At 58.1% G+C, this 57,671-nt stretch carries 53 protein-coding genes and 1 pseudogene (2 of these 54 only partly in view); 44 read left to right on the top strand and 10 right to left on the bottom strand.

All coding sequences use genetic code 11. From position 1 onward, the window contains the following. The 9 genes from L1C91_RS01840 to pyk form a co-directional block, all read left to right on the top strand. Positions 1–310, top strand: the end of a protein-coding gene (locus L1C91_RS01840; RefSeq protein WP_234857727.1) for an MFS transporter. The gene continues 1,139 nt to the left of window position 1, outside the view; 310 of the gene's 1,449 nt are visible here — the last part of the coding sequence; its start codon lies off the left edge, out of view; its stop codon occupies positions 308–310. A 27-nt stretch (positions 311–337) separates the two neighbouring features. Further along, a complete protein-coding gene (hisH, locus tag L1C91_RS01835; RefSeq protein ID WP_234857726.1) occupies positions 338–973 on the top strand; it encodes an imidazole glycerol phosphate synthase subunit HisH in 636 nt (211 codons plus the stop codon). 52 nt (positions 974–1,025) lie between these two features. Then, positions 1,026–1,805 (top strand): bifunctional 1-(5-phosphoribosyl)-5-((5-phosphoribosylamino)methylideneamino)imidazole-4-carboxamide isomerase/phosphoribosylanthranilate isomerase PriA, encoded by a 780-nt coding sequence (gene priA, locus L1C91_RS01830; protein ID WP_234857725.1) that lies wholly within the window; start codon positions 1,026–1,028, stop codon positions 1,803–1,805. Positions 1,806–1,808: 3 nt separating this feature from the next. Next, on the top strand, positions 1,809–2,585 hold the full coding sequence (hisF, locus tag L1C91_RS01825; RefSeq protein WP_234857724.1) for an imidazole glycerol phosphate synthase subunit HisF: 777 nt from the start codon (positions 1,809–1,811) through the stop codon (positions 2,583–2,585). Next, on the top strand, positions 2,585–2,989 hold the full coding sequence (gene hisI, locus L1C91_RS01820; protein WP_234857723.1) for a phosphoribosyl-AMP cyclohydrolase: 405 nt from the start codon (positions 2,585–2,587) through the stop codon (positions 2,987–2,989). The genes hisF and hisI overlap by 1 nt, the downstream gene beginning before the upstream one ends. After that, the gene (locus tag L1C91_RS01815; protein WP_234857722.1) at positions 2,989–3,627 is read left to right on the top strand and encodes a TIGR02234 family membrane protein; all 639 of its coding nucleotides are present in this window, start codon (positions 2,989–2,991) and stop codon (positions 3,625–3,627) included. The genes hisI and L1C91_RS01815 overlap by 1 nt, the downstream gene beginning before the upstream one ends. A gap of 98 nt (positions 3,628–3,725) precedes the next feature. After that, a complete protein-coding gene (trpC, locus tag L1C91_RS01810; protein ID WP_234857721.1) occupies positions 3,726–4,535 on the top strand; it encodes an indole-3-glycerol phosphate synthase TrpC in 810 nt (269 codons plus the stop codon). 6 nt (positions 4,536–4,541) lie between these two features. Next, a complete protein-coding gene (lgt, locus tag L1C91_RS01805; protein ID WP_234857720.1) occupies positions 4,542–5,429 on the top strand; it encodes a prolipoprotein diacylglyceryl transferase in 888 nt (295 codons plus the stop codon). A 79-nt stretch (positions 5,430–5,508) separates the two neighbouring features. After that, positions 5,509–7,047 (top strand): pyruvate kinase, encoded by a 1,539-nt coding sequence (pyk, locus tag L1C91_RS01800; protein WP_234857719.1) that lies wholly within the window; start codon positions 5,509–5,511, stop codon positions 7,045–7,047. A gap of 72 nt (positions 7,048–7,119) precedes the next feature. Here pyk and L1C91_RS01795 read toward each other — a convergent pair whose 3' ends face one another. The 4 genes from L1C91_RS01795 to L1C91_RS01780 are packed head-to-tail and all read right to left on the bottom strand — an operon-like array spanning position 7,120 to position 13,837. Further along, a complete protein-coding gene (locus L1C91_RS01795) occupies positions 7,120–9,504 on the bottom strand; it encodes a glycogen/starch/alpha-glucan phosphorylase (protein WP_234857718.1) in 2,385 nt (794 codons plus the stop codon). A gap of 19 nt (positions 9,505–9,523) precedes the next feature. Next, complete coding sequence (gene putP / locus L1C91_RS01790; protein ID WP_234857717.1) at positions 9,524–11,038, bottom strand: sodium/proline symporter PutP; 1,515 nt, start codon at positions 11,036–11,038, stop codon at positions 9,524–9,526. Between the two features lie 30 nt (positions 11,039–11,068). Next, positions 11,069–12,367, bottom strand: coding sequence for an amidohydrolase (locus L1C91_RS01785; protein WP_234857716.1), 1,299 nt, complete (start codon positions 12,365–12,367; stop codon positions 11,069–11,071). 39 nt (positions 12,368–12,406) lie between these two features. Beyond that, complete coding sequence (locus L1C91_RS01780) at positions 12,407–13,837, bottom strand: DUF4921 family protein (RefSeq protein ID WP_419178688.1); 1,431 nt, start codon at positions 13,835–13,837, stop codon at positions 12,407–12,409. An 882-nt stretch (positions 13,838–14,719) separates the two neighbouring features. On the opposite strand from L1C91_RS01780, the gene L1C91_RS01775 reads away from it, so the two are divergent. Continuing rightward, complete coding sequence (locus tag L1C91_RS01775; protein ID WP_234857715.1) at positions 14,720–15,121, top strand: hypothetical protein; 402 nt, start codon at positions 14,720–14,722, stop codon at positions 15,119–15,121. On the opposite strand, the gene L1C91_RS01770 is transcribed toward L1C91_RS01775, so the two are convergent. Continuing rightward, positions 15,096–16,133 carry a glycerate kinase gene (locus L1C91_RS01770; protein WP_234857714.1) on the bottom strand — a complete coding sequence of 346 codons (1,038 nt, stop codon included), beginning with the start codon at positions 16,131–16,133 and terminating at the stop codon, positions 15,096–15,098. The genes L1C91_RS01775 and L1C91_RS01770 overlap by 26 nt on opposite strands. 32 nt (positions 16,134–16,165) lie before the next feature. Between L1C91_RS01770 and L1C91_RS01765 the strand changes: the two genes are divergently transcribed. The 16 genes from L1C91_RS01765 (at position 16,166) to rpsP (ending at position 37,729) form a co-directional block, all read left to right on the top strand. After that, positions 16,166–17,311 (top strand): esterase/lipase family protein, encoded by a 1,146-nt coding sequence (locus L1C91_RS01765; RefSeq protein ID WP_234857713.1) that lies wholly within the window; start codon positions 16,166–16,168, stop codon positions 17,309–17,311. 217 nt (positions 17,312–17,528) lie between these two features. Then, positions 17,529–18,872 (top strand): NADP-specific glutamate dehydrogenase, encoded by a 1,344-nt coding sequence (gdhA, locus tag L1C91_RS01760; protein ID WP_234857856.1) that lies wholly within the window; start codon positions 17,529–17,531, stop codon positions 18,870–18,872. Between the two features lie 136 nt (positions 18,873–19,008). Then, a complete protein-coding gene (locus L1C91_RS01755) occupies positions 19,009–19,512 on the top strand; it encodes a hypothetical protein (protein ID WP_234857712.1) in 504 nt (167 codons plus the stop codon). A gap of 107 nt (positions 19,513–19,619) precedes the next feature. Continuing rightward, a complete protein-coding gene (locus L1C91_RS01750) occupies positions 19,620–20,381 on the top strand; it encodes a DivIVA domain-containing protein (RefSeq protein ID WP_234857711.1) in 762 nt (253 codons plus the stop codon). A 2-nt stretch (positions 20,382–20,383) separates the two neighbouring features. After that, positions 20,384–20,947, top strand: a complete 564-nt coding sequence (locus tag L1C91_RS01745) for a YceD family protein (protein WP_234857710.1) — start codon at positions 20,384–20,386, stop codon at positions 20,945–20,947. Further along, positions 20,948–21,817: a ribonuclease III gene (gene rnc / locus L1C91_RS01740; protein ID WP_234857709.1), complete on the top strand. Its 870-nt coding sequence runs from the start codon at positions 20,948–20,950 to the stop codon at positions 21,815–21,817. It abuts the gene before it with no gap. 64 nt (positions 21,818–21,881) lie between these two features. Further along, positions 21,882–23,381 (top strand): alanine/glycine:cation symporter family protein, encoded by a 1,500-nt coding sequence (locus L1C91_RS01735; RefSeq protein WP_234857708.1) that lies wholly within the window; start codon positions 21,882–21,884, stop codon positions 23,379–23,381. Positions 23,382–23,406: 25 nt separating this feature from the next. Beyond that, positions 23,407–26,907, top strand: a complete 3,501-nt coding sequence (gene smc, locus L1C91_RS01730) for a chromosome segregation protein SMC (protein WP_234857707.1) — start codon at positions 23,407–23,409, stop codon at positions 26,905–26,907. Positions 26,908–26,935: 28 nt separating this feature from the next. Continuing rightward, positions 26,936–30,499 (top strand): hypothetical protein, encoded by a 3,564-nt coding sequence (locus L1C91_RS01725; RefSeq protein WP_234857706.1) that lies wholly within the window; start codon positions 26,936–26,938, stop codon positions 30,497–30,499. 42 nt (positions 30,500–30,541) lie between these two features. Beyond that, positions 30,542–31,879 carry a signal recognition particle-docking protein FtsY gene (gene ftsY / locus L1C91_RS01720; protein WP_234857705.1) on the top strand — a complete coding sequence of 446 codons (1,338 nt, stop codon included), beginning with the start codon at positions 30,542–30,544 and terminating at the stop codon, positions 31,877–31,879. Positions 31,880–31,886: 7 nt separating this feature from the next. Then, on the top strand, positions 31,887–32,225 hold the full coding sequence (locus tag L1C91_RS01715; RefSeq protein ID WP_234857704.1) for a P-II family nitrogen regulator: 339 nt from the start codon (positions 31,887–31,889) through the stop codon (positions 32,223–32,225). A gap of 5 nt (positions 32,226–32,230) precedes the next feature. Further along, positions 32,231–34,336: a [protein-PII] uridylyltransferase gene (locus tag L1C91_RS01710; protein ID WP_328219566.1), complete on the top strand. Its 2,106-nt coding sequence runs from the start codon at positions 32,231–32,233 to the stop codon at positions 34,334–34,336. 23 nt (positions 34,337–34,359) lie between these two features. After that, positions 34,360–36,009, top strand: coding sequence for a signal recognition particle protein (gene ffh, locus L1C91_RS01705; RefSeq protein ID WP_020976505.1), 1,650 nt, complete (start codon positions 34,360–34,362; stop codon positions 36,007–36,009). 343 nt (positions 36,010–36,352) lie between these two features. Beyond that, positions 36,353–36,604, top strand: a complete 252-nt coding sequence (locus L1C91_RS01700) for a hypothetical protein (protein WP_234857702.1) — start codon at positions 36,353–36,355, stop codon at positions 36,602–36,604. Further along, the gene (locus L1C91_RS01695) at positions 36,579–36,974 is read left to right on the top strand and encodes a hypothetical protein (protein WP_234857701.1); all 396 of its coding nucleotides are present in this window, start codon (positions 36,579–36,581) and stop codon (positions 36,972–36,974) included. The genes L1C91_RS01700 and L1C91_RS01695 overlap by 26 nt, the downstream gene beginning before the upstream one ends. A 257-nt stretch (positions 36,975–37,231) precedes the next feature. Then, a complete protein-coding gene (gene rpsP / locus L1C91_RS01690; RefSeq protein WP_046204615.1) occupies positions 37,232–37,729 on the top strand; it encodes a 30S ribosomal protein S16 in 498 nt (165 codons plus the stop codon). A 116-nt stretch (positions 37,730–37,845) separates the two neighbouring features. On the opposite strand, the gene L1C91_RS09540 is transcribed toward rpsP, so the two are convergent. Together L1C91_RS09540 and L1C91_RS01685 are read right to left on the bottom strand one after the other, a co-directional pair. Then, positions 37,846–38,079: an ATP-grasp domain-containing protein gene (locus tag L1C91_RS09540; RefSeq protein ID WP_419178693.1), complete on the bottom strand. Its 234-nt coding sequence runs from the start codon at positions 38,077–38,079 to the stop codon at positions 37,846–37,848. 14 nt (positions 38,080–38,093) lie between these two features. Continuing rightward, positions 38,094–38,303, bottom strand: coding sequence for a hypothetical protein (locus tag L1C91_RS01685; protein ID WP_234857700.1), 210 nt, complete (start codon positions 38,301–38,303; stop codon positions 38,094–38,096). Between the two features lie 167 nt (positions 38,304–38,470). Between L1C91_RS01685 and rimM the strand changes: the two genes are divergently transcribed. From rimM to L1C91_RS01630, 11 genes and pseudogenes are all read left to right on the top strand, one after another. Next, on the top strand, positions 38,471–38,977 hold the full coding sequence (rimM, locus tag L1C91_RS01680) for a ribosome maturation factor RimM (protein WP_234857699.1): 507 nt from the start codon (positions 38,471–38,473) through the stop codon (positions 38,975–38,977). After that, positions 38,977–39,828: pseudogene (trmD, locus tag L1C91_RS01675) on the top strand (tRNA (guanosine(37)-N1)-methyltransferase TrmD); the annotation flags it as partial. The gene rimM and the pseudogene trmD, both read left to right, overlap by 1 nt. Positions 39,829–40,177: 349 nt before the next feature. Beyond that, entirely contained in the window at positions 40,178–42,469 is a 2,292-nt protein-coding gene (locus L1C91_RS01670) for a Tex family protein (RefSeq protein ID WP_234857697.1), read from the top strand. Positions 42,470–42,615: 146 nt separating this feature from the next. Beyond that, positions 42,616–42,957, top strand: a complete 342-nt coding sequence (gene rplS / locus L1C91_RS01665) for a 50S ribosomal protein L19 (RefSeq protein ID WP_020976497.1) — start codon at positions 42,616–42,618, stop codon at positions 42,955–42,957. Positions 42,958–43,484: 527 nt separating this feature from the next. Further along, positions 43,485–44,255 carry a signal peptidase I gene (lepB, locus tag L1C91_RS01660; protein WP_234857696.1) on the top strand — a complete coding sequence of 257 codons (771 nt, stop codon included), beginning with the start codon at positions 43,485–43,487 and terminating at the stop codon, positions 44,253–44,255. Next, positions 44,255–44,914, top strand: a complete 660-nt coding sequence (locus L1C91_RS01655) for a ribonuclease HII (RefSeq protein WP_234857695.1) — start codon at positions 44,255–44,257, stop codon at positions 44,912–44,914. The genes lepB and L1C91_RS01655 overlap by 1 nt, the downstream gene beginning before the upstream one ends. A 20-nt stretch (positions 44,915–44,934) precedes the next feature. Next, positions 44,935–45,240 carry a DUF2469 domain-containing protein gene (locus L1C91_RS01650; protein WP_020976494.1) on the top strand — a complete coding sequence of 102 codons (306 nt, stop codon included), beginning with the start codon at positions 44,935–44,937 and terminating at the stop codon, positions 45,238–45,240. Between the two features lie 147 nt (positions 45,241–45,387). Further along, positions 45,388–45,801, top strand: coding sequence for a YraN family protein (locus L1C91_RS01645; protein ID WP_234857694.1), 414 nt, complete (start codon positions 45,388–45,390; stop codon positions 45,799–45,801). Continuing rightward, the gene (locus tag L1C91_RS01640; RefSeq protein ID WP_328219565.1) at positions 45,785–47,374 is read left to right on the top strand and encodes a YifB family Mg chelatase-like AAA ATPase; all 1,590 of its coding nucleotides are present in this window, start codon (positions 45,785–45,787) and stop codon (positions 47,372–47,374) included. Before L1C91_RS01645 ends, L1C91_RS01640 begins: the two co-directional genes overlap by 17 nt. Beyond that, positions 47,367–48,578 carry a DNA-processing protein DprA gene (gene dprA, locus L1C91_RS01635; protein WP_234857692.1) on the top strand — a complete coding sequence of 404 codons (1,212 nt, stop codon included), beginning with the start codon at positions 47,367–47,369 and terminating at the stop codon, positions 48,576–48,578. The genes L1C91_RS01640 and dprA overlap by 8 nt, the downstream gene beginning before the upstream one ends. Before the next feature lie 285 nt (positions 48,579–48,863). Beyond that, the gene (locus L1C91_RS01630) at positions 48,864–49,790 is read left to right on the top strand and encodes a tyrosine recombinase XerC (RefSeq protein ID WP_234857691.1); all 927 of its coding nucleotides are present in this window, start codon (positions 48,864–48,866) and stop codon (positions 49,788–49,790) included. Here L1C91_RS01630 and L1C91_RS01625 read toward each other — a convergent pair. Then, the gene (locus tag L1C91_RS01625; protein WP_234857690.1) at positions 49,765–50,346 is read right to left on the bottom strand and encodes a M23 family metallopeptidase; all 582 of its coding nucleotides are present in this window, start codon (positions 50,344–50,346) and stop codon (positions 49,765–49,767) included. The two genes, L1C91_RS01630 and L1C91_RS01625, sit on opposite strands and share 26 nt — an antisense overlap. Before the next feature lie 359 nt (positions 50,347–50,705). Here L1C91_RS01625 and rpsB point away from each other — a divergent pair, with 359 nt between their 5' ends. The 5 genes from rpsB (at position 50,706) to L1C91_RS01600 (ending at position 54,949) form a co-directional block, all read left to right on the top strand. After that, complete coding sequence (gene rpsB / locus L1C91_RS01620; RefSeq protein ID WP_234857689.1) at positions 50,706–51,545, top strand: 30S ribosomal protein S2; 840 nt, start codon at positions 50,706–50,708, stop codon at positions 51,543–51,545. A 226-nt stretch (positions 51,546–51,771) separates the two neighbouring features. Beyond that, positions 51,772–52,602, top strand: coding sequence for a translation elongation factor Ts (gene tsf / locus L1C91_RS01615; RefSeq protein WP_234857688.1), 831 nt, complete (start codon positions 51,772–51,774; stop codon positions 52,600–52,602). 140 nt (positions 52,603–52,742) lie between these two features. Next, positions 52,743–53,429, top strand: a complete 687-nt coding sequence (gene pyrH / locus L1C91_RS01610) for a UMP kinase (RefSeq protein WP_234857855.1) — start codon at positions 52,743–52,745, stop codon at positions 53,427–53,429. Positions 53,430–53,486: 57 nt separating this feature from the next. Next, a complete protein-coding gene (gene frr / locus L1C91_RS01605) occupies positions 53,487–54,044 on the top strand; it encodes a ribosome recycling factor (RefSeq protein WP_234857687.1) in 558 nt (185 codons plus the stop codon). A 47-nt stretch (positions 54,045–54,091) separates the two neighbouring features. Continuing rightward, positions 54,092–54,949 carry a phosphatidate cytidylyltransferase gene (locus L1C91_RS01600; RefSeq protein WP_234857686.1) on the top strand — a complete coding sequence of 286 codons (858 nt, stop codon included), beginning with the start codon at positions 54,092–54,094 and terminating at the stop codon, positions 54,947–54,949. Here the strand turns inward: L1C91_RS01600 and L1C91_RS01595 are convergent. Beyond that, positions 54,946–55,359, bottom strand: a complete 414-nt coding sequence (locus tag L1C91_RS01595) for a lipopolysaccharide assembly protein LapA domain-containing protein (protein WP_234857685.1) — start codon at positions 55,357–55,359, stop codon at positions 54,946–54,948. The two genes, L1C91_RS01600 and L1C91_RS01595, sit on opposite strands and share 4 nt — an antisense overlap. 97 nt (positions 55,360–55,456) lie before the next feature. Here L1C91_RS01595 and rlmN point away from each other — a divergent pair, with 97 nt between their 5' ends. After that, a complete protein-coding gene (gene rlmN / locus L1C91_RS01590) occupies positions 55,457–56,554 on the top strand; it encodes a 23S rRNA (adenine(2503)-C(2))-methyltransferase RlmN (protein ID WP_234857684.1) in 1,098 nt (365 codons plus the stop codon). An 85-nt stretch (positions 56,555–56,639) separates the two neighbouring features. Here the strand turns inward: rlmN and L1C91_RS01585 are convergent, their stop codons facing one another. Next, positions 56,640–57,041, bottom strand: coding sequence for a DUF2631 domain-containing protein (locus L1C91_RS01585; protein WP_234857683.1), 402 nt, complete (start codon positions 57,039–57,041; stop codon positions 56,640–56,642). Positions 57,042–57,242: 201 nt separating this feature from the next. Here L1C91_RS01585 and dxr point away from each other — a divergent pair, with 201 nt between their 5' ends. Further along, a protein-coding gene (gene dxr, locus L1C91_RS01580; RefSeq protein ID WP_234857682.1) for a 1-deoxy-D-xylulose-5-phosphate reductoisomerase crosses the window boundary here: on the top strand, positions 57,243–57,671 show its 5' end (the start). Its footprint extends 819 nt past the window's final position; 429 of the gene's 1,248 nt are visible here — the first part of the coding sequence; the start codon lies at positions 57,243–57,245; its stop codon lies off the right edge, out of view.

Here is a 57,671-nt window from a genome sequence, read left to right as displayed (position 1 = left end):
CTTGGCATACGACGGTGCCTTTTTCGTCGCGGCGTCATTGGTTGGTATCGGACTGTCGTTGGTCATTGCTGATTCGATCGCTGGTAAGCACCGTATTGCCGAGTACCACAACACTCGTGCGCACCTTCGCCGGGTCCCGATGGCTAGAGCAACCTACCATGGTGCTAAAAAAGTCGGACGCGTCAGCAAAGCTGCAGGTAAAGCTGCCGCTCGTGCGACGGTTAAGCCGATTAAGCCTATTGTGAAGCCCCTGCGCACCAACCCCAATGCTAAGCAACGCGGTGCCAGCGATAGTCCGTCTGATACTTAAAATTAACGGTGCCGTATCATGGCACCTATGGCTAAACGCGTCGCTTTATTGGACTACGGCTCGGGCAATATTCGTTCCGCTCATCGTGCCCTCGAGAGGGTGGGCGCCGAGGTTGAGGTGACGCATGACCCTCAGGTTGTGCTTGCAGCTGACGGTTTGTTGGTGCCCGGTGTGGGGGCGTATGCGGCGTGTATGCAGGGGCTAAAGTCTGTCAAAGGTGACCGCATGATTGGGGAGCGTCTGGCAGGCAGTCGTCCCGTCTTCGGTATCTGTGTGGGGCTGCAGATCATGTTTGAACGGGGGGTAGAGCACGGCACCGTTGCGCAGGGGTGCGGGCAGTGGCCGGGTGTTGTGGAAAAGCTCACCACGGAGGTTGTTCCGGTGATGGGGTGGAACACCGTGGAGGCTCCGGAGGGATCCCAAATGTTCGCGGGCTTGGAGCCGTCGGAGCGTTTTTATTTCGTGCACTCTTACGGGGTGATGGACTGGACGTTTAAGGATGATGGTTTGACCACGCCCCCGTTGGTTACGTGGACTCAGCAGGATGCTTGCCGTTATGTGGCGGCGGTGGAAAATGGCCCGTTGTGGGCGGCGCAGTTCCACCCGGAAAAGTCGGGTGATGCTGGCGCTCAGCTGCTGAAAAACTGGTTGGATACGCTGTAGCCGCTCGGGCAGTGGCACGTTGTTGAATTTAGAAGAAATTAGGTCTTGATACATGTCTGCTTTTACTTTGCTTCCTGCCGTTGATGTTGTCGATGGTCAAGCAGTCCGTTTGCACCAGGGCGAGTCCGGTAGCGAGAAGGTCTACGGTTCCCCTTTGGAGCAGGCGTTGCGTTGGCAGGAGCAGGGTGCGCAGTGGCTGCATTTTGTGGATCTTGACGCCGCGTTTGGTTACGGCTCTAACCATGAGATGATGCGGGAGGTTGTCGGCGCACTCGATATTGATGTGGAGCTCACCGGCGGTATCCGCGATGATGAGTCCTTGGAGCGCGCGTTGTCTACTGGTGCGCGCCGCGTCAATATTGGCACGGCGGCTTTGCAGAAGCCGGAGTGGATCGCGGATGTGATTGCCCGCTATGGGGATAAGGTCGCTGTGGATTTGGCTGTGCGTTTGGAGGACGGTCAGTGGCGTACGAAGGGCAATGGCTGGGTGTCTGATGGTGGGGATTTGTGGGAGGTGTTGGAGCGGCTTGATGCGCAGGGGTGTGCGCGTTTTGTGGTGACGGATGTGTCGAAGGATGGCACGCTGAGTGGCCCGAATATTGAGTTGCTGCGTGATGTTGCTGCTGCGACGGATGCGCCGGTGGTTGCTTCAGGTGGGATTAGCTGTTTGCAGGATGTGGTCGATATTGCGGCTTATGCGCATGAGGGGATCGATTCGTGCATCATCGGCAAGGCACTGTACGAGGATCGTTTTACGCTCAGCGAGGCTCTGGAGGCTGTGGCTGCACAGTCTGCAGCGGGTGTTGATGGCGACTCGAAGGAAGGTGTGTAACCCGTGGGTATTGCAGTTCGGGTGATTCCTTGTTTGGATGTGGACAATGGTCGCGTTGTCAAGGGCGTGAATTTTGATAATTTGCGTGATGCTGGTGATCCTGTCGAGTTGGCTGCGCGTTATGACGCCGAGGGGGCTGATGAGCTGACGTTTTTGGATGTGTCTGCGTCGAAGGCTGGCCGGGGCACGATGTTGGATGTGGTGCGGCGTACTGCGGAGCAGGTGTTTATTCCTTTGACTGTTGGTGGGGGTGTGCGTACTGCTGATGATGTTGATCAGTTGCTACGTGCGGGTGCGGATAAGGTCAGTGTGAATACGGCGGCTATTGCGCGGCCGGAGTTGTTGCGCGAGTTGAGTGAGCGTTTTGGTGCCCAGTGCATTGTGTTGAGTGTGGATGCTCGTCGTGTCCCGGAAGGTGGGGTGCCGCAGCCGTCGGGTTTTGAGGTGACGACTCATGGCGGTTCGCGTTCGGCTGGTATTGATGCGGTTGAGTGGGCGCGCCGTGGCGAGGAGCTTGGTGTGGGGGAGATCCTGCTTAATTCGATGGATGGTGATGGCACCAAGGATGGCTTCGATTTGGAGCTGATTTCTAAGGTGCGTGAGGTTGTTTCTGTTCCTGTGATTGCTAGCGGTGGGGCGGGGCGTGCGCAGCATTGTTCGCCTGCGGTGGCTGCGGGTGCGGATGCGGTGTTGGCTGCGTCGATTTTCCACTTTGGTGAGGTCTCAATCGGGGAGTGCAAGCGTGATATTGAGGCTTCGGGTTACGAGGTGCGTGGGTAATGTTGGTGGATCAGTCGTATTGCCCGCAGTGTCCCGAGGATGCTGATTTGGTGCGTGCCATTGGTGCGGAGGCAGCCAGTAAGCTGCGTTTCAATGATGCTGGCTTGATTCCGGTTGTGGTTCAGGATGCTGAGTCCGGTCGTGTGTTGATGTTGGCGTGGATGGATGCGCATGCCTTGGCGTATTCGTTGTGTTCGCGTCGGGGGACGTATTTTTCCCGTTCGCGTAATGAGTATTGGATTAAGGGTTTGACCAGTGGCCATGTGCAGTCTGTGGTCTCTATTGATGCGGATTGTGACGGCGACACATTGTTGATGCGGGTTGTTCAGACGGGCGCTGCGTGCCATACGGGTGCGCGCAGTTGCTTTGAGGTGTTGCCTTTGCTCGGGGAGGCTGATCACTAATGACGTCGCGTAGGGTTGCTGCCGCTATTTTTCTTGCGGTTGCTGGCGTGGTGGTGTGGGTTGCTTCCCGCATGACGTGGATTGTTGTTGAGTCTGTGGACGATAAGTCTGGGGATAAGACGAGTGTTGTGGTGGGGTCGCTGTGGTCGAGTGAGCTTGTGGCTGTGGCGTTGTTATTGTTTGTGTGCGCTGTTGCTGCGCTGGCGCTTCGGCCGGTGGGGCGGCGCGTGGCTGGTGTGATTGGTGCATTGGCCGGTGCTGGGGCTAGTTGGCAGGCGCTGGGGTTGTTGACTGGTGAGCCGGACGCTTCGCGTGTGCGTTCGTTGTTGACGGTGGCTGATGCCTCGGTTGGGGGTCCTGCGGAGTCTGCTGATCGGGTCAATCACATCAGCCAGTGGGCCGATATTGTGTCGGTCGAGCCGCAAGTGTGGGGCCCGGTTGTTGCGTTGTTGGGGTGTGCGTTGGCTGTGGTTTCGGGTGTGGTCGTTGCTCTGCGGCCTGGTGTGGTCGCCTCTGGTGATCGTTATGAGCGTGCTGCTTATAGATCCACGGATGTGGCGGAGGCTGAGGATGATGATGCTAGCCGTGCGCTGTGGGATGCACTCGACGCCGATATTGACCCCACCCGCGATAACTGAGTAGCTATCACACAAGCGGGAGTTGGGTGACTTTTGTCTCATGGCTGTGTGGTGTAGTTTCAAGGTGTAGTGAGCAACACGACAGATTTGAGCGATTAATGGCTACGGTGTTCGAGCAGATTGTGCGCGGCGTCAAACAGGACGTCGAGCAACGTCGCGCCCGCGTGCCCATGGATCGCATGAAGGAATTGTCGCAGTCGGTGCGTCCGCCCCGCGACGTCATGGGGGTGTTGCGTCAGCCTGGATGCGGTGTGATCGCTGAAATCAAGCGCGCGTCGCCGACATTGGGCCCTTTGCCGCCGATTAGTTCTGTTGCGGAGCTGGCCCACCAGTTCGAGCTTGGTGGTGCGTGGATGGTCGGTTGCCAGACAGAAAGCCGCCGTTTCCAAGGTTCTCTGGACGATTTGAAAGCAGTGGCTGACGCGGTGAGCGTTCCCGTGATGTGTAGAGATTTCATCATCGATCCCTACCAGATCCACGAGGCACGTTTTTATGGCGCTGACATGATTCCGCTGCACGTCGGCCTGTTGCAACCTGCCCAGCTGTCTGCGTTGATTGACCGGGTGCATTCCCTATCGATGGTGGCGCTGGTGGAAGTACAAAACGCAGAGGAAGCCACGCGAGCCATGCACGCTGGCGCGAGGGTTATTGGGGTTAATGCCCGCAACCTTGCATCGTTGACACTTAACCGCGAGGCCTTTATCGATATTGCGCCGGGTTTGCCCGATGACGTGGTCAAAATTGCTCTGTCCGGTGTCCGCTCGGCAGCTGATTTGCTGACCTATGCGGGGGCAGGCGCAGATGCTGTGGTTGTGGGCACGGAGCTGGTGACCGCGCAGGTCCCATCCACTTTGGTGCGTCAGTTGTCTGCGGCAGGGGCACACCCGTGTTGCCCCTCGGTAGACTAGCTCGATGTGACCCAAGAACTTTTCGCAGCCATTCCTTCACCGCCACAGGGTGTGTGGCACCTAGGCCCGATTCCTATTCGTGCGTATGCACTGTGCATCATGACTGGTGTCATCGTGGCGATCCTGTGGAGCCGCAAACGTTATGTCGCACGTGGGGGCGATCCCGAGGTCGTTATGGATGCTGCAGTGTACGTGATTATTTTCGGGCTTATTGGTGGCCGCGCATACCATGTGCTGACCCAGTGGGATTCTTATTTCTGCTCCGATTGCCAGCCGCTGAGGGTGTTTAACCTGACCGAGGGGGGCTTAGGCATTCTTGGGGCGATCTCCTTAGCCACGGTTGCGGTGTGGTTGAGGTTCCGCAGGCTGAGTCTATCTTTCGCTACGTTTGCTGATGCTGTTGCTCCGACCATCGCTGTAGCTCAGGCCATTGGTCGCCTGGGTAACTGGTTTAACCAAGAGCTGTATGGGCGGGAGACCACGGTGCCGTGGGGGCTTGAGATTTACCGCCGGGTGGATGACACCGGCCATTACGCGCCATTGTCTGGGCACTCAACGGGTGAAGTCTTGACGGTGGTTCACCCGACCTTCCTATACGAGGGGCTGTGTAGCCTCGCGGTTGCTGCGATTTTGGTGTGGGCTGATCGCCGCTTTTCGCTCACTGGAGGGCGCTTGTTCGCACTGTATGCCGTGGGTTATTCGGTGTCGCGGCTGTGGGTGGAATCGATGCGTTCTGACCCCGCGAACCACATCATGGGGCTAAGAGTCAACACCGTGATGTATTCCATTGTTCTCTTGTGTGCTGTGGCCTTCTTTCTGCTTCGGGGGAGCGCGATGCGGGCACGTGTACTTCAGGAAGCGAACCAACGTACTTCGGACGATGCAAGAGGATAAGGCTGTCACCGAGCGATAGATATGTGACGGTGATCGCCAACTGTGCGCGGTTGACTCTAACGGGGCTAAGGTGGTGGTCGTGGATAGACGAACGAAGATTGTATGTACGCTTGGCCCCGCAGTCGCCAGCGCTGAAGGCATCCTCGGCTTGGCCGAGGCCGGCATGGACGTTGCCCGCCTGAATTTCTCGCATGGTGACTACGCCGACCACCAGAAAAATTACGACTGGGTCCGTGAGGCCACTGACAAGACTGGCCGCGCCATCGGCGTGTTGGCTGATTTGCAGGGCCCGAAGATCCGCTTGGGTCGTTTCGAAGAAGGCAGCACCTATTGGGCTGACGGTGAGGTCGTGCGCATCACCGTTGACGATGTACCCGGCACCCACGACCGAGTGTCCACCACTTACAAGGGTTTGGCGAAAGACGCCAAACCTGGTGACCGCCTCTTGGTCGATGACGGCAAGGTAGGCCTCGTCTGCTTGCGCGTCGAAGGCAATGACGTCGTGTGTGAGGTCGTCGAAGGCGGCCCCGTGTCCAACAACAAGGGCGTGTCGCTGCCCGGTATGGACATTTCGGTTCCGGCACTGTCTGAAAAAGACATTGCTGACCTACGCTTCGCACTCAAGCTGGGTGTGGACTTTATTGCTTTGTCCTTCGTCCGTTCCCCTGCGGATGTGGACTTGGTCCATGCCATCATGGATGAGGAAAAGCGCCGTGTTCCGGTGATCGCGAAGCTGGAAAAGCCCGAGGCCGTTGATGCTCTAGAATCCATCATTTTGGCGTTTGATGCTGTGATGATTGCCCGTGGTGACCTTGGCGTTGAGGTCGCTTTGGAAGACGTGCCGCTGGTGCAAAAGCGCGCAATTCAAATCGCTCGCGAGAACGCTAAGCCGGTCATTGTCGCAACCCAGATGCTCGATTCGATGATCGAGAATTCTCGCCCCACTCGTGCAGAAGCCTCCGACGTGGCTAACGCTGTGTTGGATGGTGCGGACGCTGTGATGCTGTCTGGCGAGACCTCGGTGGGTAAAGACCCGCAGAACGTGGTGCGCACCATGAGCCGCATCGTTGCTCGCGCAGAGCAGGATGGCTCTGTGCCTCCGCTGACCCACATCCCTCGTACCAAGCGTGGCGTTGTGTCCTATTCCGCTCGCGACATTGCCGTGCGTTTGAACGCTCGCGCCTTGGTGGCATTCACCACCTCGGGTGACACCGCAAAGCGCTTGGCGCGCCTGCACTGCAACCTGCCGCTGCTGGTATTCACTCCGAATCAGCATGTGCGTTCGCAGTTGGCGTTGACGTGGGGCGCCCAGACCTTCCTCACTGATCCGGTCGAGGACACCGACGACATGATGCTGCAGGTTGACACTCAGCTGTTGTCGATGCCGGAATACGCCGAGGGCGACACGATGGTTGTGTGTGCTGGTTCTCCTCCCGGAGTTGAAGGCAACACCAACATGATCCAGGTGCATGCACTGGGCGAGACCACCAAGCTCATGTCCGCTAAGCGGAACTCGGCTGAAAACCTTGCTGCAGATGTCAAGGAGGGCGTCGCCGCTGCGGTTGATGCTGTGGAGGCAAAAGTCGAAAAGACTGTCAGCAAGCTAAAGAAGAAGTAGTTTCTTAGGGTTCATACGAATAAGCGCTCCCGACCATCATGGTCGGGAGCGCTTATTTAGCGTCCGGGGATTTTAACGCACGGGGGTGGGCTCGATCTTCCACACGTCATTGGCATAGTCGCTGATGGTGCGGTCTGATGAGAACCGGCCGGATTCGCAAATGTTAATCCAGCACATCCGCGCCCAGTGGAGGCGGTCTGCGTAGTAATCGTTCGCCATGGCGTCCCGGGTTTCACGGTAGGCGGCAAAGTCACCGAGGACGTAGTAGACGTCTGGTGTTTCCCAGCCATTGCCGTCGAGTAGGGAGCCGCGCAGGTCGTGGAAGGCACCGGAGTGGTCGTCGCCCAGGGTGCCGTCAACCAGTGCGTCGAGGACGCGTTTGAGGCCGGGGACCGTCTCGTAGAGCGCGTAGGGGTTGTAGTGAGCCTTGAGCTCGGGGAGTTCCTCAACCTTGGCGCCGAAGATGTAGGCGTTGTCTTCACCTACCGAGTCGGCGATTTCGACGTTTGCGCCATCGAGGGTGCCCAGCGTCAGCGCACCGTTCATCATGAACTTCATGTTGGAGGTGCCGGAGGCTTCTTTACCAGCGGTGGAAATCTGCTCGGAGACGTCAGCTGCCGGGATGATGTGCTCAGCGGGCGAGACGTTGTAGTTTTCAACGAAAACAACACGCAACTTGGTGGAGACGACGGGGTCGTTGTTGACCAGTTCGGCGATCTCGTTGATGAGCTTGATGATCGCCTTGGCGCGCACGTAGCCGGGTGCAGCCTTCGCCCCGAAGATGAAGGTACGGGCGGGAACGTCGTCGATCGCTACTTCGCCGTCAGTGATGCGGAAGTAGAGGTCGAGGATGTACAGGGCGTTCATCAGCTGGCGCTTGTATTCGTGCAAACGCTTAATCTGCACGTCGAAGATGGAATGCGGGTCGACGTCAATTCCTTGACGCTGGGCAATCCACTCGGCGAAGTCTTGCTTGTTAGCGTCTTTAATCTCCAGCAGTTCCTGCATGACGGCGTCATCGTCAGCAAAGGAGCGGAGTTTTTTCAGCTCGTCGAGGTTCTTCACCCACTGGTCGCCACCGGCAAGCCGGGTCAACAGATCGGATAGCCGAGGGTTGCACATCTTCAGCCAGCGGCGGGGCGTCACACCGTTTGTCTTGTTGTTGAATTTCTCGGGCCACAGCTCATGCCACTGCTTCAATGTTTCTGCCTTGATGATTTCGGTGTGGATGGCAGCAACACCGTTGATGGAGTAGGCGGCGTAGCAGGCCAACCAACCCATGTAGACGTGACCGTCATGAACGGGGGAGAGGTAGTGGATCGTTCCTTCATCGAGTCCGCGCTCTGCCATGTCCAGGCGGAAGCGACGGTCGATTTCAGCGACGATCTCCCACACGCGATAGAACAGTTGCTGGAAGATGGATACTTCCCACTGCTCGAGTGCTTCGGGCAGGACGGTGTGGTTGGTGTATGCGAAAGTCTCGGTGACGATCTTCCACGCTTTGTCCCAGCCTAGCCCGTGATCGTCCATGAGCAACCGCATCAGCTCAGGGATAGCGATCACGGGGTGTGTGTCGTTGAGCTGGATGCTGTTGTACTTCGCGAAATCGCTCAAGTCTTCGCCGTGATGCTCAATGTAGTTGGTGATCATCGCTTGGAGCGAAGCGGAGCTAAAGAAGTACTGCTGGCGGACGCGCAGGGCCTTGCCCGCATAGGTGGTGTCGTTCGGGTAGAGAACGCGACACAGGTCCATGACACGTTCGCGTTCGACGATGGCATCGGTGAAGCGCTGCGAGTTGAACGCGTCGTAGTCGAACTCTTCCAGGGGCTCTGCTTTCCACAGGCGCAGAGTGCCGACATTGTCGGTGCCGTAGCCGCTGATCGGCATATCGTAAGGGACAGCGCGCACAATCATGTCATCGAACGTGACGATGCGCTGCTGTTCTTCACGGCGAATAACGAAGGGGTAGCCGTCTTCCATCCAGGCGTCGGGCTCTTCGGTTTGGTAACCGCCCTCAATGTTTTGCTTGAACAGCCCGTAGCGGTAAAGGATGCCATAGCCGGTTACAGGCAGATCCTGTGTGGCACAGGAATCCAGGAAGCATGCAGCGAGGCGTCCCAGGCCACCGTTACCCAACGCGGCGTCATTTTCTGCTTCGAGAACATCAACAAGCTCGTGGCCGTGTTCGCGGGCTGCTTGTTCAGCATCCTCCACCAGACCAAGGTTGGTGAGGTTGTTCAGCAGAGCGCGGCCCATCAAGAACTCGGCGGAAAGGTAGTGCTGCTGGCGGGTGGCGTTGTAGGCATCGGTTGTGGCTTGCCACTTGTCCGCTAGCTCCTCCATCACGTTGGCGGAGAGACCGAACCAGAATTTCCGGTCGGTGGCATCCGTGGGGGCTGTCCCGGATGCGGCGCGAACAAAGCTGCCGACGGTTGCGGCATCGAAGTGTTTACTCATGTGTGTTAATCCTAGACCTTTAGGCGGTTGCTGCTGCGGTGGCCTGCTCAAATTCCTCCACTACATCCTCGGTGGGAGCCTTAGTGAGCAAAGAAACAACCACCATGACGATCGTTGCGGAAACAACACCCGGAACAATTTCGTACAGTGCAGCGTGCAGGGCGGGTGTCATGCCCCATGCGAAGCTGACGATCGCGCCGGTGATCATTCCGGCGATCGCACCCGGCGCGTTCAGACGCGACCAGTAGAGGGAGGCGATGACCACTGGGCCGAATGCGGATCCGAAACCAGCCCATGCGAAGCCAACGAGCCCAAGGATGGAGTCGTTGGGGTTGAACGCCAGTGCAGCGGCAACCACCGCAACTGCTAGCACAGCCATGCGCGAGAGATTGATCAGCATCTGGTTGCTGAGGTCTTTTTTGAAGATCTTGAACAGGTCTTCGATCAGTGCGGAGGAGGTCACCAGTAGCTGGGAGGACATCGTCGACATGATGGCCGCGAGTACAGCGGTGAGGATGAGACCGGCGATCAGCGGGTGGAACAGGATGCGTCCCATATCGAGGAAGATTGTTTCGAAGGCATCGCGGTCGGTGACAGCAATGCTGGGGTCTTGGCCGAAGAAGGCGGTGCCGATGAGAGCGACGGCGGTGGCGCCGATGATGCACAGCAGCATCCACGCGATACCGACGCGGCGACCGGTGCGTGCTTCTTTAGCAGAGCGCAGAGCCATGAAGCGGACGATGATGTGCGGCTGGCCGAAATAGCCCAGGCCCCATGCGAGGTTGCCGATGATGGCGGCCAGACCAACACCACTGACCATGGAGAAGTACGTGGGGTTTCCGACGCCGTCGGTGTAGGGGCCGTAATCATGGTGGCTGGCCCAGGTGAAGATGCTCGAGGGGTCTTTGAGCGTCAGCAGTGCCATGACGGGCACGATCAACAGTGCGAAGAACATGATCATGCCTTGCACGGCGTCAGCGGTAGAGACAGCGAGGAAGCCGCCGATGAAGGTGTAGGCGACGGTGACTGCAGCGACGATGAGCATGCCGTCGGTGTAGGAACCGCCGAAGGTCGATTCGAAGTACTTGCCGCCGGAGACCATGCCGGAGGATACGTAGAAGGTGAAGAACACCAAGATAACCAACGAGCTGACGATGCGCAGCACGCGGCTTTTGTCGTGCAGTCGGTTTTCGACGAAGCTCGGCAAGGTGATGGAGTTGTTAGCGATCTCTGTGTAGGAGCGCAGGCGGGGGGCGATCCATTTCCAGTTGGCCCAACAACCAATCAGCAGCCCGATGACGATCCACAGCTCTGAAAAACCTGCGACAAACAACGCCCCCGGAAGCCCCATGAGCAGCCAGCCAGACATGTCTGAGGCTCCGGCAGACAAAGCCGCAACAAAGGGGTTGAGCTTGCGTCCGGCGAGCATGTAATCGTCGTACTCATCGGTCTGCCGGTAGCTCCATAGGCCGATGAGTAGCATCGCCACCATGTAGATGACGATGGCAATAATGAACCAGGTTTGGGTACTCATTGTCGAAGGGATCCTCGTTAGTGTTGTGTGTTAGGCGTGCAGGTAGGCAAGTACGGCGCCGGTGGCTGCCAGAGTGCAGGTGCGCATTGTTGGCTCATAGTCGGGCAGGAAGGTACCCATGTGATTGCCGGGAACGTCTTGGGAGACACGATCGTGTGCGACTGCTTTGTTCCATAGGGTGCGTGGGGTGACACCCACGGTCCAGTACAGGTAGGGGCAGTCGAAGTGCCGGGGGATGTTGGAAAAGTCTTCTGACGCCGTCCATGGTTGCGCATCGGCGGAATCTTCGCCGAACACAGAGTCGAAGACGGGACGCACGCGGTTAAACGCCACGGGAGTGTTATCGGTGAGCTCGCCATGGCACGACCACTCAAAAGTGGGTTCTTGGGTGCATCCGCTGGCTGCGCATTCAGCACGCACGACGCGTTCAATAGCCGCATAAACTTTGTCGCGGACTTTCTCGGAATAGAAGCGGCAGTTCAGCACCAGGGTCGCGTCCGCGGGAATGGTGTTGTTGGAATTACCGGAGCTCAACGTGCCAACGCTGACGACCGCGAAATCGAACGGGGACACTTCCCTGGCGACGATGCCCTGGAGGCGCACCACGATCATTGAGGCAATAAACGTCGGGTCGATGGAATTGTGAGGCATGGAGCCGTGGGCGGAATGCCCGAAGATCTTGACGGTGATGGTGTCGCAGGCCGCCAGTGACGCGCCGGGCATGCTCATTACTTGTCCTGCGGGCCCGGGGACGATGTGTTGGCCGAGGCATACATCGGGTCGGGGGATGATGCGCCCGAGGCCGTCGTCAACCATTTTTTGGGCGCCGGTGGAGTCTTCTTCGGCGGGTTGGAATAGTGCGATGAAGGTTCCGGACCATTCGTCTCGGTGCGCGTCGAGGATGGCGCAGGCGCCTAGTAATGACGTCGTGTGCATGTCATGTCCGCACGCGTGCATTGCGGGGACTTCCACTCCGTCTTTATTAATGCGGGTTTTTGTGGAGGCGAAGGCTGCTCCGGTTGTTTCTAAGACGGGTAGTCCGTCGAAGTCTGCGCGCATAAGGGCTACGGGGCCGGGGCCGTTGCGGAAGATGGCGACTATGCCGTGCCCCCCGATGTTGCCGGTGACTTCGCAGTCGAAGGCGCTGAGTTGTTGTTTGATGCGGGCTGCGGTTTCGACTTCCATGCCGGAGAGTTCTGGGTTGGCGTGGAAGGTTTCGTATAGGGAGCGTTGCCAGTCGAGGTCGACGCCGTGAGTGCACAGTAGCGTGGCGATTGCCTGCGGCGCGTTGGTCTTTTTTGTGTCTTTCTCCGCCCTATAGTCATCCATGGTGATTCATGTTACTAGTCGGGGGTTGGAGCCCTAGAGTTATAGCCCCAAGAAGGGGTTGTAGCGGAGGCTGTTTCGGGGTAGCAGGCATTCGGTGGCGATCCGGATGTTGTGCGCGATGTGTCCTTGGTCGCGGAGTTCGTACATGGCGCTGACCATCCGGTCGCGTAGCCCTTGAGGCGACAGGGTGTTGAGGTAGATTTTGGTGCCGCCTTCAAATCCGGCGAGGGTGGATACGCGCCATTTGATCATCACGCGCCACGGCATTGTGATGTCGAGGTCGATGGGGGTGTGGTGCCATTCTTCGTTGCAGGGGATGTCGGGGCCGGCGGCGGCGTGGCAGGCGTGGATCAGGTCTGCCATGGCGTCGCGTTCTTCGTCGCTTTGCTCCCATGGGAAGCCACAGGCGGATTTTGAGAAGATTTCGAGGGTGGGGTAGCGGTGCCCGAAGCCGGCGAAGCAGACGGCGTGATCGTTTTCTGCGATGACGAGGTTGTGGTAGCCGGCGTAGTCGACTGCCCATTCGTTGTACATGTTGGGGTTGTGCCGCAGTTGTGCGATTTCTTGCGATTGCTGCACGCCGCGTTCGTCGATGGCGACGAGTTGTTTGTGCAGGTGGTCGAAGGATGCGCCGGCGGGTTTCAGCCAGTTTTGGAAGGCTGCAACGTAGGGCACGTAGCGGTTGGATCCGTAGAGGTCGGCGATTGCTTCGGTGGTGAAGCGGATGAGGGTGCGGTGTTCGTTGACGCTTAACGTCCCGGCGCTGGCGAGTTGGTTGTCGTGGGTGGCTCCAGCGACAAAGTGTCGCCGGCCGATGATGAGGTCGTGGCCGCCGGCGAAGAAGGGCCATCCAAGTTCGGCGATTTCTTCGTCTGTGAGCGCCTCAATTTCGGTGGTGCTCAGACCCGAGAAGCGCATTTTGGACGCGACGATTTTGCGCACGTGTTCCAGGCCCTGGGGATCGCCGATGTAGTTGTTGCGCCATGCGGTGATTTCGGGCGAGGGGATGAAGCCGTAGTTGGCTTTCCAATAGTCAAAGGTGACGATTTCGAAAAGGTTGGCGACCCGCCGGAAGTCGGCGACGCTGTCGAACAGGTCTGTAGCTGGTGTGTGCGTTGTGATGCGTGGCTGTGGTTGCTCGGCTTTGTTTGATAACGTCGCGGTGGCTTCGGCACTGGGGATGGCTTGGGCACTGGGAATGGTGACGCGCCCTTTTTCGGGTGGCGTCTGCAGGTAGTTGTCGGAGCAAAATGCGCATGTGGAGGTATGGGCGCTGGGAGCCAGTGGCTGCGGGTTCGGGCGGGTTATACCAAGGGGGCGGTTGCCGCGACCGGGTACGGTCCAGACTTCTGTGCCGGAAAAGGGGTTGACTTGCTTGATGGTGCCGTCAGCCATCACCTTGATGGGTTCGGGTTGGGCGGTGAGCGGACCCGGCTGGGGCGATGGTGTGCTGTTGAAGCTGTGCGGCATAGAACCCAATTTTACGCTGCTCTAGAAGAAAAACCACTGCAGTGCGATGTCAACTGGAATGCTTAAGGCGGTCCCAACGAACAGGCAGTACAGCAAAAATTGAATTGATCGACGTTTGATCGGCCAATCATGAGATGACCGATCGCCGACAGCACCTGCGTAACCTATAGTCTGAATGAACAAGCGGAAAAGTTGGTTATAAAGCCACAAGACGATCGAAACAGCAGCGAATGTAGCCAGCGCAGATTTCCATACATGTACCGGTGCGGCAAGGAACTGAAAGAACCGTTCCCCAAGTAAGCGCACGATGCCGTACAGAAACAATCAAACCAAGACTGCAGCTACGAAATCCAGCGTAAAAATGGAACCTAAGATGAAATCGCTGAAGATCACGGTGTCACCACAATCGGTTGTTGAAGGCTACGCCCGGTAGGAACAGATACCACGATAGTAGGAATGTCGTAGCCGAAGCTGCTGAGGATGCGAACACAAGGCCCCGTGTGTGCCGTAGCATGCGAGACTTATGGGCGTTGCGTGCAACAACTAAGGCACAGCCGATGAACCATGGGAAGAGACTGACGGCGCCAGCTGCGGAGAAAAACAGCATTAAAATTGGAATATCTGCGGCTGTGAACAATTTTTAGTCGCCTTCCTTGGTTCGTTTTTGTATGGGCTGCCAGGCTTGTAGTTGGGGCGATTAAAGGGAGAAAAATTAGAACAATCCAGAAGGAGAGGTAGGCGGTGACTGACTCATAGGTTCTCCCGAAAAGGCTGGTAGTAGGGGAGTGAGCAGCTGACTTAAGTATTGGAAACCTTTTTGTGAAGGTTACATAATTTTTTCCGACCGAGCATTCGTTGGCTGTGTAGGCTACCCTGGGTCGCATGCCAATCATTGTTTTTGATGCCCTCGTCCCAGCCGACGCCCAACCTGCACTACACCAGCGTTTCAGCGCCCTCGCGGATTCCCTCGTTGAGCAGGGGTATGCCAAGCGGTTGGAAGTCGAGTGTTCTGCAGTCAAGCTCGAGGACGAGGCTGACCAACAGCTACGAGCTGTTTACGAGGAACAGCACGGTGGTGACACTACGGACGCACCGGCCCACCGATTCACGATCAAAGTAGGGGAGAATGCTAAGAGCTTGAACGAAACCGCAATGACTTTTGCGCGTCTGCTAACCCCACAGGCGGAACTTCCCGCTGAGGCCTACGCCCTAGAATGCCACGACCTTTATGAAGTACCGGACACCTACCCATGGATGGTTAACGTGCACCCAGGCGGGGCATAAGCTGCACCAATGCATCCTGCAACGCAGACGCTGCCTCCGATGCATCCGCGTAGTCACCACAGGGGATAACGGCATGGGGGATGGCCTCAGGTAATTCAACCTCGGTGCCGATGAATGCCACCGGCCGGCCGGTGGATGAGAAAGCGCCGGCAACCGTCGCGACGTCATTAACCGTTGTAGCGGTGACCGCATCAGTGATTGCGACAATGACATCCGCGACGTCATCCTCAGAGTCGGTGCCTGAGCCAGAGCCAGAGCCGGGGCGATCATGCCCCAGCATTGAGGCGATAAAACGTGCGGCAGGTAGGGGGGAAGTGCCAGGTCGCATCCACTCCAAGGCGATACCAATGCCACCGCCTACTGCTAGTCCTGCGATGGATGGATCAACTCCGAGGACATCACAGACCTGAGTGCAACACGGCTTTGCTGGGCTGTTTCGGCGGCCATCGCGGGTGACAAGCACAAATTCGACACCCAAGGCCTTGACATCGAACTGGGCGGTATCCACAGAGGCAATCTCATCCAGTGCGCCCGGCGCGACAGTGGTGTGCGCGGCGTCATGAAACTGCGCGCCAAGCGCTGTGAGAAGCCCGGTGCCGGCATCACAGGTGGCAACACCGTCGACGAGTAGGGCGATGATGTGCACGCCGCGGCTTATTGCATCGGCAACCAACACACCGACACCATAGGTATCGCCGCCCTGGCTAGCGCACAGGGGAGCGCAATCGATGATCGCCTGGGTGCCGCCGGCGATGAGGGTGTACGAGGCCTCCGTCAGCTGACCATCTGCTGTCACCGTCGGCAGCGTGACGACCTGTGCCTCGCCGGCGTCAACCATAGCCGCACCTAAAGCGTTCAAGTCATAAGGGGCGACGGTGCAGTGCGTCGCGGGGAACGCGGACTCCATCACCGCGCTGGTGATAGCGGATGCTTGGGTTGCACTCAGTCCGGCGATCGCTTCCACGGCGAAGAGGATTGATGGGGTGGGATTGGTGGCGGCATCAGAAGGCATGGGCACAATTCTAGGCTGGCTATATTAAAAGCATGAACCACAGTCTTCTACACCCCCGGCTGCGCCGATCTGTCAGCCGGCGCGTCACAGGCGCACTGGCCGTACTTGTTGCTTGCTCAGGCATCCTCGCGCCCGCCGCGCAAGCTGAGGAGTCCACCACCGCCGCCCCAAGCGGTGCCGTCAAAGGTATTCCGCGCAGCACGGCACGAGGGGCAATTGAAACCAACGGGGTGGAAGGCCCCATCGCTTATAGTCTGGCGCAGGCCAAATGGAATGAGTATTACGCCGGCTATCAGCCCCTGATTCCACAAGGCACCAACAATCCCGAATGCAAGGTCACCCCGGAGCATCCCGAGGCAATCATCATGGTGCATGGCACCGTCTCTAGTTTTTACGGGGACTACTCCAATATGGGTGCACGTCTGGCACAAGAAGGATGGTGCGTGTTTGGTATTGACTACGGTGCCGGCCCGCGCAGCGAGGACGGTTTCGGGTGGACGTCACTGACTGAATCCGTTAAGCAGCTTGATGCCGCGATCGCTGCGGCGCGCGCTACCTCCGGGGCGCAGAAAGTGTCCCTGGTCGGCTATTCCCAAGGCTCTGCTCTGGCCCGCTATTGGGCCAACAAGGTCGATAAGGGCCAGCACACCGCGATGGTTGTGGGAATTGGTACTCCGACCCGCGGTGCGACGGTGCGGGGCCTGACCAACCTGATTCCCTTCCTGCCGCCGCAGGTGCGTGACTTCGCGCTGTCGCCCTCACTGCTTGAGCTGGTGGCTGGCAGCGAGTTTGTCACCATGCTTAACGAGGGAGGGGAGACCGTGCCTGGCGTGGATTACGTGACCATCAACTCGAATTTCGACGAGGTCGTGGCTGACCTGGAGCTCAAGGCGGTGCAAGGGGAGCGGGCACGCAACCTGATCCTGCAGGACCTCTGCCCGAATACCTTTACCGATCACCTCTACATCACCTACGACCCGCTGACGATCGACACCGTATCCCGCGTGCTGGTCGACCCGGATTCCGGCGCTGCCCCCGATCGGCCGCAGTGTCAGCCAGTGCCGCTGGGCTATGGGATTCCGGATATCGCCTACGTCGCCTACCTCCGCAAGCTTGGCTTCCTGCCCGGCATGCAGGCAGCTGTCACCTACGGCCCCGGACAAGGGGAGCTGCTGTAACTGCTTGATGCGTGCACGCTTTGCGCTGAGCCTCGCGACGTCATTAAGTATTTTTTATGGCGGTTAAGCGGGGCTTTTCTATAGTGTGACACAAATTACCCTATTTAGAATTGCGTTAATTTCTATAGGTCGGCAGAATGGGGAGCGAACAACCCCCACCTACCCGCCTACCCGGCGGAGATTGGACGAGAACATGACAAACGCAGACACTGCGAACATGACCGTCGAAGAGCAGGTCGCCAGCTACTACGACATGCTGCTCAAGCGCAACGCCGGCGAGCCCGAATTCCACCAGGCCGTCGCCGAGGTGCTCGACTCCCTCAAGATCGTCCTCGAAAAAGACCTCCACTACGCCGACTACGGACTCATCCAACGCCTCTGCGAACCCGAGCGCCAGCTCATGTTCCGCGTCCCGTGGGTAGACGATGAAGGCGTCGTTCAGGTCAACCGCGGTTTCCGCGTCCAGTTCAACTCCGCAATCGGCCCCTACAAGGGCGGCTTGCGTTTCCACCCCTCCGTTAACCTGGGCATCATCAAGTTCCTCGGCTTCGAGCAGATCTTCAAAAACTCCCTCACCGGCCTGCCCATCGGCGGCGGCAAGGGTGGCTCCGACTTCGACCCCAAAGGCAAGTCTGACGCGGAAATCATGCGCTTCTGCCAGTCCTTCATGACCGAACTGTACCGCCATATCGGCGAATACAGGGACGTCCCGGCCGGCGACATCGGCGTTGGTGGCCGCGAAATCGGCTACCTCTTCGGTCAGTACCGTCGCCTCGCGAACCAGCACGAATCCGGCGTCCTCACCGGCAAGGGCCTGACCTGGGGTGGCTCCCTAGTGCGTACCGAAGCAACCGGCTACGGTCTGGTCTACTTCACCAAGGAAATGCTCGCAGCCCACGGTGCATCCTTCTCCGGCTCCAAGGTCATCGTTTCCGGCTCCGGTAACGTCGCCATCTACGCTATCGAAAAGGCCCAGGAACTCGGCGCAACCGTTATCGGTTTCTCCGACTCCAGCGGCTGGGTATCCTGCCCCGGCGGTGTTGACGTAGCGAAGCTCAAGGAGATCAAGGAAGTTCGCCGCGAGCGCGTCACCGCATACGTCGACGAGGTCGAAGGTGCCGAGTTCCACTCTGAGGGCTCCATCTGGGACCTCGAGTGCGACATCGCGCTGCCGTGCGCCACCCAGAACGAGCTCGATGGCGAGCACGCCAAGAAGCTCGCAGACAACGGCTGCCGCTTCGTCGCCGAGGGCGCCAACATGCCCTCAACCGCAGATGCTATCGAGGTCTACCGCGAGCGCGGCATCCACTTCGGCCCCGGCAAGGCTGCCAATGCCGGCGGTGTTGCTACCTCCGCACTCGAGATGCAGCAGAACGCATCCCGCGACTCCTGGTCCTTCGAATACACCGACCAGCGCCTGCACGACATCATGGCCAACATCTTCAAGACCTGTGCAGAAACCGCCAAGGAATACGGCCACGAGGGCGACTACGTCATCGGTGCTAACATTGCCGGCTTCAAGAAGGTTGCCGACGCAATGCTTGCACAGGGTGTCATCTAACCAACGCCCTTAAAAACACAATAAGCCGCTACCCAACGAACAGTAGGGTAGCGGCTTATTTGCGTTCAGCCTGGTTTATTCGGCTGAGATCGGGGGATTATTCCCCGCGAAAGCCGGAAGCGTACGTCTCTAGCTAGTGACGGTTGTCATCGCCGACGAACACGGCGTCATCAATCCAGAAGCCTGCCCCGCCAGAATTCTCAACGGAACCGCAGAAGAGGTCGTCGAGATCCTAGGCATCATGGGGCTCGATGCCGGAGGCGACTACATTCCCCCGCAGGTGAAGGTGGGGCCGCTCAGCCACGACGGTAATGGCCACGTCATCCAGCCAATCGGCAACCTGGATGACGCCGCCGCGATTAACCTAGAACACTTCGACGACGGCTACGTCGACTTCCTGATCATCCACACCGTCGAAGAGCAGCTCGCAACTGCAGGCCTGTTGACCGCCATTGAATCCGCCAACTACGTCAGCTCCCTTGGAGGTCTTAAAGCCCGCGTTAATATCATTGAATCTGCGGAAGACTCTAATCGGATCCAAATCGTCAGCCCCCAATGTCTACCCGTAGGCGGAGTCATGTACGTCGAGCAGCTAGGACACGACTACAGAATGTTCCTCGAAAAGGCGTCATCGCGGTGATCCACAGCCGCAAAACCATGGACGACGCACTCCAGAGCTAGGACGCCAGTGCGCTCAGCGGCGCGCCGACAAGTGCCAGCTTAAGGATCTACGTATTGTTTTAAAGCATGTACCGCGTTTTTGAATCCCTAAACGAAATGGTCCAGATCGTCGACCAGGCTTACGGCGTTCCAATGACCGCCAACTGCATGGTTCCCCGCAACGAGATGCAGTTGCTGCTCGACGATCTCCGCAACGCACTGCCCGCAGAGCTCGATGACGCCCAAGACGTCCTCGACCACCAGGACGAGATCATTGGCGAAGCATCTGAGCGCGCACGCACACTGGTCGACGACGCAGAAGCTGAAGCCGAACAGACATTGGCAGAGGCAAAAAACAATGCCGAGCTGACCATTGAAGATGCGCACGCTCGTGCCACCTCGATGGTGTCCAACGCCCAAGATGAAGCACAGCGCATCATCGATGACGCGCGCCGCGAAGCCGAGGCTGTGAAGTCCCGTGCAGAGGCTGAAGCCGAGCGCCTGATCGCCAGCGGTAACGATCACTACGAACGCAGCATTAATGAGGCCCTGGCCGAGCAACACCGCCTTGTCAGCGAGGCCGAGGTCGTGCGCCGAGCAAACGAGGAGGCACACCGCATCGTCGACGCAGCCCACGCCGAGTCCAACCAGCTGCGCGGCAAGTGTGATGAGTTTGTCGATTCCAAGCTCGCAGAGTTCGAAGCATCCATGTCTGCGGTAATCCGCCAGATCAGCGCTGACCGTAGCGCATTGCGTCGCGGCGCGGGAGTCTCCCGTGGTCAGTCCGCTGAGCGTCGTAGTCACCGCGGCTACGACGCAGATGGGCATGACTCCGGCTACGATAGCTAGCCATGAGCCCCCGACAGAATTCGGATAACACCAACCCACTCGTCTTCAACATCGCTAAGCTCGCACAGGCCTCAGCCACGAGCGATGTTCGCCACGTACACGGTCCCGCAGCGCAGCGCATCGGCTTGCCGATGATCGCTATCGAGCAAGGTAGTGAACTAGACATCGATGCCACGCTCACACCCTTGGGTGGTGGCATCTTGGTCGATGCATCGGTCGAATCCGATGTGCATGGGCAGTGCAGCCGCTGCCTTGCGCCTATTGACGCCCGCGAGCTGTTCCGCATCGAAGAAGTTTTTGCCCTCAGCAACGATTTCATTGAAGACAACACTGGCGATGATGACGAAGACGCAGAGGTGGTTACCGTCATCGAGGGGGATGAAATTGACCTCACGCAAGCGCTTATTGACGTCGCGGGACTGGCGCTGCCGTTTAACCCAGTGTGTGAGGATTTCGACGCGGAATGTTCCGATGAGGAGGTCCCAGCGCCTGACGGCGTGTCCGGGGAGACCGTGGGGCTAGACCCGCGTTGGGCCGCACTGGAGAAGTTTAAAGGGGAATCATAGATGAGCCGCCGTAGCGGAAAAGAAGCCAAAGGGCCCGCAGCATGGGACAAGGCTTTTGCCGAAGTTGATCAGGCTGCCATTGTGTCGGCGTTTGGCGTCGAGTTGGAACCCGAAGTTCTTCGTCTGGCACTGACCCACCGATCTTTCGCGAACGAAAACGGCGGCTTGCCCAACAATGAACGCTTAGAGTTCCTAGGCGACGCCGTGCTAGGGCTTTCTGTTGCGGCGAAGCTCTACAGCGTTCATCCGAATCGCCCCGAAAGCGATATTTCAAAGATGCGCGCCAACGTCGTCAGCCGATACGGGCTGGCAGCTGTAGCGCGAACAATCGACCTAGGACAGTATGTTCTCCTGGGGCAGGGAGAGCTCCAGACCGGTGGCAGGGACAAAGACTCCATCCTTGCAGACACCATGGAAGCAATCATCGGGGCCGTCTACCAGACCTACGGGTTCGAAGTCGCACGCGCGATGGTTCTGCGTCTATTTGAAGACAACATCGCTAAAGCCACCGTCGGCGGCCAATATGCTGACTGGAAGACCACCCTCCAAGAGCTCGCCAGCGAACTCGGTGTGGGCCCTGCGCGCTACGAATTGACGCGAGTAGGGCCAGACCACGATCCGACCTTTACCGCGACATGCACTGTTGATGGTGACATCGTGGCTACCGGTACCGGCCCGAACAAGAAAACTGCAGAGCGTACTGCGGCCGAGCACACCGCGGCGCTGCTTGCTGCACGTTACATTGATGCACCAGATCCGATGCAGGCTTTCCTCGATGCGCGTACGGCGGCCACACCCGTCGCAACCCTTGAAAGCTTCCGCCAGCAAAATGGCGAGGGCGCACAGGGGCAGCCCACGCAGCAGGATTAACGACCATCCACTTAGCCGTACCCAGTGCGCACGCGTCCGCGTGCCTGGGTTACGCTAAGTACTCATGAACGAAAAATCCACCGTGCTGGACCAGGTGCAATCAGTCGTCGATGCATTGTCCGGCTACCTTTGGCAAGGGGTCACCTGGCTCCTGATTCTCGCTGGTCTGTACTTCTGCTTCCGCACCATCGTCGTGCAGGTGCGTTACTTGCCTGCAATGTTTGGTGCAATTACCGAAAAACCGTCGAAGTCGCAAAGCGGCCGCGACGGTATTTCTTCTTTTAAGGCCTTTACCATTTCCGCGGCGTCACGCGTTGGTACAGGCAACGTCGCTGGCGTCGCCATTGCGGTGACCACCGGTGGACCCGGTGCGGTGTTCTGGATGTGGATGTTGGCGATCATCGGTGGAGCTTCCTCGTTCGTCGAGTCCACCCTCGCCCAGGCATACAAGGTGCGCGATGCCGACAACTATCGTGGCGGCCCGGCCTACTACATCCGAAAAGGCCTCGGTGCGAACTGGGCATGGTTGTCCGTCGTGTTCTGCGTGCTCATCACCGTCACCTACGGTTTCGTCTTCAACGCAGTGCAGTCCAATTCGATTGCTGACTCGATTGTGACCTCGTTCCCCAGCTTTGACCCCAACCGTGTGAAGTGGATCGTTGGCATCGCACTGGCGGTCATCACCGGTGTCGTGATTTTCGGTGGCGTTCACCGAATCGCGTCGGTCACCCAGGTGATTGTCCCGCTGATGGCAGTTGCATACATTGTGGTTGGTTTCATCGTCGTGGTTATCAACATCGGCGAGGTCCCCAACATGGTTGCCCGCATCGTTGAAAACGCTTTCGGTGTTCGCCAATTCGGCGGCGCCGCACTAGGTACCGTCATCATGACCGGCATCAAGCGTGGCCTGTTCTCTAACGAGGCCGGTATGGGTTCGGTGCCCAACGCCGCCGCAACTGCATCGGTATCCCACCCCGTCAAGCAGGGCCTCATTCAGACCCTCGGCGTGTACTTCGACACCATCGTGGTGTGTTCAATCACCGCCTTCATCATCTTGCTGGCTAACCCCGACCTTTCAGCAGAAACCGGTGGCATCAACCTCACCCAAACTGCACTGTCCGATAGCGTCGGCGCATGGGGCGTGCACTTTTTGACCATCGTCATCTTCTTCCTCGCCTTCAGTTCTGTCATCGGTAACTACTACTACGGCGAAGCCAACATCGAATACCTGTCCGGCTCCAAGGGCGTTCTCACGGCCTTCCGCGTATTGGTTTCTTTGTGCGTGCTCGGTGGCGCACTCGGCTCCATCCCGCTGGTCTGGGCCCTTGCCGACGTGTTCTCCGGCCTCATGGTGGTTATCAACTTGATCGCTATCGTCCCCTTGTGCGGTGTGGCCGTGGCGTTGCTGGCGAACTTCGACAAACAGCGCGCAGCTGGCCTCAACCCGGTGTTCCACCGCGACGACATCCCCGGCATCCGAGGCTACGAGGGTATGGAATGCTGGGACGGCTCCGATCCGCTGACGCACCGAGATGAGCACGACCAAGCCGCACTTAGCGGCTAAGGGGCAAAGCGGTTAAAATACCGGCGTGCACCTAAAATCGCTGACGCTGAAAGGATTCAAGTCCTTCGCGTCAGCAACCACCCTGAAATTCGAGCCCGGCATCTGTGCCGTTGTCGGGCCGAATGGCTCCGGCAAATCCAACGTGGTGGATGCCCTGGCGTGGGTGATGGGGGAGCAGGGGGCTAAAACCCTGCGCGGCGGGAAGATGCAGGACGTCATCTTTGCCGGGGCGGGGGACAGGAAACCTCTCGGACGTGCAGAAGTCACCCTGACCATCGACAATTCCGATGGGGCACTCGACATCGACTACACGGAGGTGTCGATTACTCGTCGTATGTTCCGCGACGGGGCAAGCGAATACGAAATTAATGGTGCCAAAGCCCGCCTGATGGACATCCAGGAGTTGCTCAGTGACTCCGGTATCGGCCGCGAAATGCACGTCATCGTCGGCCAGGGCCGATTGGCTCAAATCCTGGAGTCCCGCCCAGAGGAACGCCGCGCGTTTATCGAAGAGGCCGCGGGCGTGCTTAAACACCGCCGACGGAAAGAAAAAGCCCAGCGCAAGCTCGTCGGCATGCAGGCGAATGTCGATCGATTGCACGACCTCACTGACGAACTTAAGCGCCAACTCAAACCGCTGGCACGTCAGGCGCAAGCCGCTAGTCGCGCAGCGACGGTCCAGGCGACGGTGCGTCAAGCCCGCCTAGTGCTGGCGGCAGACCAGATTACAACCTTGCGTGCGCAGGTAGACAGCAGTGAGCATGACGTCGCGTTGGTCGCTGAACAGCTCGCAGAAGTCACCGCCCAGGCTGACGAAGCCGCTGCGCGGCGTGAGGAGCTAGAGCGGGTAGTTGAAGAGCTTGAACCCAAGGTCGCTGCTGCGCAGCAACGGTGGTTTGATTGTTCAGCATTGTTTGAGCGCACCCAGGCAACGGAGCGTATCGCTCGCGAGCGAGTCTCCAATACGGGGCAGTTTAGCGCTTACCAGGGGCCCGATCCCGAGGAGCTGCAGGCCCGGGCAGACCAGGCTGATGCTCAACTACAGCAGTTGGAGCAGCAGGTAGCAATCGCTACGGAGCGCTGTGAAGTAATCGCAGACCAAGCCGCAGAGGTGGAACAAAAGGCCCGTGACGCCGAGCGTGAGCACATGGCGCAGGTCAGGGCTATCGCGGATCGCCGCGAGGGCGTCATCAAACTTATTGCTGCAGCGGAGTCCCTGGAGGCTCGACGCGAGCAAGCTGCCGCCGACGCGGAGTCTTTAGAGGAACAAGCGGAAGAAGCCTTTGAGCGCGTGGAGGTGACGCGTCGCGCCCTCGAACAGCTGGTGGACACGCAAGCATCCTCATCTTCCACCCGCGAGCCTCTGGCGCAAGCCGACGCGCAAGCACAGTCAGAGGCGAAAGCTGCAGAAGCTCGCGTGGATGAACTCACCGCGCGGGAGCGGGAGCTGGAACGCGCGGTGTCGCGCCTGCAAGCAACGATCGATACTTTGGGCTCCCAGGTTCGGCAGCAGTCGGCCTCAGCTGCAGATCATGTGGGCACGCTTGCTCCGGTAGCTGAGTTTCTGTCGGTCGAGGACGGGTTTGATAAAGCTTTGGCCAGTGCTTTGGGTGATTTTGCTTCGGCTTTCGTGGCCCGCGATGTGCCTGCCTCGGCGCACAAACTCGCCGAGGTTCTGGCCGGAATTGATGACGCCGCGGTTGATCGCGTGGCATTGTTGTCGCCCGGAGATGCACAGTCGTGGCGTTTGGATATTGACTTGCCAGCTGGCGCATCATGGTTGCTTGACCACGTCGACTTTAAGGATTCGGACGGGCAGGGTCATGGGGTGTCCCCAGTCGCGGTGGCTCTCAACCGGATCTTGGTGGATGTTGCCGTTGTAGAAAGCACAGCTCAGGCGATTGATGTGGTGGTCACTGAGCCTCGTCTGCGTGTGGTCACCCCCAGTGGCCGCCTGTTCGGCCAGGGCTGGTGTGTGGTGGGACAAGGCAGCCCCACACCAGTCGAAGTAGGTGCGGATATTGCCCGTGCACAAGCCCAGCTGGCTGCCGTGACTGAAGAGCTAGAGCAGATGCAAGGCACCTTGGCTGGAGCACGCACCGCGGCCCAGGACGCCCGCATTGCTGCAGCCACCGCGGCGTCAAAAATTAAGGAACATGACGCCGCGGTCACCGCACTCGAACGCGAACACAGCCAGGCAGCAAACGCCCACGAACATGCGAAAAAAGCGCACGAGAAAATCACAGCCCGGCTGGTTGCCGCACAGCAACGCGTCGCTGACATCGAGCAGCAACTAGCCGAAGCCAACGACAGGCTGGAACGGGTTGAACAACCCGAAGACGCCGAGGAACCCTCAACCGCAGAGCGCGACCAAGCCCAGGCGGAACTCGCGCAAATTAAAGCCATGGAAATGGAAGCCCGACTGTCGGTGCGCACCGCAGAGGAACGCGCACACCAAGCACGCGGGCGCGGTGAGACGCTACGCAGGCAAGCACAGCAAAGCCTCGAAGCGCGGGCGGCGCACGACAAAGCGATGGCGGCGAAGCAACACCAAGCACGCGTAGCCGAAGTTGTCATGGAATGCGCAGCGATCCTCGCCCAACGACTTGAAACCGAAATTAGTGAGGCAACCGCCACCAGGGATCAGCTTGCCGAACAGAAAAACACCGCGAGCGCCGCACTGGCTCAAGCCAAAGACGCCGCGCACACCCTCGAAGTGCACAAGGCACGCCTGTCGGACAAAAACCATGCCGCCGACGTCGCCCGCAGCAGGGCACAAGTGCGTGCCGAAGAAGCCGAAGCCACAGTCGTCGAACAGTTGGGTCTCAGCGTCGAGGAACTACTAGCCGACAACCCCATTGACGAAGACTTCGACCGCGAACACTGGCAGCGCACCCTCAAGAAGGCAGAAAAAGACCTCCAGGCGCTTGGCAAGGTCAACCCGCTGGCTCTGGAAGAATACAAAGCTTTGCAGGAACGCTTCGAATACCTCAACACGCAGCTAGCCGATGTCGAACAGGCGCGCGCGGACTTACGCGACGTCATCAATGAAGTAGATGACAAGATTCTGCAGCTGTTTAGCGACGCGTGGACTGATGTCGAAGCCGCCTTCCCCGAAGTGTTCGCCACTCTGTTCCCCGGGGGCGAAGGACGCTTGGTGCTGACCGACCCGGACGACATGCTCACCACAGGCATCGAGGTAGAAGCCCGGCCGCCAGGCAAGCGAGTCAAACGCCTATCGCTGCTGTCCGGTGGCGAAAAATCACTTACTGCGCTGGCGATGCTCGTGGCCATCTTCAAGGCGCGCCCCAGCCCTTTCTACGTGATGGATGAGGTCGAAGCAGCGCTCGATGATGTCAACCTGCGCCGTTTGATCAACCTGTTCGAGCAGCTCAGGCAGTCCAGCCAGCTGATTGTCATCACACACCAAAAGCCCACCATGGATGTCGCCAACGTGCTTTATGGCGTAACCATGCGCGGCGATGGTGTGACCAGGGTGATCAGTCAGCGCATGTCGCCGGCGTAGCGTTGGGCGGCTGGTAATATTTGCGTCCATGACTGAAGCCGCCGCACCACATCCGATTGCAGATCTTTCCGATTCACTCCTCGGGTGGGCGTCACGGACCGAAGTCGAATTACAAACGCGACTGTCCGCGCCGTGGTTCTTCGAAGCAAATATCCCTTCAGACGAGCTTGACCTGCTGGAACGCTTCTACGGCATTTTTCTCAACCGGCAAATCACTGCAGGGGCGGACCCACGCGAACTTCTATTGATGACGCCGCGTCTGGCTAGCGCCACACTGTGCTCCCGCGGTGCGCGCACTGTCGACGGGGACGCCTTCGTCGCCGAATACACTGCCGGGCTTGGTATCCACGGCACCGCAGCTGAGGCACTGGGGGATTGCTTAAGCACCGAGGGTTTTATTCGTAGCCTTGTTGACGCTGCCGGGCTCCAGGCCGGGGACCCGGAGAGTTACACCAGCGATGCCGCCCTCTGCGCCCTTCACGCGGGCCTCAACAACCCCGAAGTAGTCAGCATCCTCGCGGCACTAGACGCACACGATGCAGACGTTGACGCAGCACTAGATGCACTAACGCAAGGCGCTGAAGACACCACTGAAGGAGACGAAGCACACGCAGCCCCCGAATACGACTTCACCGCGCCGCTAACCTTGCGCGCGGCCGCAACGCACCGCGACGTCATTGCCCAATTAGTAACCGCAGTGGCCACTGTCCGCGCATTCACCATCGACGAGCCGCGCTGGAGTGACCAAATCCCGGACCTCGTTGACCAAGGCGTACCCGTAGCAGTGGTCGAATCCGCAACAGCAGAACTCAAAGAACGCCCCGCAGGCACAACATATCGCCACGTCGCCGTAGGTACCGCCACACGCGAACGCACGCCGCGGCTCATTCTGGACACCCGACGCCGCAAAGTCTGCCTGCGCCTGCCCGAACAACCACTCGAGAACCCGGACGCCGAAATAGCGTGGCGCATCCGCGTCGGCGACAACACGCGCGTCTACCGCACCTCCAAACCCTGGGGAGAAGTCAACGCGCTGAGCGAAGCCCTCGACGTTGCCATCGAACACCAGGCGCGCGAAATCACCGTGACAGCCTCAATGACCGACACCCAGTGGATCGTTCCCTGCGTCGATGCAGCAGACCCCGTGCTCATCTTCACCCCCAAGGGGCAAAACATCACCGACAAACGCTCCGTGCACTACGGACACGTGTGGGTTGTGTGCCCCACCGACAGCAGCATCCACGATGTTGTCAGCGGGCAGGAAATGAGCATCGAAGACACCTTCCAACCTGCAGGCTGGGACGGCTGGAGCGCCTACCTAGTCAGCACCGAACAAGCGGACAGCCTCACCATCACCCAAGCAGGGGACACCCCCAGCATCACCACGCACATCCGCGCAGTAGACCCACGCCAACGCGTCATCTTCCGCGACCCCTCCGATCCAGTATCGTGCCTGCGATCCACCACGCGGTTGCGCGTATTTGGAGCATCCCTCGTCGCAGAATTCCCACCCACCGTCTCTGGCGACATCGAAACCTGGTACATGACCATCAGTTCTTTCGCAGGCGCAGACAACTCCGGTGAAGAAGTCTCCCCGCCGGAGCCCCTAGAAATCCCGGCCGAAGGTGGAGAGTTCGAAGTATTCGACTCCACCCTCTACGACGCCCCATGGGTAGGGGAGTACCACGTACGCATCCGCGGCCCCCGCAACGAATCCTTCCGACACGAATTTGCCATCATCGAAGGCATCGACTCCACCTTCGATGTTTCCGGCGCGTGCAGCTCCTTCCGTATCCCCTCCATCGAAGGACTATCCGCCGCACAGCTTAGCGTACGTGCAGGTGAGAAACCTTTTGATATTTCTCCATCGCGCATCATTAGTGTCGAGCCCACCGCGCCGGGTGCGGAGTTTGTCGTGTCGACTGAGGAAGGCGACGCGATGCCGGTGTGGTTTAAGCCTCCGCGCCTGAGGTTCGACATTCCGATGATCACCCAGCCGTCGATGTGGCGAACCACCCGCATGGTCGCCCAGCCGCGTTCGTTTGACCCCGATGGTGTGCTGCGCGTCCGGGTGACCAGATTGCCTGGTGTGTTGGTTGATCCGAAGGCTAGCGTGCGTAATCAGCACGGGACGCCGTTGCGTACTGTGAAGCTGGTTGCGGAAGATGAAGTGACCTATTGCGTACCGATGCGGGCGCTCGCGCAGGCTATGTCTGGGATGGTATCCGGCCGCTTGGATTTGGAGTGGACAGACAAGCGAAGCGACAGGCGTGTGTCGGTTAACCTCGCGGAAATTTCAACCGTGCCGGACGCTAAGGGCGCAGAGCTTAGTGATGGTTCAATCATTTTTGATGACGTCGCGGAGCGTGCTCTGGGTGCGTGGGTGTGGCCGTTGACGGCGCCGTGGTGCCCCGGAGTGACCATTGAGGTGCGTGATGGAAAGGCCCTTCTACCGGAGAGCTTTGTTGATGCAGGCCCCTTGGCGGTGCAGTTGTTTTCTGCCGATAAGTTCAATACCTTGCGTGCCCCGTTGACTCCGGGGGTGGATTCCTTTGAAGTTACGCAGCCAGGGTTCTTTGAGGCGCAGCCGGAAGACTTCGCCCAACTGTCCGCCTTCTTTGCAGGCGAGTCAGAATCTGTTCCTTCGAGTGAGCGGATTGTGCCGCTGTTGTGGGAGTACGTCTCCGAGTTGGGTTCCGCACCGGTAATGGCTCGTACCGCTGAGGCTGCGCGTGAGGCACTTGCGGCGCACCCGCGGCAGGCTTTGGGCGGCTTGTCGCAGTCATTGGTTCCCGCAGAGCTCAAACCTCGTCAATTGATTTCCGCGACCTTGGTCAACAAGCTGTTTGATGCTGAACAGGCAGCTGACGGTGTGCACAGGGCCCCATGGATTGCAGCGTTGGAAAAACTCGCTGACTTAAGCACAGTATTGGTCGGCGCCCAGGGGGCAGAGGGACCTGTCGACCCCGATCCGGTGCTGGTTCGTTCACTGCGCTCGGAATTGGAACAGGAATTTGGTCACCGCTTGGTTGAAACCCTTGCGACTGGGCGTGACGCCACGTTGGAGGCAGCATGCATTGACGCATCGACTGTGGCCATTGCTCACATGGCGCCTGCCCAACAGCAAGCGCTATTGGATATGTTCTTCTCGCAGGCGCAGATTGTCCCGGGGCCGATTATGGAAGACTCTGCGCGTCTACTGGCAGTGTTTGAAGCATTCGACAGGCGAGAAGAACTAGGAAGCTTGTTGGAAGACCGTGAGGCGATTAAGTCCGCTGTCTCTTTGCTCAAGGGCCTCAAGGGTGCGCAGCGTGCATTGTATGGGGCAGCCCGTGTGCGTTTCGACAAGTTGGACGGTGTCGACACCGAAAATTCGGATAATTTGTGGGCACTCGTTCCGGTGATTTCCATCGTGTTTGCCCTGGCTGCACGCATGCAGGCTCACGGGTTGATGGGCAAATCAAAGGTGCTCGCCTCTTCTGCTCCAGCGTGGGCGGCGATGGCCGAACTTGTGCCTGACCTCGTCACTGGTGACCTCGTTGCTGCTGAGGCGATGGTGATCGCAACGAAGTTTCCTGGCCTAGCGGGATAGCCAAATCCCCGCAGTTGGGTGCCGCTGGCTACTATGGACAGCATGACAAACTCGGTTCTCTTGTTGGTTTTGCTGGCCCTAGTCGTTGCAGTGTTGATCGTTGCACTAATCGTGGTGCTCGGGCTGCAACGCAAAAAGAACAAGACTATTTCCTTTAGCAAAGAGGAGCAGCCTAAAGAAATCGACCAGAGTACCCAGTCGGGTAACTACACCAGCCAGGGCGGATTTAATTTCGCCCCGGCCGAGGACAAGCCTCGCGAGAAGTTGTTGGTGGATCAACCCCGCCCTGTAGCGCAGCCAGAACCGGTGGTCGAGCCGGAACCGGTTGTGGAGCCCGAGCCGGTGGTCGAACCTGAACCGGTCGTCGCGCCGGAACCGATTGCGGAACCCGAGCCGGAACCGGTGGTTGAGCCCGAGCCGGTTGTAGAACCTGAGCCTGCGCAGAAGATTGATGAACCCGCACCTGCAGCTGGTCGGTTGGGGAAGCTGCGTGGTCGACTGTCGCGCTCCCAAAATGTTATTGGGCAGGGCGTACTGGGAATCCTCAGTGCGGGCGACCTTGACGAAGACGCCTGGGAAGAAATCGAAGACACCCTGTTGATGGCCGATCTTGGAACCACCACCACCATGCGCGTCGTTGAAGCCCTTCGCGACAAGATCGCGCAACGCGGCGTCACTAATGAGGCTGAGGCCAAGGCCATGCTCCGTGAAACACTCATTGAGGCATGCAAGCCCGATCTCAACCGTGCAGTCAAAGCAATGCCCGCTGAAGGTAAGCCTGCTGTTGTGCTGGTCGTCGGTGTCAACGGCACCGGTAAGACGACCACTACCGGTAAGTTGGCTCGTGTCCTCGTCTCCATGGGCCACACGGTACTTTTGGGCGCTGCGGATACGTTCCGTGCTGCCGCAGCCGACCAGCTGGAAACCTGGGGGCGCCGCGTCGGTGCAGAAACAGTCCGCGGCAATGAGGGCGCTGATCCCGCGTCTGTCGCATTTGATGCTGTTGCTCGCGGCGTCGACACGGGAGTCGACGTTGTGCTCGTGGACACCGCTGGTCGACTCCACACCTCAGTTGGCCTGATGGATCAGCTCGGCAAGGTCAAGCGCGTGGTCGAAAAGAAAGCCAACGTTGACGAAGTGCTGCTCGTTTTGGACGCAACCATTGGCCAAAACGGACTGATGCAAGCCCGCACTTTCCGCGACGTCGTAGACATCACCGGCGTAGTGCTGACCAAACTCGATGGCACAGCCAAGGGAGGCATTGTCTTCCAAGTTCAAGAGGAACTCGGAGTGCCAGTTAAACTTGTTGGCCTCGGTGAAGGTGCAGACGACCTAGCGCCATTCGAGCCCGAAGCCTTCGTCGACGCTCTCCTGGGATAAGGATCCGATGAAACTCATCACCGCAATCGTCAAGCCGTTCACACTCGACGACATCAAAGACGCCCTCGAACAACTCGACATCCACGGGATGACCGTCAGCGAGACCCAGGGATTCGGGCAGCAAAAAGGCCACAGCGAGCTCTATCGGGGGGCCGAGTACGCAGTGGACTTTGTGCCCAAGCTGAAAATTGAAGTTGTGGTCGCCGATAGCGCTGTCGATGATGCCCTCGATGCAATCGTCGACGCCGCACGTACGGGCAAAGTGGGCGACGGGAAAATATGGGTCACCGCTGTCGAAAGACTCATTAGGGTGCGCACCGGAGAATCCGGGGAACAAGCGCTCTAAACACCGTGCCCAACGTTGACCCAAGCCCCGCCCACGCCACGGCCCAGTCAATCAGACAAGAGACCATGCGTCGGGCGCAACTGCTTCTGTCTAAAGTTCAGGTGCCGTCAGGATGCGCTCTGGCAATCACGGGCTCCCTCGCCCGTGGGGAAATGAGCCCCCATAGTGATATTGACGTCAGCCTGATCATCCCAGAAGAGCAGGGTAGTGACTTCGACCAGGGGCAGCTGGAACAGCTGTGGTACCCCTTGTGGGACGGATCGTTTCGCGTCGATCATTCGGTACGCACCCCGTCGCAGTGCCTCGCCCTGGCAACCGAAGACCCCCTGGTGGCGTTAAGTTTGCTTGATGTTCGGACTGTAGCCGGCGATGCCGCGGTTGTAGCCCGCACGCGTGAGGCCGTGCTGAATCGATGGAGGGTTGATGTTGCACGCAACCTTGCCGCTATCGTTGACGTCGCGATATCCAGGTGGCGGCGTTCAGGATCGGTTGTTGCGATGACCAGGCCTGATATTAAAAATGGCCGCGGCGGGTTGCGCGATATCGAAATGCTTCGCGCTCTATCGTTGGGCCATGTGTGTGACATGCCGGATGTGGAACACCAACGGGCCTTGTTGCTGGACGTGAGGACGTGGCTCCATGAGGCGGCGCGCCGACGACGTGACATCCTCGACCCGGAATTCGCCGTCGACGTAGCCGAACACCTCGGGTTTACTGATCGTTACGAACTCACCGCTGCGGTGGCAGACGCCGGACGCACCATTGACGATGCTCTCAACACCGCTCTGGGCATTGCCCGTGCAGCACACAGTAGAAACTCGCCACGTAGCAGTCTACGAACGCCGCTTGATGTCGACGTTGTCGATGACCGCGGCGTCGTCACTTTAGCGAGAAATCCACGCCTATCCGACCCCGCTTTGGTGCTAAGGGTTGCAGCTGCTGCGGCGCGAACCCGTCAGCCGATCGCGGAACCAAGCCTGCGGAACTTAGCACGCCACCACATGCCCCTGCCTCAGCCGTGGCCGCGTGCCGCGGCAACGGACTTCTTCTCTGTGCTGTCCAACCCTTCGACCATTGAAGCGTTGGATAAGCACGGGTTGTGGGAACCGTTGGTTCCGGAGTGGGCGGGCATTAGGGGACTGATGCCTCGCGAGCCCTCACACGCCCACACCATCGATCACCATACGATCGTCACGCTTCAGGCGGCAGCGCAACGAAGCGTGCATGTGGCACGGCCTGATCTGTTGCTGCTGGCAGCCCTCTTCCACGACATTGGCAAGGGGCAGGGGCGGCCCCACGAGGTAGTGGGGGCGGAAGCTGTTGGCCGCATGGCGCGGCGCTTGGCCTTGGCGCCTCGCGACGTCAGCATTGTTCAAACCCTCGTGGCCGAGCACACTCTCTTGGCGCGACTAGCCAACCGTGCGGACCCCACGGCCGAATCTACGGTTGATGCGGTGTGCTCTGCCGTGCACTACGACAGGTTGACGCTCGACCTCCTTGAGGCGCTTGCCGAAGCTGATGCCCGATCAACGGGGCCTGGCGTGTGGAGTAGGAGCCTTGCGAATTCGGTGCGTACTGTCTGCGGCCTGGCGCGGGCACGCCTCAGCGACCTGCACCCCACGAAACCGTTCGTAGCGGCACCGTCTACCAGCGCAGACTTCCCCAAAGTAACGTGGAAGGGCGCTTACCTGCGCGAATCAGTCCGAATGCTGGCGTTGCTTGCAGCCCATGGCCACAACATCGAGAGCGCAAAATTAATCAATGACGCCGCGGGGGCGCGCGCGGAATTTATGGTGCGGCCGACTACCACCTCGCCACCAGCCGAGCAGGAATTCCTCCAGGCGTACAAGTCCGGGGTGTTTTCGATGCTGCCGGAGCTTAAGCCTGCACTGGTGTCCACGACCTGGTACGGCAATACGGTGGAGGTGCGAACGCTGGATCAGAAGGCTGCTTTTGGTGCGCTGCTCGGGGTGTTGCCTGATGTTTCTTGGGCAACGATGGAACGCACTGGTGCAACGATGATAGCCCGTTTCCACTTGGGTAACTGCGACCGCGCGCGTGTGGAGAAGGATGTCCAACGGGCCTTTGGTGGGGTAGCATGGACGGGTTAACTTGTGTCTACTAGGGAGTAAACGTGTTTGAGTCTCTTTCAGATCGCTTGACCGGAGCCCTCGGCGGCCTACGCGGGAAAGGCAAGCTTACCGAAGCGGACATCAACGCTACAGCCCGGGAAATCCGCCTCGCGCTGCTTGAGGCTGACGTTTCACTACCCGTGGTGCGTGCATTTATTAAACGCATCAAGGAACGTGCATTGGGTGCGGACGTTTCCGCAGCACTGAACCCCGCGCAGCAAGTAATCAAGATCGTTAATGAAGAACTCCAGCAGATCCTCGGCGGGGAGACTGAGCGGCTTCGTCTCGCGAAGAATCCTCCGACGGTCATCATGCTTGCGGGCCTGCAGGGTGCAGGTAAAACCACTCTCGCCGGTAAGTTGTCTGCTTATCTAGCTAAGCAGGGTCATACTCCCATGTTGGTGGCCTGCGACTTGCAGCGACCGGGTGCGGTGCAGCAGCTTCAAATTGTTGCTGAGCGTGCAGGTGTCGCTTGCTTCGCTCCAGATCCTGGCACTGCTCTTGATAGTCATGATCATGTGATGGGCACCTCCCATGGTGACCCAGTTGAGGTTGCTCGGCGTGGTATCGATGAAGCCCGCCGCACCCAACACGACGTCGTCATCGTCGATACTGCAGGTCGTTTGGGCATTGATCAGGAGCTGATGACGCAGGCGCGTAATATTCGCGACGCCATCAACCCGGATGAAGTCCTGTTTGTCATCGACGCGATGATTGGTCAAGACGCTGTGTCCACCGCGGAGGCGTTCCGCGACGGAGTCGACTTCACTGGCGTGGTGCTGACGAAGCTTGATGGTGACGCCCGCGGTGGCGCGGCATTGTCTATTCGTGAGGTCACTGGCCGCCCGATCAAGTTTGCTTCTACGGGTGAGAAGCTTGAGGACTTTGACGTCTTCCACCCGGAGCGCATGGCTAGCCGTATCCTCGGCATGGGCGACGTACTGACGCTGATCGAACAGGCCGAAGCCAAGATTGATCAGCAAGAGGCTATGGCCTCGGCGACCAAGATGTTCTCTGGGGAACTGACCCTTGATGACTTCCTGAATCAGATGCAGATGATCCGCCGCATGGGGCCGCTGGGGAATTTGCTGAAAATGCTGCCTGGCGGCAAGCAGATGAGCCAAATGGCAGACATGGTCGATGAAAAACAACTCGACCGCATTCAGGCGATCATCCGAGGCATGACGCCGGAAGAGCGCGCAAATCCAAGCATCCTGAATGCCTCTCGCCGTAAGCGTATCGCTAACGGTTCAGGTGTTACTGTGGCGGACGTTAACCAATTGGTTAAACGTTTCGAAGACGCCAAGAAGATGATGGGGCAGATGACCGGCCAATTCCAAGGCCGTTCTGCTACCAAGAAGAAGCCCAAGGGCCGCAAGGGTAAAAACGGCAAGCGTAAGCCCGCTAAGGGCCGTGGGCCTAGCCGCGGTCCGGCAATGCCGAATATCCCCGGTATGCCCAATATGGCGGAGCTGCAGAAGCTGCAGGAGAACGCCGGAGGGCTGGGAGCCTCGGATGAGGGAATGCAGGGAATGCCTAGCGTCGAAGAACTAGAAAAGATGCAAAAACAGCTAGGTAAAGGCCTGCCAGGAATGGGCGGTTTAGGTGGTTTCCCAGGCATGCCGGGCATGGGCGGCTTCGGTAAAAAGTAGTAGCTACTTAGCAGGTTTGTCGCCCGTGGGGGTGCCCGCCGCCTAGGCATTTTGTCTGGGGTAGGTACCCGCCCGCTACTCTCTTAGAGTTTTGTTGAAGATTCTCTTCACCTAAGTGAGTTTTATTAATTAACCGTCGTACGGGCACAACCATGTCCTCGATCCTTACGATCGCCCTGTGCACTAGCATCACCCCCGCTGCAGCACTGGACGTAAACACCGACCCGGCTACTGCCCACCACACGTGCCTCATCGAACCGGGGCCACAAGACATCACCCTGACAGGACAATATCGCGACGCCATGCGTGCCGCCAGTGCGGAAGCCACGAAAACCTGCGCGGAATGTTCCCCGAGCAGCAAGACATCTTCGACAGGGCTGACAGTGAGCCCGACTCTCGCGAAGAACTAGCTTTCGAACTGTTCCTGCACATTGAGGCGCTAGATTTCACCATCGAAGATGCCACTGCTTTTCTTGACAGCGAGTTCCTCTACCGCGAAGCTCTTCCAGGGCTCGAGCGTTTAACCAGCACATCGAACACGACCGGTCGCTACACCAAGCAAGAGGCCCTTGATAAATCTGCACTTCGGCAGTAACGCCTACCTTGATTGCGTCGACCAACTAAACACCGCTGAAGACGCTGACGAACAAGCGGCTAAAAAGGCTGCCGCAAAGCTTGCCGATCTGGATCAGCGACTGAAGCGCGCCCAGGAAGCCAAGGAAGAGGCGGAGCAGAAGGCTAAGGAAGCCCAGGAAGCCAAGTCCGCTGCGGAAGAAGCAGCGCGTAATGCCTCGGCACAGGCGACTGAACTGCAGCGTCAGATCGACGAATTTAAGAGCAAGGACAGCGGCGACAATGAAGGCAATACTGGCTCCTCTCATGGGGGCGTCATTGCGCTCGTCTTGGGGCTGCTTGGTCTGCTTGGCGGGTTGGCAGCATTCATCTTGCCGATGCTGAACCGCTAGAGGCGTCCATAAACTGAATCGCATTCGCGCCTGGGTGCGGTTATCTGCTAACATCCATCAGGTTGTCTTATCTGCCGTGATCGCTCTGTGATAGCGGCAGGGACATCATTAAGATTTTGTGCGCATCCGCGCAACCTGCGCTACATCGTCATCGACTACGGTCGACCGGTGGTCACACGCAGGGTAAACATCAAGGGTTGAACCGGCCTGCATTAGTAGGTGCCTGTACTGCCCAGTGACCAGAAGAAGGAGCCATAATGGCTGTCAAGATTAAGTTGCAGCGTCTCGGTAAGATTCGCACCCCTGAATACCGCATCGTTGTTGCCGATGCCCGTACCCGTCGTTCCGGCAAGGTCATCGAGAACCTGGGCATCTACCAGCCCAAGAACGATCCCTCCGTGATCAAGGTTGATTCCGATCGCGTCCAGTACTGGCTGGGCGTTGGCGCACAGCCGACCGAACCTGTCGAGGCTATCTTGAAGGTTACTGGCGACTGGCAGAAGTTCAAGGGCCTCGAAGGTGCAGAGGGCACCCTGAAGGTTGCTGAGCCCAAGCCCTCCAAGCTTGACTTGTTCAACGCTGCTCTGTCTGAGGCTGCTGAAGGCCCCACTGCTGAGGCAATTACCGAGAAGCGTCGCAAGGCTAAGGAAGAAGCTAAGAAGAAGGCTGAAGAAGAGGTCAAGGCTGAGGACGCTGCCGAAGAGGCTAGCGAAGCTGCTGAGACCGCAGAGGCTTCTGAAGAAGCTGCTGAGTAAGAACTCTAAGCATATTGCTTGAAATAGTTAAGGCGCGGCCCCATGGAAAACCATGGGGCCGCGCCTTTTGTTCTACTAACTTGAATTGCTAGCTACTTTAGACCTTGGGGACTCCGTTACGCTAATGGCCGGCGTCTGACCCAGGGGTGTTCAGCGAAAGCATCGCGGACTGCTTGATCGGGTACAAATCGATCCTTTGCGCGTAGACCTTGGCTACCTAAAACAGCTTCGCGGATGACCGCCGGGGGCGCGCTGTAAAACGATGAGCACCAGGGTGGATTAGCCTCGACAACTACGTAACGGCCATCGGAAATGCGGGCAGTGTCTATGACACAAACCTCGTGGCCCAGCTCCTCTGCTGCTTCTAGCGCAATTTGATGATGCTGAGCATCAGCAGCAGTGGAGTGATGTAGCCAACCAAGGGGCGGAAAGGGGCTGGCTTCATAAAAGCCACGATGGATCGGGCAATAATGAACAGCGGGAAAGCCGTTACCGCGATGGTTGCATTGCGGTCATTAGCTGGGGTGTGTTCGGAGGCTTGTTGTCCAGGGGCGTGTGTATCGATCAGTGACATGGCGTGTGTGGTCTTCCTGTTGGCACTTTTTGAAGTGCTTCTGCTTGCGGCGCCATGGGGTGGGGCACATGTGATTAGTGCGTGGGTGTTCGCCCACACAGAATCTCATATATTGGACGCCTTGTCTCAAAAAGCATCCGTGTGGGGGTGCTGTAAGCTCATACCTCATGGAAGAACTGCTCATCGGCAAGGTCATCAAATCCCACGGTATCAAGGGGGAAGTGGCGGTCGACCCCACAACGGACGAGCCCGGGCGTCGTTTTGCCGTCGGCACCGTCGTTCACGGCACCCAAGGTCCCAAAGAACACGAACTGCGCATCGACGCAGTACGCCCCCACAAAGGCAGGCTACTGATCATGTTCGAAGGTATTACCGACCGAACAACAGCAGACGGCCTCCGAGGGACCCACTTCTTCGCCCCACCATTAGAAAATGAAGACGACGAAGAAGGCTTCTACGATCACGAGCTCGAAGGACTTGCCGTAATTCACGATGGACAACGTATCGGCGAAGTTGCCGGAGTCATGCACGGCCCCGCCGGCGAAATCCTCGAAGTGGAGCTGAGCGGAGGAAAGCAAGCCCTCATTCCCTTCGTGCACGCTATCGTCCCCGACGTCAACCTTGACGAACAAACCATCACCATCACCCCACCCGATGGACTGCTGGACCTCTAATGCGTATTGATGTCGTCACCATCTTCCCCGAATATCTAGAGCCACTGCGCCATGCACTTCTAGGTAAAGCCATTGAACAGGGGCTTATCTCTGTCGGCGTTCACGACCTACGCCAATGGGCCAGTGGTGCCCACCGCGCTGTCGACGATTCCCCGTGCGGCGGCGGGCCGGGAATGGTCATGCTGCCCACAGTGTGGGGCTCAGCGCTTGATGACGTCGCGGAAGGCAGCCTCGAAGCAAGCTTGAGCTCCGCACAACCACATGCGGACAAGCCACGCCACGACGACCTGCAACCAAGCAGCTTCAGTGGATACACGCACGCCGAGAATACGGACTCTGATGACACTGATGACCGCCCGCTGCTCGTAGTACCCACACCCACGGGCACCCCCTTCACCCAAGAAACTGCACAAAGGTGGTCGCGGGAGCGACACGTAGTGTTCGCCTGCGGCAGATATGAAGGCATCGACAGCCGAGTGATCACGGATGCTGCCAAACGCTACAAAGTTGAAGAGGTAAGCATCGGAGACTACGTCCTCATCGGGGGCGAAGTAGCCACACTGGTAATGGCCGAAGCCGTCGTGCGACTGATCCCGGGAGTGCTCGGCAACGCGTCGAGCCACCTCGAAGACAGCTTCTCCGACGGGCTCCTCGAAGGCCCCAGCTACACCAAGCCCCGACACTGGCGCGGTCACAGCGTTCCAGACATCTTGTTCAGCGGTGACCACAACGCCATAGCCCGCTGGCGCCGCGACCAGTCCCTAGCGTTGACCGCCGCACGTCGCCCCGATCTGCTCGACGCCGCACGCCAACGCGGTGACTTGAGCGAGCGCGACGAGCAAGCCTTAGACCTCCGCGACGTCATCATTGAAATCCAAATACTTATCGACCCCAAGCAACTCAAAGGCCTCACAAAAGACCTGCCCGCGCGCCTAGCCAAAGACAACATCTTCTTCGCCACGGTCACCACAGAGGAAATTAGCCAAGCTTGCCAAGCCGACAACATGCTCATAGCAGCATACGAACAACAACACGGCCACCCCCCCGCAACACAACGCACCATACAGCTCTACGTCCATGCGCGAACAACCCTCGATGACGCCGCGTGCACCCGCGCCCTAGCCAACAAACTGCCCGAAGGCACGCAATGGTACGGAACCACCCGCCACGCCTAAACAGCCGCCCATTACAATAAGGCGAATGATTCAAGCTCGACTCGCGCAAGAACTCGCAATCACCCCCGAGCAAGTAAAGGCCACGGTTGCGCTTCTGGATGAAGGAAACACCGTCCCCTTCATCGCCCGCTATCGCAAAGAAATCACAGGGGGTCTCGACGACACACAGCTGCGGCAACTTGAAGAACGCCTGGGCTACATGCGCGAACTCGAAGAGCGCAAAAAGACCATACTGGCAGCCATCGAAGAGCAAGGGAAACTTACCGACGAGCTCGCCGCACTCATCAAGGAATGCGACACAAAAGCACGGCTCGAAGACCTCTACCTGCCATTCAAAAAACACCGGAAAACCAAAGCCGACGCCGCGCGCGAAGCCGGCCTAGAGCCCCTCCTTGAGCAGCTCCTCGCCAATGAAGGCGAACCCGACAACCTCGCTGCAAACTACCTCAACGAATCAGTTAGCGACACTAAAAGTGCACTTGAGGGGGCCCGGGCCATCCTCATCGACCGCTTCGCCACCAACGCTGACCTCGTCGGGGCCGTCCGCGAGCACATGTACACCCACGGCAGCATGCGCGCAGAACCATCCCGCGACGTCAACACTTCCGACCCCGGCGAAGCCGCAAAATTCAAAGACTACTTCGAATTCAGCGAACCTTTCCGCACCTTGCCATCCCACCGCATCCTGGCCCTGCTGCGCGGTGAAAAAGAAGGGGCACTAGCACTGACCCTCGACGCAGGGCCTGATGACATCTACGAACAGATGATCCGCGACACCCTGGACAGCGAGGCGACCCCATGGGTCAACGATGCCATCCACTGGGGTTGGAAAACCAAACTCTACGTATCCAGCGCGCTTGACGTCCGCATGCGTCTGAAAGAAACCGCGGAACAAGGCGCGCTCGAAGTATTCGCCACCAACCTCAAAGACGTGCTTCTCGCTGCCCCCGCAGGCCAAAGGGCAACAATGGGCCTTGACCCTGGTTACCGCAACGGCGTGAAGGTGGCAGTCGTCGACTCCACTGGCAAAGTCATGGCTACCACCATCGTCTACCCGCACCAACCCCAAAATCGCTGGAAGCAGGCGGTGGACGAACTCACGGCCCTAGCTAATGCACACAAGGTTGAGTTGATAGCCATTGGTAATGGCACTGCATCCCGCGAATCCGAGAAACTGGCGCGGGAAGTCTCCAAAGCTGCCCACGACAACCCGACATGCGTCGTCGTCAGCGAATCGGGAGCATCTGTGTACTCGGCGTCAGAACTCGCTGCCGCTGAGTTCCCATCCATGGATGTTTCACTACGCGGAGCCGTGTCGATCGCGCGCCGTCTGCAGGACCCGTTGGCTGAGCTGGTCAAGATTGATCCGAAATCGATCGGGGTAGGGCAGTACCAGCACGACGTCAACCAGACACAGCTCGCCCGCACCCTTGACGCCGTAGTCGAGGATGCCGTCAACGCGGTGGGAGTGGATGCCAATACAGCATCTGTTCCGCTGTTGACGCGGGTCGCCGGAGTCACGCCAACGCTAGCGTCGAACATTGTGGCCTACCGCGACGAGCATGGCGCTTTTGCCACGCGTAAGGAACTCGGCAAGGTACCCAGGTTGGGGCCGAAAGCGTTCGAGCAGTGTGCAGGCTTCCTGCGGGTGTCGGGCGAGGAACCTCTTGACGCATCCGCAGTGCACCCAGAGTCCTACCCGGTGGTGCGGCAGATGTGTTCGGCTTCAGGCTTGGGTGTGCGGGAGTTGATCGGAAATACTCGCGTGCTCAACGCATTGAAGCCTTCGGATTTTGTGAGCGAGACGGTGGGCGAACCGACGGTCGTCGACATTATCCGGGAACTGGATAAGCCAGGCCGTGACCCCCGCCCAGAGTTTAAGACTGCGTCCTTCAGCGAGGGAATTGAGAAGATCAGCGACCTTGCCCCGGGCATGGTGCTTGAAGGCACGGTAACGAACGTGGCCGCTTTTGGTGCATTTGTCGACATTGGGGTGCACCAGGACGGGTTGGTGCACATTTCAGCGATGGCGAACCACTATGTGTCCGACCCGCGCGAAGTGGTGCGTTCCGGAGACATCGTGCGTGTCAAGGTGGTCGACGTCGATGAATCTCGAAAGCGCATCGGATTGAGCATGCGTTTGGATGATGACGTCGCGTCGGGTGCGCGCTCCAAGCCTAGTCACGGTGGTGATGCTGGTTCATCAGCCGGAGGTGGTTCTCGGCAGAAGCAGCGCAGTGGTGCGCGGCGTCAAAAATCATCGGCAGAGCGAGGGGGCGCGTTGGCGGACGCGCTGCGCAGAGCCGGTCTTGGCTGAGCCGGCTGAAGTATGCAATAATCGTCAGGTTGACTCCCGGGCTTAGATGTTCGGGTGGCAGCCTACATGGCACGGATATGAACCGGCCGAGCGTCCTTCGGAAAGTGCCGCCAGGTTCCTCTTTCCTCTAACAATAAGGATTTTTAATGAACATTCTTGATTCTGTCGATGCAGCACAGTTGCGCGATGATATTCCGGATTTCCGTCCCGGCGATACCCTTAACGTTCACGTGAAGGTTATCGAAGGTGACAAGTCCCGTGTGCAGGTCTTCAAAGGTGTCGTAATCCGTCGCCAGAATGGCGGCATTCGCGAGACCTTCACCGTCCGCAAGGTTTCCTTCGGTATCGGTGTCGAGCGTACCTTCCCGGTGCACTCTCCCAACATCGATCACATCGAGGTCGTCTCCCGCGGTAAGGTTCGCCGTGCGAAGCTCTACTACCTGCGTGAGCTGCGCGGTAAGGCTGCCAAGATTAAGGAAAAGCGCTAAAAGCTGCGTGCTTAGAGCGCGAGTGTATTGACGCGTGCTCGGCCCCGTCACTTTGTGGTTATTGCAATCACCTAGTGGCGGGTTTTCTTTTGTGGCAACTTTGTTCTTTATTTAGGAAACACCAATCGGCACGGGCGCTATTTACCCTAGGGTTACCCCCGGTGTCTACCGGGAAGCAGCTTCCTTTAGTCTCTTGACCTGCGTGTTTATATTTGGCGTCTCGATGGACATTTTGTAGATATGTCATATTTTGTGATTGTCGGCACAAAGTCTTGAGTGCTTTTAGTGTTTCTTAAGGATCTCGGTATACTCACAGGTGCAAGGTTTCCTTTCGGGCCTTGCAGGCAGGTCCCGATGGCCTGTTGAATGTGGAGATAGTGGGATCTATGAAAATAGATCAAATCATCAGAGGTTTGTGGTGACCCTCTGGTGGCTGAAGGCCCCGGCTTAGCCGGGGCCTTCAGTTTTTTCGCATAGCGGTTACCTAGGGGAGGGGCCACCGCCGAAAGCTGGGTAGGATGTGATTCATGGATTTGCTCCGCCGCCGTAGCGCACACGATTCCACAGCTGCCTCTGCTCCCAAGCAGAAGAAGGAAAAGAAGCAACTGCCCTGGTATATCGACATCCCAATGGTTGTCATCACGGTCCTGATTTGCGCACTGTTTATTCAGACGTTCATTGGGCGGCTCTACGTTATTCCCTCCGGATCCATGGAGCCTACCTTGCACGGCTGTAGTGGCTGTGAAGGTGACCGGATTTTCGTCGACAAGATCACGTACCATCTCCGTGACCCTAAACCAGGAGATGTCGTTGTTTTTAAAGGCCCGGACTCCTGGAACGGTAGCTTCATCACCAACCGCAGCTCTAACCCGCTAGTGCGTGGATTACAAAACGTCGGATCCTACGTCGGATTCGTTGCACCCGATGAAAACGACCTTGTTAAGCGCATCGTAGCCACGGGAGGACAAACCATCCAATGCCTCGATGGAGATAAAGGCGTCACCGTTGATGGGCATGTCATCGACTCTTCCTACACCCTCACCCCGCATCAAAATCCGATCGATCCGTCCACTGGGTCCGAGGCCTGCGGTGGTCCGTATTTCGGACCCATCACCGTCCCTGAAGGCAACGTCTTCGTCATGGGGGATAACCGAACCAACTCCGCTGATTCGCGCTACCACCTTGGCGATGAATACCAAGGCACCGTTCCTGAAGACTTAATCATCGGTAAGGTTGACGCCCGCGTACTTCCGCTTAGCCGCATCGGCGGAGTAAAGAGCTACGACATCCAGAACTAGTGCGAACGCTCAAACACTTACGCACCTACGAGGTCTCACTCCAACGAGCCGGCCTAGGACCAGTCGCCGGGGTCGACGAAGCAGGACGTGGGGCATGTGCCGGGCCGATCAGCATCGCAGCGTGCATCTTGCCGCCCCAGCCGATAACAGAGTTGGAACGGCTGACGGACTCAAAGAAGCTCAGCCCGCGCACCAGGGCGGAGCTGTTCCCACTTATACAACAGCACGCTGTGGCATGGAGCATCATCACAATCAACGCCAAAGACATCGACCACTACGGCATTCAGCACGCCAACATCTCGGGGATGCGCAGAGCAGTAGCCACGCTATCCCACACACCCGGATACGTTCTGAGCGATGCGATGAAAATACCAGGTCTACGCAGCCCCCACCTACCAATAATCGGTGGGGATGCCTCCAGTCGCTGTATCGCCGCGGCCAGCGTGCTCGCGAAACATTCACGCGACGTCATTATGGAGCAATTGGATGGCACCCATCCAGGCTACGGTTTAGCGGCTCACAAAGGTTACGGGACCAAGGTGCACATGGACGCGGTGCGCCGCCTCGGGGGGACTCCCGAACATCGTTATAGTTATGCCAATGTGGCACGAGCGCACGCAGATTGGCAGCGTGCTACAACACAGCAACAACACAACTGACGAAAAGGTGTGAGCCATCCATGAGCGCTGAGGAACTCGACAACTACGAAGCCGAGGTCGAACTCTCCCTGTACCGCGAATACCGCGACGTCGTCAGTCAATTTTCCTACGTGGTGGAAACCGAGCGCCGTTTTTACCTCTGTAACGCAGTGGAACTGATCCCGCGTAAAACCGGTAACGACGTGTTTTACGAAATCCGTATGTCGGATGCCTGGGTGTGGGACATGTACCGACCTGCACGTTTTGTCCGCTATGTTCGCGTGATCACCTACAAAGACGTCAACATCGAAGAACTCGACAAGCCTGACCTGGTGATTCCCGATTAGACCGTAGGCGGTTATTCACAGGGCTTTTACTTTTCACAGGCTGCGGAGAGCCCAACTTATTTTTCCCTTCAATGGTCAGTGAACAACAGTGCTTACTGTCGTTCACTGTTGACCACACTATGTAAAAGGAAAAAGGGGGGAAGCTCGATGGGCTTTGTATCCGCGCGGCGTTCGTCATCTCAACGCTCGGCCACTGGGGAGATAGCCGCGACATCACGTGCCCACGCACTTGGACGTCGCGGGGAAGACGCAGCCGCAGCACTCTATGAATCCGATGGAGCACGGATAGTGGCGCGCAATGTTCGCTATCCGGTCGGAGAGATTGACATCGTCGTCGATGACCGCGGCCTACTGATTTTCGTCGAGGTAAAAACTCGAAGCAGCCATAATTACGGAACCTCAGAACACATTGATGCACGCAAGCTGCGTTGCCTGCGCCATGCAGCAGCACAATGGCTGAGAGATGCACAGTGGGCGGGGCGAGACTGTCGCTTTGACGTCGTTGTCGCTGCACCTGACGGACTCACGGTACATCAAGGGGTGGATGTATATGAGCTCTAGTGGAGTAATAGCACGAAGCTGCTCCGCCACCCTCGTAGGAGTTGAAGCACACCTAGTTGATGTTGAGGTCAGTGTCGGGCCGGGCCTGCCAGGTATACATATCGTTGGCTTGGGAGATGCGGCGATTGCGGAATCTAAAGACAGGGTGAAAACCGCGAGCCAAAATTCCGGTTTGGAGTGGCCACGAACCAAAATAATCGTGAGCTTATCCCCGGCGTCGCTTAGAAAACATGGGGCGCAGTGTGATGTTGCAATTTGTCTGGCCATCCAATCAGCGCTTGATAAAGATAACGACTACATGGCGCGGATACTTGCCGACAGCCTCGTGATGGGGGAAGTGAGCCTTGACGGTACGCTCCGCCCAGTTAAAGGAATTCTGCCTGCTTTGGTTGCCGCCCGGGCGGCTGGGATCACACGGGCAGTCGTGCCCCACACTTGCGCAACGCAAGCAACACTGATCGACGGTATCGAAGTGCTTTGCGCATTGACATTAATGGACGTATACCTATGGGCGCGCGGGGTAGCTGCGCTGCCCTCGGTGCACGAATCTGCGGCGGAATTCGGCACGCTGGTCGAAGCAACCGAGCGGATCCCAGACTTCGCCGACATCGCCGGAAACTCCGCAGTGAAATACGCAGCAGAGGTCGCTGCAGCCGGTGGGCACCACATGATGATGCTCGGGCCACCTGGTGCAGGGAAATCGTTGTTGGCTCAAGCGCTCCCGGGGATTATGCCGCCGCTAACACCCGGCGCGCGGTTAGAAGCCACCATGGTGCACTCCAGCATTAATGCTGAGCAACAGCCACTGATGGTTCCACCGTTTGTCGCTCCCCACTACAGCGTGACCCAAGCTGGTCTCATCGGAGGGGGAAGCGGACACCCGCGCCCAGGGGCAGTCAGTCTCGCACACCGAGGTGTCTTGTTCATTGATGAGGTCAGCGAAGTGCCTGCGAAAGTTCTTGACTGTCTTCGTCAGCCTTTGGAGTCGGGCCATATTCGACTGATGCGCTCACAGAGTACGTACGAGTTACCTGCGCGTTTCCAACTGTTGATGGCTGCTAATCCTTGCGCGTGCGGGGCGGAAGAACCACAGTCCTGCCGATGTTCGGTACGGCAGCGTTCCAAGTATCTATCAAACTTGACAGGCCCTCTCCGGGACCGTGTGGACATCGTCATTCTGGTCAGCGCTCAAGCTGGGGTCCTGCTAGCCGATCAAGAGGAAAGTAGCGCAAGCGTTCGTAAAAGAGTCAGTGAGGCACGGCGTCGAGCAATACAGCGGTGGGCGCAGGTACCCGAAGGCTACAAGCCTTTTGAAACCAATGCTGAGGCTCCAGGGACACTACTGCGCAAGCATTACCCAGCTACAAAAGAGGCGATGCAGATCATCGCCCATCTGCTGCGTAGCGGCATACTTAGTCAACGTGGGGTAGACCGAACCCTCCGCCTAGCTTGGACATTGTTCGATTTGCGTTGCGCCACCGAGGGCACGACCGGGAACCCACCGTGCCCCGATGTGGAAGAAGTCATGCTCGCCCTCGAACTACACAGCGAGGAGGTGCTTGATGATGAATAGCACTCCTTCCCTGACTGAACCCACCGATGTGAATAAATCTGAGGACAGGCAGTATGCGTGGGCGTATCTTTCCCGGGTGCTCGAAGGGCCAAGCGAAGCGCTGCAGATTGCACTCGCCGAACGAGAAGGTGACGTTGAGTCAATCGCACGAGACATCAAAAACCGTGATGAACGGATCGGAGAGGACCTACTACTGCGCAGCCAGGCGCGAAGTGATACTGGGCTCCACCACATAGACAGGGATCTGAAACAAGCTGAGAAAGTCGGCGCACGTTTGATAACCCCTGACAGTCCAGAGTGGCCAGACGGCGTTGGCGGCGCCGAATCTATCACGGGAGATGGCCAACACCATTACGTTCCACCACACGCGCTATGGGTACGCGGTCAGTCATTGAAGCCACTGTTCATACAGGCTGTGGGCATTGTTGGGACTCGAACGCATAGCCGCTACGGCAAGGAAGCCACAGAGCTGATCAGCAGCGGTCTCGCCGCCCACTGTTACACCGTAGTGAGTGGTGGAGCGCTGGGAATCGACACTGTTGCACACACCCAGGCAATAGAGCGCGGCGGACGAACAGTCGCGGTTCTAGCAACAGGAATAGACAAGGCCTATCCTGCTCGAAACACTACATTGTTCGACCGCATCGCTGAACACGGTGCGCTAATCAGCGAATATCCGCCCGGTGTGCATCCCGCCAGGCACAGGTTTTTAACACGCAACAGATTAGTCGCGGCACTGACCCAGGGAATCGTTGTCGTTGAGGCAGCGTGGCGATCAGGTGCCCTGAACACCCTAGCGTGGGCGAATTGCCTGGGAAAGGTTGCAATGGCAGTACCCGGCCCCATAACATCGCGCGGATCCGTAGGCTGCAACGTAAAAATAAGAGAGCATCAAGCGCACATGGTTGTGGGGCCCGATGATGTCCGCTCATTACTGGCACCTATAGGGGCCGTCGATGCAGATAAAAACTACATGCTGGATTTCGGCCAAGATCAGACCCCCAAACTCAGCAGGTTGCAACTTCAAGTTTTCGATGCACTCAACGCGCCGGGCGAGGAAGGGGTGTCCACATCCGTGGCGGTGCAGAGATCGGGGCTTGGAACAGTACTTTGCGTCCAGGGGTTAATGGAGCTCAAAGATAGGGGATTAGCGGCTCTAGTTGGTGGTCTGTGGATTCGGATTGAGCACGAGCGCGATGGATGAGAGCTATTGATCGTACCTCTACAGTGCTAAAGACCCAGTTCAGCGACTGGTGTGATTACATTCACGTCGAAACGAAGGTAGTAAGCCTTGCTTTAGCAACGACTTCAATCTAAAGTATGAGAGGCAAGCCTTAGGGAAGAGCTTTCGTGGAGGTCGGGCTGGGCCACCGTGAAAGCAGCTCCACTTCCTCAGGTGAGTTGTTTTCCTTTCTTCAATGAAGTGTTATCCGAAAAGCGGTGCCACAGTATCCACTGTGGCACCGCTTTTTCGTGCGAGAATGAACCCATGTCAACAACTAGGCAGATGGAAGAGATAGTCGAAGACTATCTTGAGCATCTTGAAATGGTGGAGGGGAAATCACCCGCGACCATCCGCTCCTACCGTAGTGATCTCAAGACCATGGTCGAGATCGTTCCCGATCTCGACCATTTCACGCTGGATCGGCTACGTAGTTGGCTGGGGTATGCATACGATGCGGGTAAAGCGCGCAGTACGCTTGCCCGGTACACGGCGAGTGCCAAGGGGTTGTCTACTTGGTTAGCGCGTAGATCCATGATTCCCCAAGATGTCGGTGCTCGCCTGGCGTCGCCAAAGACGTCTAACCATCTGCCGAAAGTTCTCGCTCGACAGGGGGCTCAGGCCTTAGTTGAAGCGCCTGCAGTTGAAGAAGGGGTTGCGCAGCAGGTAGGTAAGGGCCGTGTTAAAGAGGCAGCGAAGCGAGGTCGTGACGCCGCCATACTGGAGCTTCTCTACGCGACGGGCATGCGCGTTGAGGAATTATGCAGTATCGATACTTCAGATCTTGACGAGCTCCATCAGCAGGTGCGGGTTACCGGTAAAGGTAACAAGCAGCGGGTGGTGCCGTACGGCGAGGTAGCAGGGCGCGCACTAGAACAGTGGCTCGGTGCTCACCGCGCAATACTGGCCGACCGTGAAGAGAAAGCCCTGTTTGTCGGAGCCCGCGGGAAACGCATTAATCAGCGCCAGGTTCGCGCACTTGTAGACCGCTATGCCCATCAAGTGGGGCTTGGGCATGTCAAGCCTCATGAACTGCGGCACACTGCTGCCACACACCTTCTGGATGGCGGCGCTGACCTGCGTACCGTGCAGGAATTATTGGGGCATGCGAGTTTGCAGACTACCCAAATCTATACGCATGTGAGCGTGGAGCGGCTGAGGGACGCATTCAATCAAGCACATCCGCGTGCTTGATTTCTGGCATATTGCCGATGGGCTTGAGTCGTATGTCTGCTCGCTTCAGCAGGCTAAGGGGATTGACGTAGTCTTTCTTACCGATTCGTGCACCCCAGTGCAGGCCTTTGTGTCGGGGATGGGTTACGAGGAAGCCGATGCTCTCGCCCGAGGAAACGAACTGCCCTTCAGATACGCTAGCTAGTATCGGCTGATAGGTGGTCCGAATCCCATCAGCATGCTGTATCGATACTGTAGGCACGCCTACTGCTACACCTGCGAAGGTAACCACTCCATCCTCGGCCGCCACGACGGGGGCAAGTGCTGGAAGGTTAATATCGACGCCGCGATGGCCCGGAGCATAGCGGTGCTCGGGATGCTCGTACGGCTTCGTTACCTGTCCTGGATACGAGGTTCCGGTAGCGGGGGATACGTACGCATGGGCAGCGGGGATTGTAAAAAGCAGCGCTGCCACGCCCAGGAATGCAGCTAACTGCCGTGCCAGGGCCCTCCAGTCCCTTCTGGTGCAAAGTCGAATGTGGCTTATTGCTTGGCGGGATTCATGGATATCAGTCATAAACACATAGTGGAGCCTTGTCGAATGCTCGTGCCGGCTACCTGTGAAAACCATCTTGGCTGCGATTGGACTGTGTATAACTTCCTGAGTATCAGCCGTGTAGGTACTCATGCAGCTGCCTGATAGGACACACGGGGCGCTACTGTTTGGGATACCGCGTTGTGGTAGGTAAAGTATCTGGCTGCAGTGTTCTGTAAGCCAGAATCTGTAAAAATACGCGCGATGCAATTGAGTACCTGCTGCAATGGTCCCACTTCCCTGCTTGAAGGATAGAAGGGTGCGGATAGGTGCCGTGTCGCTAGGATGCAGGCAAAACCTGCATGTGAAAACCGAAACTACTAGATGAAAGGGAGCATCCCATGGCAGTTGTGACCATGCGCGAGCTTCTCGACGCAGGTGTCCACTTCGGGCACCAGACCCGCCGCTGGAACCCCAAGATGAAGCGCTTCATCTTGACCGACCGTAACGGCATTTACATCATTGACCTCCAGCAGACCCTGACCTACATCGACCAGGCTTACGAGTTTGTCAAGGAGACCGTCGCTCACGGCGGCACCATCCTCTTCGTTGGCACCAAGAAGCAGGCTCAGGAAGCAGTGAAGACTGAAGCCGAGCGCTGCGACATGCCTTACGTCAACCACCGCTGGTTGGGCGGCATGCTGACCAACTTCCAGACCGTCTCTAAGCGACTTCACCGCATGAAGGAACTCCAGGCAATGGATTCCGCTGAGGACGGCTACAAGGGCCGCACCAAGAAGGAAATCCTCATGCTGACCCGCGAGCGCACCAAGCTCGAGCGTGTCCTCGGTGGTATCGCCGAGATGCACAAGGTGCCGTCCGCTCTCTGGATTGTTGACACCAACAAGGAGCACATCGCTGTTTCTGAGGCTCACAAGCTCAACATCCCTGTCGTCGCAATCCTTGACACCAACTGCGACCCTGACGTTGTCGATTACCCGATCCCGGGCAACGACGATGCCATCCGCTCCACTGGTTTGCTTTCCAAGATCATCTCCACCGCAGTTATCGAGGGCAAGAAGGCTCGTTCCGAGCGTGAGCTCGCCGCTGCGAAGGAAGCTGCCGGCGATGCACCTGCAACCGAGGAGACCGTAGAGGTTGCCGCTAAGGTTGAGGCTCCCGTAGAGGTTGCCGCTAAGGTTGAGGCTCCCGCTGAGGTTGCCGCAGAGGCTGCAGAGTAAAGCGACATCCAAGCTTTTCCTGGCCAAACGGCCGCATGAGCCCCTGCTCCGCCGCGCGGACGGGGGCTTTATTGTGCACACACCTAGACACTCACTGTGTCCATGGTGCACAACATAGCCTGGGCGGGTACAATTGCCGGGGCTATGAGTTACTACAGCTCACCTCGGGTCTCTACCGAGTGGCCGAGCATACTCTCACTATTAATCAAGGAGGATCGCCCCGACAATGGCGAACTTTACCGCTGCAGACGTTAAGAAGCTCCGCGAAATCACCGGCTCCGGCATGGTGGATTGCAAGAAGGCTCTCGCAGAAACCGATGGCGACTTCGACAAGGCCATCGAAATCCTGCGTATCAAGGGTGCCAAAGATGTCGGTAAGCGTGCCGAGCGCACCGCTGCTGAAGGCCTCATCGCTGTTTCTGGCAACACCATGGTTGAAGTTAACTCCGAGACCGACTTCGTCGCTAAGAACCAAGAGTTCAAGGACTTCGCTGCAAAGATCGCTGCCGCTGCTGCCGCAGTGAAGGCAAATACCGTTGAAGAGCTTAAGGCCGCTGAGGTTGACGGCAAGAAGGCTGAAGAGGCCGTTCTCGAGCTGTCCGCCAAGATCGGTGAGAAGCTGGAGCTCCGCCGTGCTGCCACCATCGAAGGCGACAAGGTTGCTGTCTACCTTCACCACCGTGCTGCTGACCTTCCCCCGGCTGTCGGCGTCCTCGTTGCATACGAAGGCGAAGGTGAAGCCGCAGAGCAGGCTGCACACGCCGCCGCCATGCAGGTCGCAGCTATGAAGGCTCGCTACCTCGACCGCGAGGACGTCCCCGCGGAGGTCGTCGAGAAGGAGCGCGAGATCGCTGAGGCTACTTCCCGTGAGGAAGGCAAGCCCGAGGCTGCGCTGCCGAAGATCGTCGAAGGTCGCCTCAACGGCTTCTTCAAGGACGTGTGCTTGAATGAGCAGGCTTCTGTCACCGACAACAAGAAGTCTGTCAAGCAGGTCATGGATGAAGCTGGCGTTAAGCTCACTGGCTTCGTACGCTACGAAGTTGGTCAGCACAACTAGGCCATAGTGCTTCATTAAAGCAGGTAGGGCATTCGCCCTACCTGCTTTTTTGTTGCTGGTAGGATAGCTACAGGTTAAACAGTCCTCAATTAAGGAGAATCACTATCGTGGCCGAACAGCGCGAAGGTTTCAAGCGGGTAATGCTCAAACTGGGGGGTGAGATGTTCGGTGGCGGCAATGTTGGTATCGACCCCGATGTTGTTGAAAATGTCGCGCGCCAAATCGCTGAAGTGTCGCGATCCGGCACGGAAGTCGCAGTCGTCATTGGTGGTGGCAATTTCTTCCGTGGCGCCGAGCTTCAGCAGCGAGGAATGGACCGCAACCGCTCTGACTACATGGGCATGCTCGGCACTGTGATGAACTGCCTGGCTTTGCAAGACTTCTTGCAGCAAGAGGGAATCGATTGTCGCGTTCAGACCGCCATCAATATGGCACAGGTAGCAGAGCCCTACCTGCCGCTCCGCGCAAAACGACACCTCGAAAAAGGCCGCGTCGTTATCTTCGGCGCAGGTATGGGTATGCCGTACTTTTCGACAGACACCACTGCAGCCCAACGCGCCCTCGAAATCGATTGCGATGTGCTACTCATGGCTAAGGCAGTCGACGGCGTTTACGACGCTGATCCCCGGACAAACCCCGATGCACAACTCTTCAGTGAGATCACCCCGGCTGAATGCATTGCACGCGGACTCAAAGTTGCCGACGCCACGGCATTCTCGCTTTGCATGGATAACAACATGCCTATCCTCGTGTTCAACCTGCTCACCCAAGGCAATATTGCGCGCGCGGTCTCCGGTGAAAGCATTGGCACCTTGGTCCGTTCCTAACGGGCTAAGTGGTATGTTTGCATAGATATTTCGCTTAAATACAATTCAAGGACCCCCATGATTGACGACATTTTGCTCGAGTCCGAAGACCGCATGACCCACTCTGTGGAGCACGCTCGAGAAGACCTCACCACCATCCGCACGGGGCGCGCGAACCCCGCCATGTTCAACGGCGTTATGGCTGAATACTACGGAACGCTGACTCCCATTACCCAGATGGCGACCATCTCTGTTCCCGAGCCCCGAATGATGATTATCAAGCCTTACGAGATGTCCGTGATGGCCGATATCGAAAACGCCATCCGCAACTCTGACCTGGGTGTAAACCCCACCAACGACGGCCAGGTGCTTCGTGTGACGATCCCTCAGCTCACAGAGGAACGCCGCCGCGATCTGGTCAAGGTGGCAAAGTCCAAGGGCGAGGACGCGAAGATCGCGATCCGTAATATCCGCCGCAAGGGTATGGATCAGCTCAAGCGCATCCAAAAGGACGGCGAAGCTGGTGAAGATGAAGTGCAGGCTGCTGAAAAGGAGCTGGACAAGGTCACCGCTAAGTATGTTGCTCAGGTCGACGATGTCGTCGCGCTGAAGGAAAAAGAGCTGCTGGAGGTCTAAGTCTCATAGTTTCCGCATTCAATCCCCGTCTCCAGGAGTCAAAGGCAGTGGCCAAACCTACCCCGTTGAAACCCAAAAATTCCGCCGGCCGGGACCTCAAGGCCGCGATCGGCGTAGGGGTGGGCCTCGGCGCACTTGTATTAGTGTGCATTTTTGTCATCCCCGGTTGGTACCCGTTGGTCGCTGTTGCCGTAGCTTTGGGGACGTGGGAGGTTACAACCCGCTTGAAGGAATCCGATTACCGGGTATCTCCTGCGGTTCTTATCGTCGGTGGCCAGCTGATGGTCTGGTTATCGTGGCATTTCGGGGCGAGCGGTGTCGCCGCAGGCTTCGTCACTTCAGTTCTAGCGGTTATGTTCAGCAGGTTGTTCGTTAACGGCCGCTATGAAGCCCCCGTTAACTATCTGCGTGATACGTCCATGAGCGTTTACGTGTTGACGTGGATCCCACTATTCGGGTCCTTTGCCGCAATGCTGTCACGGTTTGAAAGAGACGGCATCGGCGGGTCGATGTTTATTGTCACGTTCATGTTGTGCGTGATCGCATCCGATGTCGGCGGGTACGCGGCGGGTGTTCTCTTTGGTTCTCACCCGATGGCCCCTGCAGTGAGTCCGAAAAAATCCTGGGAGGGCTTTGCCGGTTCGGTGGTGTCCGGTGCCGCCGTAGGTGCTATCGCTGTGCACTTCCTGCTTCACGATGCGCTGTGGCTTGGTGTTTTGCTAGGCATCGGATTGGTTATTTGCGCGACGCTGGGTGATTTGGTGGAGTCTCAGTTCAAACGCGAGTTGGGCATCAAAGACATGTCGCGAATGCTGCCAGGTCACGGTGGACTCATGGACCGACTTGATGGGCTGTTGCCGTCGGCCATGGTCACCTGGCTGGTGTTGTCTGTTATTGCTGCTTAGATGGCGTCTGCCAAGGCCTTCTTGCTGCGCTTGAGCTGACGGCGAAGCTCAATCATTCGCCAGCCGCCGACCAGTGCCATGACAAGGGCGCCACCGATGGCGGCGAACAGGAAGCCAACACCGACGGGGAGGGTGGACTTCCAAGTCAGAAACTCGATTGCGACTTTTTCGTCGTTCTGCAAAATGAAGATAAGCAGCGCGATAAGAAACAGGAACCCGAAGATCAGCGCAACCCAGGTGTCTCCGGCGATGGAACCTTTCACCTTGGTGGAGGGCGCCTTTGTCGGCTGCTTTTTGGCGGGAGCCTCAGCCGGGGTGGTGGCTACGACATCGCTTTGGGGTGCAGGGGTCGGGTCGAAGGGATCGTTAGGTAGCTGGGGCGAAGTGGAATTCGATTCAATGTTGTTCATACCTCTTATTGAACAGCACGCTCGTAGGATAACTCAAACGTCGCTTACCCCGAGCTAACCCGAGTGCATCGCCGTGGTGTGGGAAGATACTTACATTATGGCTTCACCCTTACCTTTAGTTTTTAATGCTTCGCGTCGGAGTATGCCGCCGAAGCACTTTGCTGATTTGTCTACCGAAGAGCGCCGAGAGGCTGTCGTAGCTTTGGGCTTGCCGAAGTTTCGGGCAGACCAGTTGGCTCGCCACTACTACGCACGCTTGGAAGCAGATCCACGCACAATGACAGATTTGCCTGCGGCGCGGCGTGATGACGTCGCGGAGGCACTGTTTCCAACATTGATGACGCCCGTCAAGGCGGTCGAGTGCGACGGTGGAGAGACAGCTAAAACCTTGTGGCGTCTGCATGATGGCACTCTGTTGGAGTCTGTGCTGATGAAATACCCGGATCGTGCAACACTGTGTATTTCTTCTCAAGCGGGCTGCGGAATGGCGTGCCCCTTCTGTGCGACGGGCCAGGGCGGTTTGGACCGTAATCTGTCGACTGCAGAGATCGTCGACCAGGTGCGTGCCGCTGCAGGATCGATGCAGGCCGAGGGTGGTCGCCTGTCCAATATTGTCTTCATGGGCATGGGGGAGCCGCTCGCCAATTACAAGCGGGTGGTCAGCGCAGTTCGGCAAATTACTAGCCCGGCTCCTGAAGGGTTTGGTATTTCCCAGCGCAATGTCACCGTTTCAACCGTCGGTCTGGCACCGGCCATCCGCAAATTGGCAGACGAAGGCCTAAGCGTCACTCTGGCGGTGTCTTTGCACACCCCTGATGACGAGCTGCGCGACACGTTGGTTCCGGTGAACAATCGGTGGTCCGTGCAGGAAGTTTTGGATGCGGCTCGTTACTACGCTGACAAGACTGGGCGCCGTGTGTCGATTGAATATGCGCTGATCCGCGACGTCAACGATCAAGGATGGCGTGCAGACATGTTGGGCAAGAAGCTACATAAGGCGCTTGGTTCCCGCGTACACGTCAATCTGATCCCGTTGAACCCCACACCCGGATCAAAGTGGGATGCGTCCCCTAAAGAACAGCAAGATGAGTTTGTGCGTCGTGTTGCAGCGCAGGGTGTTCCGTGCACCGTGCGTGACACGCGCGGCCAGGAAATCGCCGCAGCATGCGGGCAGCTGGCTGCTGAAGAACGCTAGTAGAAGCCGTATACAAGCAGAATCCCCCAGCGCGTTTTTAAGAAACGCGGTGGGGGATTAGTGCACTAACAGTGCGGGCAAACCCTTAGGCTTCGATGCTCTTGACAGTAGCGGGGTCGATGTTGAGGGAACGCAGCTGATCGTCGGTGAGATCAGCGTAGGGGCCCTGGAGGGTGTGCTGCATCAGTGCCCAGTTGGGTTCTTGGTGACCCTGCGGCTTGTTGTGGCAAGTAACCGTGCGCACCTGGTTGAGCTTCGGCTGGAACAGCTGAATCAGCAGACCGAGGGCGATGAGGCCGGCGAAGGCGAAGAGGTAGATGGTCTCTACGTGGCCGGGGTGGTTACCAAAGTTCATGGCGAGCAGGAAGAGGACGGACACCCAACCTGCGATCTGGATGGGACCGCGGCCGATGTCGTGCCAACCCCAACCTGCGGAGGGCTCGTCGAGGGTGGAAACGCCGTTGTAAACCTCGGGTGCGTTCGACACGGTTTGCTCCTTGATGTTGTGCGTCTATATCGGCGTCTATTTTGGCACATTTATTCCGGGTTTGCGACTAAGCGCGGCCAACCTCACCCGCCTTGCGGGATGCATGTGCGCTCTTGTGCGTGAATGCCCCTGTGGGTGATGCTGTGGATTTCTTCTCAGCGGGGTAGCCTTCTAATAGTTTGTCTGCAGCTGGAGGATGTTATGAGTGTTGATTCGCACAAAGGTAGTCGCAGTGGGGACTTCGCTGGGGTAGTGGATTTTTGTGCCCGCGCGGATGGTGTGCAGACTACCCCGGATACCCCCGCTCGTAGGGTGGTGATCCTCGGTTCGACTGGGTCAATCGGCACACAGGCTTTGGAGTTGATCGCAGATAATCCGGGTCGCTTTGATGTTGTCGGCATTGCTGCCGGTGGCGGTCAGCCTGATGTGTTGATTGCCCAGATTAAGCAGCTGGGGGTGGACCCGGCTTATGTAGCTGTGGCGGATGAGGCCGTCGCCCGGCGTATTGGCGCGGGTTTTTCCGGCCCCCGTGCGGCCGAAGAACTAGTTGCCGCGACATCACCGGATTTGGTCCTTAATGCTCTGGTTGGCTCTTTGGGCCTGGGGGCAACGCTTGCGGCGCTGGATTGT

The sequence above is a fragment of the Corynebacterium argentoratense genome, from assembly GCF_021491455.1.
Classification (GTDB): domain Bacteria; phylum Actinomycetota; class Actinomycetes; order Mycobacteriales; family Mycobacteriaceae; genus Corynebacterium; species Corynebacterium argentoratense_A.
Note: the sequence above shows the minus strand (reverse complement) of the source record. Positions and strands in the feature narration are given on the sequence as shown.

Coding starts and splice junctions, on each gene's coding strand:
- hisH (WP_234857726.1), top strand. CDS start 338: ATGGCTAAACGCGTCGCTTTATTGGACTACGGCTCGGGCAATATTCGT.
- priA (WP_234857725.1), top strand. CDS start 1,026: ATGTCTGCTTTTACTTTGCTTCCTGCCGTTGATGTTGTCGATGGTCAA.
- hisI (WP_234857723.1), top strand. CDS start 2,585: ATGTTGGTGGATCAGTCGTATTGCCCGCAGTGTCCCGAGGATGCTGAT.
- L1C91_RS01815 (WP_234857722.1), top strand. CDS start 2,989: ATGACGTCGCGTAGGGTTGCTGCCGCTATTTTTCTTGCGGTTGCTGGC.
- trpC (WP_234857721.1), top strand. CDS start 3,726: ATGGCTACGGTGTTCGAGCAGATTGTGCGCGGCGTCAAACAGGACGTC.
- L1C91_RS01795 (WP_234857718.1), bottom strand. CDS start 9,504: ATGAGTAAACACTTCGATGCCGCAACCGTCGGCAGCTTTGTTCGCGCC.
- putP (WP_234857717.1), bottom strand. CDS start 11,038: ATGAGTACCCAAACCTGGTTCATTATTGCCATCGTCATCTACATGGTG.
- L1C91_RS01785 (WP_234857716.1), bottom strand. CDS start 12,367: ATGGATGACTATAGGGCGGAGAAAGACACAAAAAAGACCAACGCGCCG.
- L1C91_RS01780 (WP_419178688.1), bottom strand. CDS start 13,837: ATGCCGCACAGCTTCAACAGCACACCATCGCCCCAGCCGGGTCCGCTC.
- L1C91_RS01775 (WP_234857715.1), top strand. CDS start 14,720: ATGCCAATCATTGTTTTTGATGCCCTCGTCCCAGCCGACGCCCAACCT.
- L1C91_RS01770 (WP_234857714.1), bottom strand. CDS start 16,133: ATGCCTTCTGATGCCGCCACCAATCCCACCCCATCAATCCTCTTCGCC.
- L1C91_RS01765 (WP_234857713.1), top strand. CDS start 16,166: ATGAACCACAGTCTTCTACACCCCCGGCTGCGCCGATCTGTCAGCCGG.
- gdhA (WP_234857856.1), top strand. CDS start 17,529: ATGACCGTCGAAGAGCAGGTCGCCAGCTACTACGACATGCTGCTCAAG.
- L1C91_RS01750 (WP_234857711.1), top strand. CDS start 19,620: ATGTACCGCGTTTTTGAATCCCTAAACGAAATGGTCCAGATCGTCGAC.
- L1C91_RS01745 (WP_234857710.1), top strand. CDS start 20,384: ATGAGCCCCCGACAGAATTCGGATAACACCAACCCACTCGTCTTCAAC.
- rnc (WP_234857709.1), top strand. CDS start 20,948: ATGAGCCGCCGTAGCGGAAAAGAAGCCAAAGGGCCCGCAGCATGGGAC.
- L1C91_RS01735 (WP_234857708.1), top strand. CDS start 21,882: ATGAACGAAAAATCCACCGTGCTGGACCAGGTGCAATCAGTCGTCGAT.
- L1C91_RS01725 (WP_234857706.1), top strand. CDS start 26,936: ATGACTGAAGCCGCCGCACCACATCCGATTGCAGATCTTTCCGATTCA.
- ftsY (WP_234857705.1), top strand. CDS start 30,542: ATGACAAACTCGGTTCTCTTGTTGGTTTTGCTGGCCCTAGTCGTTGCA.
- L1C91_RS01715 (WP_234857704.1), top strand. CDS start 31,887: ATGAAACTCATCACCGCAATCGTCAAGCCGTTCACACTCGACGACATC.
- L1C91_RS01700 (WP_234857702.1), top strand. CDS start 36,353: ATGTTCCCCGAGCAGCAAGACATCTTCGACAGGGCTGACAGTGAGCCC.
- rpsP (WP_046204615.1), top strand. CDS start 37,232: ATGGCTGTCAAGATTAAGTTGCAGCGTCTCGGTAAGATTCGCACCCCT.
- L1C91_RS01685 (WP_234857700.1), bottom strand. CDS start 38,303: ATGTCACTGATCGATACACACGCCCCTGGACAACAAGCCTCCGAACAC.
- rimM (WP_234857699.1), top strand. CDS start 38,471: ATGGAAGAACTGCTCATCGGCAAGGTCATCAAATCCCACGGTATCAAG.
- L1C91_RS01670 (WP_234857697.1), top strand. CDS start 40,178: ATGATTCAAGCTCGACTCGCGCAAGAACTCGCAATCACCCCCGAGCAA.
- rplS (WP_020976497.1), top strand. CDS start 42,616: ATGAACATTCTTGATTCTGTCGATGCAGCACAGTTGCGCGATGATATT.
- lepB (WP_234857696.1), top strand. CDS start 43,485: ATGGATTTGCTCCGCCGCCGTAGCGCACACGATTCCACAGCTGCCTCT.
- L1C91_RS01650 (WP_020976494.1), top strand. CDS start 44,935: ATGAGCGCTGAGGAACTCGACAACTACGAAGCCGAGGTCGAACTCTCC.
- L1C91_RS01645 (WP_234857694.1), top strand. CDS start 45,388: ATGGGCTTTGTATCCGCGCGGCGTTCGTCATCTCAACGCTCGGCCACT.
- L1C91_RS01640 (WP_328219565.1), top strand. CDS start 45,785: ATGTATATGAGCTCTAGTGGAGTAATAGCACGAAGCTGCTCCGCCACC.
- dprA (WP_234857692.1), top strand. CDS start 47,367: ATGAATAGCACTCCTTCCCTGACTGAACCCACCGATGTGAATAAATCT.
- L1C91_RS01630 (WP_234857691.1), top strand. CDS start 48,864: ATGTCAACAACTAGGCAGATGGAAGAGATAGTCGAAGACTATCTTGAG.
- L1C91_RS01625 (WP_234857690.1), bottom strand. CDS start 50,346: ATGACTGATATCCATGAATCCCGCCAAGCAATAAGCCACATTCGACTT.
- rpsB (WP_234857689.1), top strand. CDS start 50,706: ATGGCAGTTGTGACCATGCGCGAGCTTCTCGACGCAGGTGTCCACTTC.
- tsf (WP_234857688.1), top strand. CDS start 51,772: ATGGCGAACTTTACCGCTGCAGACGTTAAGAAGCTCCGCGAAATCACC.
- pyrH (WP_234857855.1), top strand. CDS start 52,743: ATGCTCAAACTGGGGGGTGAGATGTTCGGTGGCGGCAATGTTGGTATC.
- frr (WP_234857687.1), top strand. CDS start 53,487: ATGATTGACGACATTTTGCTCGAGTCCGAAGACCGCATGACCCACTCT.
- L1C91_RS01595 (WP_234857685.1), bottom strand. CDS start 55,359: ATGAACAACATTGAATCGAATTCCACTTCGCCCCAGCTACCTAACGAT.
- rlmN (WP_234857684.1), top strand. CDS start 55,457: ATGGCTTCACCCTTACCTTTAGTTTTTAATGCTTCGCGTCGGAGTATG.